The organism is Agromyces bauzanensis, assembly GCF_014645655.1.
GTDB lineage: Bacteria > Actinomycetota > Actinomycetes > Actinomycetales > Microbacteriaceae > Agromyces > Agromyces bauzanensis.
Genome location: NZ_BMMD01000001.1, coordinates 282295 through 339167, shown reverse-complemented (window position 1 = coordinate 339167; position 56873 = coordinate 282295). Strand labels below are relative to the sequence as shown.

Genomic DNA, 56873 nt, shown 5'->3' with positions numbered 1-56873 from the left:
TAGCACTCAGATACACGGAGTGCTAAAGGAGTGGAAGCGAGGACCATGGTCTCCGAACGCAGTCTCGCCGTGCTCCGCGCGATCGTGCAGGATTACGTGGCGTCACGGGAGCCCGTGGGTTCCAAGACGATCGTCGAGCGGCACGCCTTCGGCGTGTCCGCCGCCACCATCCGCAACGACATGGCGCTCCTAGAGGAGGAGGAGCTCATCGCGGCTCCGCACACTTCCTCCGGCCGCATCCCGACCGACAAGGGCTACCGGATCTTCGTCGACCAGCTCACCGAGATCCGCCCCATGAGCCAGGCGCAACGCCAGGCCATCGAGACGTTCCTCGGCGAGTCGAGCGATCTCGATGAGCTGCTCGCGCGCACCGTTAGGCTCGTGTCGCAGCTCACCAAGCAGCTGGCCGTCCTGCAGTATCCGAGCTTCGCGAGCGCCCGGGTACGGCACGTCGAGCTCGTCTCGATCGCGCCCACCCGGGTGCTGTGCATCCTGATCGCCGACTCCGGGCAGGTCGAGCAGCGCCTCGCCGAGGTGGAGCACCCGGTCGACGACGAGACCCTCGCCGGTCTCAGGCTTCGCCTCAACGAGCTCGCCGGCGGCCGCACGATGGCGGATGCCGCCGAGGCGCTCTCGGGTGAGCTCGACAGCGTCGACCGACGCCACGCCCAGGTGCTGCACACGCTCGCCGCGACGCTTGCCGACCAGGCGCGCGCGCAGCGCCCCGACCGGCTGGTCGTCGCCGGTGCGGCGAACCTCGTCGCCACCGAGCAGGACTTCCCCGGTTCGATCCTCGGCGTCATCGAGGCGATCGAGGAGCAGGTCGTGCTGCTCCGCCTCTTCGGCGAGATGGCCACCGACGAGCATGCCGTGGTGGTGCGCATCGGGCGGGAGAACGCCCCGTTCGGCCTCGGCGAGACCTCCGTGGTCTCGAGCGCCTTCGAGATACCGGGCCGCGATGTGTCGCGCCTCGGCATCGTGGGCCCCACCCGCATGGACTACTCCACCAGCATGGCGGCCGTACGCGCCGTCGCCCGCTATCTCTCCCGCACGCTCGGCGAGAGCTGATCCGACGCCCGTCGTTCCGACCGGCATCCGGCAATCGAAAGGACAAGCCCCTCCGTGGCCGACCACTACCAGGTCCTCGGCGTCTCGCGCGACGCCACCCCCGACGAGATCAAGAAGGCGTACCGTCGCCTCGCCCGCGAGCTCCACCCCGACGTCAACCCGGGCGCCGAGGCATCCGAGCGCTTCAAGCAGGTCACGCACGCGTACGACGTGCTCTCCGACCCGAAGCAGCGGCAGCAGTACGACCTGGGCGGCGGCCAGGGCGGATTCGGCGGACAGGGCTTCGGCGGCTTCGGCGACATCTTCGAGACGTTCTTCGGCGCCGGCCAGGCCAGCCGCGGCCCCAGGTCGCGTCGCGAGCGCGGTCAGGACGCGCTCATCCGCGTCGAGGTCGGCCTCGACGAGGTGATCTTCGGTACGCACCGCGACATCGACGTCGACACGGCCGTCGTGTGCGAGACGTGCCACGGCTCGTGCTGCCAGCCGGGCACGTCGCCCGTCACGTGCGACATCTGCGGCGGCACCGGTTCGATCCAGCGTGCGGTGCGCTCGCTGCTCGGCAACGTCATGACGTCGAGCCCCTGCGGCACCTGCCGGGGCTACGGCACGATCATCGCGACGCCCTGCGTCACCTGCCAGGGCCAGGGCCGGGTGCGTGCGCGGCGCACCGTGCCGGTCGATGTCCCCGCCGGCGTCGACACGGGCGTGCGGCTGCAGATGCCGGGGTCGGGCGAGGCCGGTCCGGCGGGCGGCCCCAACGGCGACCTCTACCTCGAGATCAAGGTGCGCAACCACGAGGTCTTCAGCCGCAACGGCGACGACCTGCTCTGCACGCTCGAGGTCGCCATGACCGATGCGATCCTCGGCACCACCACCACGGTCGCGGCGCTCGACGGCGACGTCGACGTCGAACTCCGGCCGGGCCTGCAGAGCGGCGAGATCCTCACGGTCAACGACCGCGGGGTCACGAGGCTCCGCGGCGCCGGCCGCGGCGACCTGAAGATCGGCGTGCAGGTCGTGACGCCGACGAAGCTCTCGTCGAAGGAGCGCGTTCTCATCCAGCAGTTCGCGTCGTCGAAGAAGCCGACGGCGCCGCAGCTGAGCCACTTCCAGCAGGGCCTGTTCGCGAGACTGCGCGACCGCTTCCTGGGCTGAGCGTTCACATGCTCAGGAACCAGCGGATGCCGCGATGAGCCACCTGTATCTCGACGAGTCGCTCGATCTCGCCCGCGTCGCCCCCGGGGACCACGTCGAGCTGACCGGCGACGAGGCGAGGCACGCCGTCACCGTCGCGCGGGTGCGCCCCGGGGAGCGGATCGCGATCGGCGATGGCCGCGGCATCTTGGTGCACGGCGTCGTCACGTCGACCGGGGCGCGCGCACTCGTGCTCGAGGCGGCCGAGATCGTCCGCGAGAAGGCGCCCGCGACGCGCATCACGCTCGTGCAGGCCCTCGCGAAGGGCGACCGCGACGAGCTCGCCGTGCAAGCGGCGACCGAGCTCGGCGTCGACGCCGTCGTGCCGTGGGCCGCTACGCGGTCGATGTCCAGGTGGGAGGGACCGAAGGCCGAGAAGGGCCGGCAGCGCTGGGCCGCCATCGTGCGCGAGGCCGTCAAGCAGTCTCTCCGCTCCCGGCTGCCGGAGGTGGCGCCGGTCGCCACGACCGCCGAGCTGCCCGACCGGCTCGCCGGCGCGCGCATCCTGCTGCTCGAACCCACGGCCGCGACGGCGCTCACCGTCGTCCGGCCCGACGGCCGCGATCTCGCGTTCGTCGTGGGTCCCGAGGGCGGCATCGCGCCGGGCGAACTGGACCGCCTGATCGCGGCCGGGGCCGAACCCGTGCGGCTCGGGGCATCCGTGCTGCGCACCTCCACGGCGGGGCCTGCCGCGATCGCGGTGCTGAGCGTCGCGCTCGGGCGGTGGTGAGGCATCCGTCGCTACGATGGGAGCATGACCACCAGTGCTGAGTCGACCCTCTTCGAACGCATCGCCGCGCGCGAACTTCCCGCGCGCATCGTCGCCGAGACCGACCGGGTGATCGCGTTCCACGACATCGCGCCAAAGGCGCCGGTGCACGTCATCGTCGCGCCGAAGGCCGGTGACTACCGCGACGTGGTCGAACTCGCGTCGGGCGACCCAGCGCTGCTCGCCGAGCTCGTCGAGATGGCGAAGCGCGTCGCCGACGACCTCGCCGACGGCGACTTCCGCCTCGTCTTCAACACCGGCCCGGGCGGGGGCCAGACCGTGTTCCACGTGCACGCCCACGTCCTCGCGGGCGGCCTCGAGGAGGCATCGCTTGCCGGCTGATCCGCGGGGTCCAGAGGCCGATGCCACGGTGCCGCGGCCCTTACGCGATGACGAGGAACGGCTCCGAATCGACGGCATCGCCATGGTGCGGCTCCTCGGACCGCAGGACCGACTGCTCTCGTCGATCCAGCGCGAATTCCCCGGCGTCGAGGTGCACGTGCGCGGCAACGAGATCGCCATCCGCGGCGAGACCGACGAGCGCCTGCGCGTGCGCCGCCTCATCGAAGAACTCCTGGAGCTCGTGCGCAATGGCCAGGACCCGACACCAACCGAAGTGAGGAGCTCCGCCCGGATGCTCGAAGCCGATCCCAACGCCAAGCCGAGCGAGATGCTCGGACAGGTCATCGTCTCCGCCCGCGGCAAGACGATCCGGCCGAAGACCGAGGGCCAGCGGCAGTACGTCGACGCCATCGACGAGAACACCATCGTCTTCGGCATCGGCCCCGCCGGAACGGGGAAGACCTATCTCGCCATGGCGAAGGCCGTGCAGGCGCTGCAGCGCAAGGAGGTCAATCGGATCATCCTCACCCGGCCAGCCGTGGAGGCGGGGGAGCGGCTCGGATTCCTCCCCGGCACGCTCACGGAGAAGATCGATCCGTACCTGCGCCCGCTCTACGACGCCCTCAACGAGATGATGGACCCCGAGCTGGTGCCGAAGCTCCTCGCATCGGGCACCGTCGAGGTCGCACCGCTCGCCTACATGCGCGGCCGCACGCTCAACGACTCGTTCGTCGTGCTCGACGAGGCCCAGAACACCACGCCCGAGCAGATGAAGATGTTCCTCACGCGACTCGGGTTCAGTTCGAAGATGGTCGTGACCGGCGACATCACGCAGGTCGACCTGCCGGGCGGCTCGAGCGGACTGCGCATCGTCACCCGCATCCTCGAGGACATCGACGACATCCACTTCTCGCGGCTCACGAGCGACGACGTGGTGCGCCATACGCTCGTCAGCCGCATCGTCGACGCGTACACCGAGTTCGACCAGCGATCGCAGGCGCAGCGTTTCGAGCGCGAGCAGGCGCGCGAGTTCGCCAATCGCGCCGAGCGCCGCGGCAACGCTCCTCGTGACCACCTGCCCCGGAAGGGCGGCAAGGCGTGAGCATCGAGGTCAACAACGAGTCCGGCATCCAGGTCGACGAGGCCGCTCTGCAGCGACTCGCGGTCTACGTGCTCGACGCCATGCACGTGCACCCCGATGCCGAGCTCGCGATCGTGCTCGTCGACGAGGGCGCCATGGAACAGCTGCACGTGCAGTGGATGGATGAGCCCGGGCCGACCGACGTGCTGAGCTTCCCCATGGACGAGCTGCGCCCCGGCACCGAGGAGCAGCCCACGCCGCCGGGCCTCCTCGGCGACGTGGTGCTGTGCCCGCAGGTCGCCGAGGCGCAGGCGAAGACGGCGGGGCATCCGCTCTCCGACGAGCTGACCCTGCTCACGACGCACGGCATCCTGCACCTGCTCGGATTCGACCACGCCGAGCCGGCCGAGGAGAAGGAGATGTTCGGCATCCAGCGCGACCTCCTCGTGGGCTTCACGATGCAGGAGCGACGCCGCTGACCATGCAGCCCTGGCTCTTCATCGGCGTGGCATTCGTGCTCGTCGCGTTCGGCGGACTCATGGCGGCCGTCGACTCGGCGATCGGCGTGAGCTCGAGAGCGGATGTCACCGAAGTCGCGGTCGACTCCCGCGCGCGCCGGTCGCTCCTCGCGATCGCCGACGACGCGGGTGCGCACGTCAACGCCGTGAACTTCATGCGCATCATCGCCGACACGACGGCTGCCGTACTCGTCACGCTCGCGTTCACGACGTTCGTCGACAACGTGTGGCTCGTGCTGCTCTACTCGGCGCTCATCATGACGGCGGTCTCGTTCGTGCTCGTCGGCGCGAGTCCGCGCAGCGTCGGACGCGCCCACCCGGCCACGGTGCTCCGGCTCACGGCCCCGCTCGTGCATTTGCTGCGGGTGCTGCTCGGTCCGCTCGCGAACGCGCTCGTGTCGCTCGGCAACCGGGTGACGCCGAGCCGGATCCGGTTCGCCGGCGTGTCGAGCGAGGAGCAGCTGCTGAGCATGGTCGACGAGGCGGCCGAGCTCGAGGTGCTCGAGGAGGGCGACCGCGAGCTCATCCACTCGATCTTCGAGTTCAACGACACGGTGGCGCGCGAGGTGATGGTGCCCCGCACCGATATGGTCACGATCGACGCCTCGGCGCACCTGCCGCAGGCGATGGCGCTCTTCCTGAAGGCCGGCTACTCGCGGATCCCGGTGATCGCGCGGGATGCCGACGACGTGACCGGCATCCTCTACCTCCGCGACCTCGCCAGGTTGAGCTTCGAGCGGCCACTCGACGCCGAGGAGCTGACGGTCGGCGAACTCGTGCGCCCGGCGCTCTTCGTGCCCGACTCGATGAAGGCCGACGCGCTGCTGCGCCGGATGCAGCTCGAGTCCAACCACCTCGCGATGGTCGTCGACGAGTACGGCGGCATCGCGGGTCTGGCGACGCTCGAGGACCTCATCGAGGAGCTCGTCGGCGACATCTCCGACGAGTACGACCGGGAGGCGGCGCAGGTGGAGGAGCTCGGCGACGGGCGGTACCGCGTCAACGCGCGCCTGCCGATCGATGAGCTCGGCGAGCTGTTCGGGCTCGACCTCGAGGACGAGGACGTCGACTCCGCGGGCGGCCTGCTCGCCAAGGAGCTCGGCCATCTGCCGCTTCCCGGCGAGCGCGTGACCGCGTCCGGGCTGATCCTCGAGGCCGAACGCACCGAGGGGCGACGCAAGCGCATCTCGACGATCCTCGTCGAACGCGACCAGGCGCTCATCGACGCGCAGTCCGCGTTCGACACTGGTGAGCTCGACGGAAGGAACCATCGTGGCTGAGTACCGTGCCGGGTTCGTCTCGATCGTCGGGCGACCGAACGTCGGCAAGTCGACCCTCACCAATGCGCTCGTCGGCGAGAAGGTCGCGATCACGAGTTCGAAGCCGCAGACGACGCGCCGCGCCATCCGCGGCATCGTGCACCGCGAACACGGCCAGCTCATCCTGGTCGACACCCCCGGGCTGCACCGGCCGCGCACGCTCCTCGGCGAGCGGCTCAACACGCTCGTGCAGTCGACGCTCGGCGACGTCGACGTCATCGCGTTCTGCGTGCCCGCGAACGAGGCCATCGGCCCGGGCGACCGGTTCATCAACGAGCAGCTCGACCAGTATCCGCGGGCAAGGAAGGTGGCGATCGTCACGAAGACGGATGCCACGTCGAAGTCGAAGGTGGCCGAGCAGCTGCTGGCCGTGTCGGAGCTCCGGGAATGGGACGCGATCATCCCCGTGTCGGCGCCCCGGGGCGAGCAGCTCGACGTGCTCGTCGACGAGCTGCTGAAGCTCATGCCCGCCTCGGAGCATCCGCTCTACCCGGCGGAGGCCCGCACCGACGAGGACACCACCGAGCGCATCGCCGAGTTCGTGCGGGAGGCGGCGCTCGAGGGCGTCTCCGACGAGCTGCCGCACTCGATCGCCGTGACCGTCGACGACATGGTCGAGCGGGAGGACAAGGACCTCCTCGAGATCTACGCGAACGTCTTCGTCGAGCGCGACAGCCAGAAGGGCATCATCATCGGCAAGGGCGGGCAGCGCCTGCGCGAGGTGGGCGCGACGGCGCGCGCGCAGATCGAAGCCCTGCTCGGCCGCAAGGTCTACCTCGCGCTGCACGTGAAGGTGGCGAAGGACTGGCAGCGCGACCCGAAGCAGCTCGGCCGGCTCGGGTTCTGACTTCGCGAGCGCTGACGCGCCGCGGGCCGCGCATCATCCGGCGTCGACGGGCTTCAGGCTCGGGATCACCACGACCGCCTGCGCCGCGTGGCTGCGGCATCCGCTCGCCCATGTTCCCGTTCGCGCGTCGCGTCGCCGTTCCATCGGGTACATGGTGCGCGAGCGGAAACCTGGGGCGGATGCCCCGTGGCCGCGGCATCCGCCCTCCGTCACGATTGCGCCGGCCCCCGAGGTCGGTGTTACCCTTGATCCGTGCTTCACGGCCTGCTTCTCCTTAGCTGCCGCAGCGAGTCCTAGTTCACTGGCCTCCCTCGCTGCGGAGTTCGTCGTCGGCTGAATCCATCCGTAGAGCGAGAAGAGCACCCCATGAAGAACACCCAGAAGCCGTCGCCGATGCCCGTGCATCGGTATCGCCCGTACCACGAGCAGATCCGCGTCGACCTTCCCGATCGCACGTGGCCGTCCAAGCGCATCACGACCGCGCCGCGCTGGTGCGCCGTCGACCTGCGCGATGGCAACCAGGCCCTCATCGACCCGATGAGCCCCGAGCGCAAGCGCATCATGTTCGACATGCTCGTGCGCATGGGCTACAAGGAGATCGAGGTCGGCTTCCCGAGCGCCAGCCAGACCGACTTCGACTTCGTGCGCAGCCTCATCGAGGAGGGCGCGATCCCCGACGACGTCACCATCCAGGTGCTGACCCAGTCGCGCGACCACCTCATCGAGCGCACCTACGAGTCGATCCGCGGCGCCAGGCAGGCGATCGTGCACCTCTACAACTCGACGAGCATCCTGCAGCGCGACGTCGTCTTCCGAACCGACCGGCAGGGCGTGATCGACATCGCCCTGCACGGCGCCCGGAAGTGTCGTGAGCTGGAGGCGACCGTTCCGGGCACCGGCGTCTACTACGAGTACTCGCCCGAGAGCTACACGGGCACCGAGCTCGAGTTCGCCGTCGACGTGTGCAACCAGGTCCTTCAGGTCTTCGAACCCACGCCCGAGCGCAAGGTGATCGTCAACCTGCCTGCCACGGTCGAGATGGCGACCCCCAACGTCTACGCCGACTCGATCGAGTGGATGTCGCGGCACCTGAACCACCGCGAGAACGTCCTTCTGTCGCTGCATCCCCACAACGACCGCGGCACGGCTGTCGCCGCTGCCGAGCTCGGCTACCTGGCCGGCGCCGACCGCATCGAGGGATGCCTCTTCGGCAACGGGGAGCGCACGGGCAACGTCGACCTGGTCGCGCTCGGCATCAACCTGTTCACGCAGGGCATCGACCCGCAGATCGACTTCTCCGACCTCGACGAGGTCAAGCGCACGGCCGAGTACTGCAACCAGCTGCCCGTGCACGAGAGGAGCCCCTGGGCGGGCGACCTCGTCTACACGGCGTTCTCGGGGTCGCATCAGGACGCGATCAAGAAGGGCTTCGAGGCGATGGAAGCCGAGGCCGCGCGCCGCGGCGTGGACGTCGACGACCTCGAGTGGGCGGTGCCCTACCTGCCGGTCGACCCGAAGGACCTGGGTCGCAGCTACGAGGCGGTCATCCGCGTCAACTCGCAGTCGGGCAAGGGCGGCGTCGCGTACCTCCTGAAGTCCGACCACGCGCTCGACCTGCCGCGGCGCCTGCAGATCGAGTTCTCGGGCGTCGTACAGGCCAAGACCGACGCCGAGGGCGGCGAGGTCTCGAGCGACGAGATCTGGCGCATCTTCAACGACGAGTACCTACCGGCGCCGCAGGATCGCCCCGACGAGAAGTGGGGCCGGTTCGAACTCCTGTCGCTGCGCACCGAGAGCGAGCTCACCGGCGAGGTTCGCGTGCGCGTGGGCCTCCGCGACGGCGGCGAGCGGATCGAGGCCGATGGATCGGGCAACGGCCCCGTGGCGGCGTTCCTCTCGGTGTTCGCCGCCGAGGGTGTCGACGTGCGGGTGCTCGACTACAGCGAGCACGCCCTCTCGGCCGGGGGCGACGCCCTCGCCGCCGCCTACGTGGAATGCCAGGTCGAGGGGCGCACGTTGTGGGGCGTCGGCGTGGACGCCGACATCTCCACGGCGTCGCTCAAGGCGGTCGTGTCCGCGGTGAACCGGGCGCTGCGCGGCGTTCGGGTCGCCGAGCACGTGCGCGAGGCCGTCACCGTCTAGGACCGGCCAGCGGATGCCGCGCCACGGCCTCGTGCGCGCGGCATCCGTCGTCCTTCATCACGCTCGGCGCCACACCTTCCAGCTGCCGAGCGCCCGTTGCTCGGGCAGGCTCCAGCCGAACCGGACGGAGCCGAGTCGCGTGAGCGTCGTCACCACGACGCACGCGATGGCCGCGACGACGATGTTCACGTCGAGTGCCACGAGCACCACGAGGAGCACGGTGCCGGCGGTCGCGGCGATCGCGTAGAGCGATCCGACGTGCATGAGCGCGATCGGCAGGTTGAGCGTCACGTCGCGGAGGATCGATCCGCCGAAGGCCGACAGCACGCCGACGAAGATCGCCGGCACCACCGGCACGCCGAACGCGAGCGCCTTCGACGTGCCGATCGCGCCGAACAGGCCGATGGTCACGGCGTCGAGGGCGATGATGAGGCCGTTGAGCTTCGCGAAGACGCCCAGCAGCAGCATCCCGAGCAGTGCGGCCGCCGTCGCGACGGGCAGGTACCAGTTGCTCGCCATGGCCGCGGGCAGTTGGTTCAGCAGCAGGTCGATGCGTCGCTCGGTGAGGCGGGCAGCGAACATGGCGCCCTGGATAGCGCCGATCGCGACGGCCGTGAGGTCGACCCACAAGGGGATGACGAAGAGCGCGGGGGACACGGCACCAGTGAACCATTCCCGCCGCCGCATCCGGCGCATCTCCGACGGCTTGGCCCGCCGGTCGGCGGGGCGCGGGATAATGAAGGGTGCCCGTGTACCGAGATGAAGCCGTCGTGCTGCGCACCCACAAGCTGGGCGAGGCCGACCGCATCGTCACGCTCCTCACCAGGCGGCACGGCAAGGTGCGCGCGGTCGCCAAGGGCGTGCGACGCACGGGCTCGAAGTTCGGGGCGAGGCTCGAGCCGTTCATGGTCGCCGATCTCCAGCTCTACGAGGGCCGCACGCTCGACGTGATCACCCAGGCCGAGTCGCTGGGCTCGTACGGCGCCGAGATCACGCAGGACTATGCCGCGTACACGGCGGCGAATGCCATGGTCGAGGCGGCCGACAAGCTCACCGAGGCCGAGGGATCGCTGCAGCAGTACCTGCTGCTCGTCGGCGCGCTGCGCTCGCTCGCCCGCGCCGAGCACGGCGCGAGCCTCACGCTCGACTCCTACCTGCTGCGCGCCCTCGCCCTCGCCGGCTGGGCGCCGAGCTTCCAGGACTGTGCACGCTGCGGCAGGACCGGCGAGCACACCGCGGTCGTCGTGCAACTCGGCGGGGTGGTCTGCGATGACGACGCGCCACCCGGCACTCCCCGCATCGCCGGCTCGACCGTGGCGCTGCTCGGCTCCCTGCTCGCCGGCGACTGGGCGCATGCGGAGGCCGCGGCATCCGTCGACCGCAACCAGGCGAGCGGCATCGTCGCCGCGTACACCCAGTGGCACCTCGAGCGCGGGCTCCGCTCGCTGCCGCACGTCACCAGAGAGACGACCACCACGTGACCACGAAGCCCTATACGCATCGCGACGCCGTGCCCTACCGGCCGATCGACTGGACGGGCCTGTACCCGCCCGAACTGCCGAAGGGCGCCGTGCCGAAGCATGTCGCGATCGTCATGGACGGCAACGGGCGCTGGGCGAACCGCCGCGGGCTCACGCGCATCGAGGGCCACAAGGCGGGGGAGGCGGCCCTGCTCGACGTGGTCGCCGGCGCCGTGCAGATCGGCGTCAGGCACCTGTCGGTGTACGCGTTCTCGACCGACAACTGGAAGCGCTCGCCCGAGGAGGTGCGCTTCCTCATGGGCTACAACCGCGACGTGCTGCATCGCCGCCGCGACCAGCTCAACGAGTGGGGCGTGCGCATCCGCTGGGCTGGCCGGCGGCCGCGGCTCTGGGCGTCGGTGATCAACGACCTGCAGTTCGCCGAGCGGCTCACCGCGGGCAACGACACCCTGACCCTCACGATGTGCGTCAACTACGGCGGCCGCAACGAGATCACGGATGCCGTGCGCTCGATCGCCGACGACATGGCATCCGGGCGGCTGAAGCCCTCTGCCGTGACCGAGAAGCTCATCGCCAGGCGGCTGTACGTGCCCGAGTTGCCCGACGTCGACCTGTTCGTGCGCAGCTCGGGGGAGCAGCGCACGTCGAACTTCCTGCTCTGGCAGTCGGCGTACGCCGAGATGGTCTTCCTCGACACGCTGTGGCCCGACTTCTCGCGGATGGACCTCTGGCAGGCCATCGAGCTGTACGCGGGGCGCAGTCGCCGGTTCGGCGGGGCGGTGGATGCGCCGACCGCGTCCTGACGCGCTCGGTCGTCACACCGGGTCAATCCAGGGGTTGGTGCACCGAATGGCGGATATACGATCCGGCGCGCCGCTGCTGCGGGACTGACCCCGGCGCGCCGGATCGTATATCCGCTGTGTGGGGCGGAATACGACGGTGGATTCATCCGTTCTCCTACATCGTGACGTCTCCCATCAAGATCGACATCTGGTCCGACATCGCCTGCCCGTGGTGCTACATCGGCAAGCGCCACCTCGAGGGCGGCCTCGCTGCTCTCGGCGACGACGCGCCGGAGGTGGAGATCGAGTACCACTCGTTCGAACTCGCACCCGACACGCCCGTCGACTTCGAGGGCTCGGAGGTCGACTTCCTCGCCAAGCACAAGGGGTTGCCCGAGTCGCGGGTGCAGCAGATGCTCGGGCACGTCGCCGGGGTGGCCGCGAAGGCCGGGCTCGCGTACGACTACGACGTGCTGCAGCACACCAAGACGTTGAAGGCCCACGAGCTGCTGCACTTCGCGAAGGAGCACGGCCTCCAGCTCGAGCTGTCGGAGCGGCTGTTCCGCGCCTACTTCACCGAGGGACGCCACGTCGGTCGCATCGACGAACTGGTCGAGCTCGCCGCCGAGGTCGGCCTCGACGCGGATGCCGCGCGCGAGGCGCTCGAGTCGGAACGCTACAGTGCGGCCGTGCAGGCCGACATCGCGCAGGCCGGCACGTACGGCATCCAGGGCGTGCCGTTCTTCGTCTTCGAGGGCAAGTACGGCGTCTCGGGGGCGCAGCCGGTCGAGGTGTTCTCGCAGGTGCTCACCCAGGTCGCCGGCGAGCACGACGGGGCTGTGGCATGAGCGACGCGACGACACCCCAGGTGACGGATGCCCCGTCGACGGATGCCGCATCGACGGATGCCCCGTCGACGAGTAGCGCGACGCCGTCGCCGTTCACCATGGTGACCGGTGACGCCGCCGCTATGGTGTGCGAGGGCGACGTCTGCTACATCCCGGGCGTGGGGGAGTAGGTTTCGATACGGCGCTGCGCGCCGGCTCGACCACCGGCGGCCGACTACTCCGGCTCGCTGATGTCGGCGACCGTCGCGTCGAACGCGCCGATCAGCGAATCGGCGTCGACGAAGAGGCTCCGCCCGTGCTCGCCCGCACCCATCGAGACGCGGCGCCCCGGGATCGTCGCGTCTACGACCACCGGCCACGGGGTGGTCGAGCCGAGCGGCGTGATGGTGCCGCGCTCGTAGCCCGTCGCGGCGAGAGCCAGCGAGGCATCCGGCAGCTGAAGCTTGTTCACGCCGAGGAGGGCCCGCAGCTTCGGCCACGAGATCTTGCGGCCGCCGGGCACGAGCGCGAATACGTACGTGTCGTCGCTCTTCTTCAGGACGAGCGACTTCACGATGTCGGCGGGCGTGATGCCAAGGATCTCGGCGGCCTCCTCGAGGCTTCGCGCGGCCGGCCGCTCGATGATCTCGACCTCGAGGCCGCGCGCCGCGGCATCCGCTCGCACCCGTTCCGCACCGGTCAGCGTGCCGTCGGTCATCTCGTCCTCCACACCCTCGTCCTCCTCGGAATCCTAGGCGTGCGCGAGGTCCGAAGGACGAGTGAGCCGCTTCTCTGGGAGAATCGAAGGTGATGTCCTTCACCACCACGCTTCCCGCGGGCCCGCTGTCGATCGGCGGGCTCGTCGTCGACGTCCCCGTGGTGCTGGCCCCGATGGCCGGCATCACCAACACGGCGTTCCGGCGACTGTGCCGCGAGTTCGGCGCGGGCCTGTACGTCTCCGAGATGATCACGTCGCGCGCGCTCGTCGAGCGCACGCCCGAGTCGATGCGGCTCATCACGCACCACGAGTCCGAGACGCCGCGGTCGATCCAGCTCTACGGCGTCGATCCGAAGACCGTGGCCGAGGCGGTCACGATGCTCGTCGCCGAAGACCGCGCCGACCACATCGACCTGAACTTCGGATGCCCCGTGCCCAAGGTCACCCGCAAGGGCGGGGGAGCGGCGCTGCCGTGGAAGAGCGGCCTGTTCCGCGACATCGTCGAGGGGGCCGTGGGGGCCGCCGGCGACATCCCGCTCACCGTCAAGATGCGCAAGGGCATCGACGCCGATCACCTCACCTACCTCGAGGCTGGGCGCATCGCCGAGGGCGCGGGCGTCGCGGCGGTCGCGCTTCACGCCCGCACGGCCGCCGAATTCTACTCGGGCGAGGCCGACTGGTCGGCCATCGCGAAGCTGAAGGAGGCCGTCACGAGCGTGCCGGTGCTCGGCAACGGCGACATCTGGTCGGCCGAGGACGCGCTGCTCATGGTCGCCGAGACCGGTTGCGACGGCGTGGTCGTGGGGCGCGGATGCCTCGGCCGGCCGTGGCTCTTCGGCGACCTCGCGGCGGGCTTCCGCGGCGAGGCGCGCAAGGCCGAGCCGTCGCTCGGCGAGGTCGCGCAGACGTTCCGCCGCCATGCCGAGCTGCTGACCGAGTTCTTCGACAGCGAGGAGCGCGGGTGCCGCGACATCCGCAAGCACGTGGCGTGGTACTTCAAGGGCTACCCGGTCGGTGGCGAGCTGCGGTCGAAGCTCGCGACGGTCGAATCGCTTGCGCAGCTCGACGACCTGCTGGGCACGCTCGACTGGTCGATGCCGTATCCCGGCGAGGGGGCCGAGGGCCCGCGGGGCCGCGCCGGCACGCCGAAGAGCCCAGCGCTGCCCGCCGGTTGGCTCGACTCGCAGGAACTCGCCGGCGGCGACCGCACCACCCTGGTCGACGCCGAGCTCGACACGAGCGGCGGCTGACGTGCGGTCACCACTCTTCGGCGGCTACGGTGACGCCGACACCGAGCGCTGGCTGCCCGAAGTGCACACCTCGGGTCGCAGCGACTTCGCCCGCGACCGGGCGCGGCTCGTGCATTCGAGTGCGCTGCGGCGACTCGCAGCGAAGACCCAGGTGCTGAGCCCCACGGCGGGCCTCGACTTCGCCCGCAACCGCCTCACGCACTCGCTCGAGGTCGCGCAGGTCGGACGCGAGCTCGCCGCGAGCCTCGGCCTCGACCCCGACGTCGTCGACACCGCATGCCTCGCGCACGACCTCGGACATCCTCCGTTCGGGCACAACGGCGAGAAGGCGCTCAACGCGTGGGCGGCCGACATCGGCGGCTTCGAGGGCAACGCGCAGACCCTGCGCATCCTCACCCGCCTCGAACCCAAGGTCTTCGGCCCCGACGGGCGCAGCCATGGACTCAACCTCACGCGTGCGAGCCTCGACGCGAGCTGCAAGTACCCGTGGCCGGAGGCGACATCCGTCCCCGACCCGAGCGGGCGGGCGAAGTTCGGCTTCTACCGCGATGACGTCGAGGTGTTCGAGTGGATGCGCCGTGGTGCCCCCGATCGCCGGCTCTGCATCGAGGCACAGGTCATGGACCTCTCCGACGACATCGCCTACTCGGTGCACGACTTCGAGGACGCCATCGTGAACGGCTACGTCGACGTCGCCGCCCTCGGCGCCCGCGTCGACCATGACGCCCTCGTCACGTCGATGTACGACTGGATCGGCGGCGCCATCACGCACGACGAGCTCATCGCGGCATTCGACCGTCTCGACTCGCTCGACGGCTGGTTGGACTCGTGGAGCGGCAGCCGGCGCGAGCAGGCGCAGCTGAAGAACCTCACGAGCCAGCTCATCGGCCGGTTCGCGCATGCGGCCACCGATGCCACGCGCTCGGCGTTCCCGCTCGCGAGCCTCATCCGATTCGACGCCGATGTCGTCGTCCCGCGCGAGGTCCAGGCCGAGATCGCCGTGCTCAAGGGCATCGTCGCGGCGTTCGTGATGTCGAAGAACACAAGGCAGCCCATCTACGTACAGCAGCGGCAGGTGCTCACGTCGCTCGCCGAGGTGCTGCACGAGGCCGGCGATCGGCATCTCGATCCCGGTTTCGCAGAAGACTGGCGGGCCGCGGGCGGCGACGCCGCGCGCAAGCGCGTGATCGTCGACCAGGTCGCGAGCCTCACCGACCAGTCCGCCTTCGCGTGGTACGAGCGCCTGGTGCAGCGATGACGGAGGCCGCCGCCGGGCGCAGGGCGACCGGGCATCGGACAACCAGCCGCCTCCACATCCGGGCGATCTAGGATGAGAGCCATGGCGGGCCGGATTCGACAGAGCGACGTCGATGAGGTGAAGGCCCGCACCAACATCGCCGACATCGTCGGCGAGCACGTGAGCCTGAAGTCCGCCGGCGTCGGCTCGCTGAAGGGTCTCTGCCCGTTCCACGACGAGCGCAGCCCGAGCTTCCACGTGCGGCCGGGCCTCGGGTACTACCACTGCTTCGGATGCGGGGAGTCGGGCGACGCCTACACCTTCCTGCAGCGCATGGACCACGTGTCATTCACCGAGGCGGTCGAGCGCCTCGCCGGCCGCATCGGCTTCGAGCTCCACTACGAAGACGGCGGTCAGGCCTCCGACCACGGCAACCGTGCGAGGCTGCTCGCGGCGAACACGGCTGCCGAGCAGTTCTTCGTCGAACGCCTCGGGTCGCCCGAGGCAGAGATCGGGCGGCGGTTCCTCGGTGAGCGCGGGTTCGACGCAGAGGCCGCGAAGCACTTCGGCGTCGGATTCGCGCCCAAGAGCTGGGACGCGCTCACGAAGCACCTCAGGGCGCGCGGATTCACGCCCGAGGAGCTCTCGGCAGCGGGCCTCGTCTCTCAAGGCGACCGGGGCGTGTACGACCGGTTCCGGGGCCGGCTGATCTGGCCGATCCGCGACGTCACCGGCCAGACCGTCGGGTTCGGTGCCCGCAAGCTCCTCGACGACGACCAGGGGCCGAAGTACCTCAACACCCCTGAGACGGCGATCTACCACAAGGCGCAGGTGCTCTACGGACTCGACCTTGCCAAGCGCGACATCGCGAAGTCGCACCGGGTGGTGCTCGTCGAGGGTTACACCGACGTGATGGCCTGCCACCTCGCTGGGGTCACGACCGCAATCGCGACGTCGGGCACGTCCTTCGGCGTGGACCACATCAAGGTGCTCCGTCGCGTGCTCGGCGACGATTCCAGCCTCGGCGAGGTGGTGTTCACCTTCGACGGCGACGCGGCCGGGCAGCAGGCGGCCATGCGCGCGTTCGCCGAGGAGCAGCGGTTCGCCGCGCAGACGTTCGTGGCGGTCGCCCCCGACGGCCTCGACCCGTGCGACCTGCGGCTCGCGCGCGGCGACGCCGCCGTGCGCTCCCTCGTCGACTCGCGCACGCCCATGTTCGAGTTCGTGATCCGCCACACCCTCGCGCGCTTCGACCTCGAGACCGTCGAGGGGCGGGTCGGTGCCCTCCGCGCCGCGGCTCCGGTGGTCGCGGGCATCCGCGACCCATCCCTGCGTCCCGGATACACGCGCGAGCTCGCCCGCATGCTCGGCATGGAGCTCGGCGAGGTGACGCGCGCGGTGCGCGGTGCGTCGGGCGTCGGCCGGTCCGAGGAACGCGCGCGCGCGGCATCCGCCGACCGAACGCGGGCGCAGGAGCCACGCGGCAACGGAAACGCCCCTGCCGCACCACCCGAGCGGCCGTTCTCGATCGCCGACCTGCCCGCAGACCCCTCGACCCGCCTCGAGCGCGACGCGCTGCAGGCGATGCTGCAGTACCCCGAGGTCGTCGGGGCAGACCTGCTGGGCCAGGGGGTCGACAGCCGCTTCGGCAATGCGTCGCTCGCCGTCGTGCGCGACGGCATCGCCTCGGTCGTGGCATCCGGAGCCCGCCCGGTCACGGTCGACGCGGTCGTCGGCGAGGTGCCCGAGCCCTTCGGCGGGCTCGTGCGGCAGCTCGCCGTCGCGCCGATGCCCCAGCGCAGCGAGGACGAGCTCGCGGCGTACGTGCGCGGCGTCGTCAGCGCGCTCATCGACCGGGAGCTGCTGCGCCAGAAGCAGGAACTGCTCGGCCGGCTGCAGCGCACCGACCCTTCGGACACCGCCGGCTACGGCGCGCTGCAGCGCGCCCTCGTCGACCTCGAGGTCGCTCGACGGGCGTTGCGCGGAGACTGATCCCGACGGCCCGGTCCGCCCGGCGTGCCGTTCGATCCTGCGCCGATCGCGCGGCCGAGCGCTCCCACGTGCGCATCCGTTGCGCAAGATTGCAGATCGGTCACATTCGGCCCTTCCTTCGAGGGCACCCCGGAAGGGGGACACAGAGTGTGCTAGGTGTTGGGGATACGAGATCACGGCGGTGACCCCGCGCGCGATCGCCCCTGACAGGAAGAGGTAGACGGATATGTCATCCGCATCCACGAACCGACGTCGCGGCCTCGTCGCGGCCGCCGGTCTCTCGATCGCCGCGCTGGCGCTCGCGGGCTGCTCCGCCGGTGACAGCGCCGACGACACGAGCGGCGGCACGCTCACGATCGGCACCACCGAGCAGATCACGGCCCTCGACCCGGCCGGCTCCTACGACAACGGCTCGTTCGCCGTCATGAACCAGGTGTACCCGTTCCTTCTCAACACCCCGTACGGCAGCCCCGACGTCGAGCCCGACATCGCCGAGACTGCGGAGTTCACCTCGGACACCGAGTACACGGTGACCCTCAAGGAGGGCCTGACCTTCGCGAACGGCAACGAGCTCACCTCATCCGACGTGAAGTTCACGTTCGACCGCCAGCTCGCGATCGCCGACCCCAACGGCCCGTCGTCACTGCTCTACAACCTCGACAGCGTCGCGGCCCCCGACGACCTCACCGTCGTCTTCACGCTGAAGTCGCCGAACGACCAGATCTTCCCGCAGATCCTGTCGAGCCCGGTCGGCCCCATCATCGACGAGGACGTCTTCTCGGCCGACGCGCTCACCTCCGACGACGACATCGTCGCCGGCGAGGCGTTCGCCGGCCAGTACACGATCACGAGCTACGACTTCAACAACCTGGTCGCATACAAGGCGAACCCCGACTACCAGGGCCTGCTCGGCGAGGCGAAGACCGACACGGTCAACGTCAAGTACTACACGGATGCCTCGAACCTGAAGCTCGACGTCCAGGAGGGCAACATCGACGTCGCGAACCGCACGCTCAGCGCGACCGACATCGAGGACCTCCGCGGCAACGACAACGTGAAGGTCGTCGACGGCCCCGGTGGCGAGATCCGCTACCTCGTCTTCAACTTCAACACGATGCCGTTCGGCGCCACCACCGCCGAGGCCGACCCGGCCAAGGCCCTCGCCGTCCGCCAGGCGATCGCCCACCTGATCGACCGCGACGCGATCTCCGAGGACGTCTACAAGGGCACCTTCACGCCCCTGTACTCGTACGTGCCCGAAGGACTCACCGGCGCCAACGAGGCGCTCAAGGGTCTCTACGGCGACGGCAACGGCGCGCCCGACGAGGCGAAGGCAGCCGAGGTGCTCGAGGCGGCCGGCGTCACGACGCCGCTCGACATCAGCATCCAGTACGTCGCGGAGCGCTACGGCCCGTCGTCGGGTGACGAGTACGCGATCATCAAGGACAACCTCGAGACGAGCGGCCTCTTCACGGTCAACCTGCAGTCGACCGAGTGGGTCCAGTATTCCAAGGACCGCGTCGCCGACCTGTACCCGGCCTACCAGCTGGGTTGGTTCCCCGACTACTCCGACGCCGACAACTACCTCACGCCGTTCTTCCTCACGGAGAACTTCCTCGCGAACCACTACGAGAACCCCGCCGTGAACGACCTGATCCTCCAGCAGGCCGTCACGGTCGACCCGGCGGAGCGCGAGGCCCTCATCGGCGAGATCCAGGATGCGGTCGCGGCCGACCTCTCCACGATCCCGTACATGCAGGGTGCGCAGATCGCCGTCGTGGGTGCCGACGTGGAGGGAGCGGAGGACACGCTCGACGCGTCCTTCAAGTTCCGCTACGCCGCCCTCTCGAAGGGCTAGCCACGGGCTAGAGTCGTTGCAGCTCGACGACGGGGGCGACTCGCTACCGCGGGTCGCCCCCGTTCCCTGTATCCCTGAGGAATCCATGAGCACACTTGACACCGTGTCCGCGGCCGAAGGCACCCCCGCACCGGGACGTCCGAGGCCGAAATCGACAGGAGGCGGCGGGTTCGGACGATATCTCCTCGTCCGCTTCCTCCTGATCTTCCCGACCATCTTCATCCTGGTCACGCTGGTCTTCTTCCTGATGCGAACGACCGGCGACCCCATCACCGCCGCACAGGGCGGACGACTCGGCCCCGAGGCGCTGGCCGAGCTGCGCGCGGCCGCAGGATTCGACCGGCCGCTCCTCGTCCAGTACTTCGAGTACCTCGCGCAGATCGCCACGCTGGACTTCGGGTCGACGCTGACCACGAACCGCCCGGTCGTCGAGGTGCTCGCCACGTACGGCCCCGCCACCTTCGAGCTGGTCTTCTACTCGCTCATCGTCGCCTTCGCCGTCGGCATCCCGCTCGGACTCCTCACGGCGTACTACCGAGACAAGCCGCAGGATGCCGTGTTCCGCGTGCTCGCGATCTACTGGTACGCCGTCCCGGTGTTCTTCGCGGGCCTCATCCTGAAGCTCATCTTCTCGGTGTGGCTGGGGTGGTTCCCCGTCGCAGGCCGGGCCACCGTCAGCGCGGAGCTCCAGATGCAGGTCCAACCGAACAAGACGGGCTTCTACACGATCGACGCGCTCATGACCGGCAATCCCGAGGTGCTCATCGACGTGCTGTCCCATGCAGTGCTCCCCGCGATCGCGTTGGGGCTCCTGACGGCCGGCATCTTCCTGCGACTCGTTCGCACCAACGTCATCGGCACCCTCGCGACCGACTACGTCGACGCGGCGCGTTCGCGCGGCGTCGCGGAATTCCGCCTGCTGCGCAAGCACGCGTACCGCCCCGCCCTGATCCCGATCGTGACGGTCATCGGCCTCCAGATCGCGCTGCTCCTCTCGGGCGCGGTGCTCACCGAGACCACCTTCGAGTGGAAGGGGCTCGGGTTCATCCTCGCTGAGTTTCTCGAGTCCCGGGACTTCGTGGCCGTGCAGGGCATCGTCGTGCTGCTCGCCGTGATCGTCGCCGTCACCAACTTCGTCGTCGACATCATCGCGGCGTTCATCGACCCGAGGGTGAGGTACTGACATGGCAGTGGCATCCGTCACCCCCGCCCGTCGTCGACTGCGCGACCGGCTGCCGGTGGTGCACCAGCTCCGTCAGAGCGTCGGCCTGCAGCGCGGCATGCTCGTCGCGGGTCTCGTCATGCTCGGGGTCTTCGTGCTCGTCACGATCCTCGCGCCGGTGCTCGCTCCCTACGGCTTCGCCCAGCGGGCCGACGGCGAAGGCTCGTTCGGCACCCAGCAGCCGCCGTCGGCCGAGCACCTCTTCGGAACGACCGTCGGCGGATACGACGTGCTCTCGCGAGTGATCTGGGGAACGCAGACCGCGCTCCTCGTCGTCATCGTGGCGGTGCTCCTCTCGATCTTCATCGGCGTGGCACTCGGCCTCTACTCGGGCTACTTCGGAGGCTGGCTCGATCGACTCCTCGTGGTCGTGTTCGACGCCATCTACGCGTTCCCGTCGCTGCTGCTCGCCATCGTGCTGTCGATCGTCATCTCGGGTGGCCAGTCGAGCCTGTGGGGCGGTGTGCTCGCGGCCGCGGGATCGATCGTGGTGGTGTTCATCCCGCAGTACTTCCGGGTCATCCGCGCCGAGACGGTGCGCATCAAGGCGGAGCCGTTCGTCGAGTCCGCCAAGGTGCTCGGCGCGTCGAACTCGCGGATCGTGTTCAAGCACGTCTTCCGCAACGCGACGCGCACGCTCCCGCTCATCATCACGCTGAACTCCGCGGAGGCGATCCTCACGCTCGCGGCGCTCGGCTTCCTCGGCTTCGGCATCGAGCCGACCGCGGCGGCCGAGTGGGGCTATGACCTCTTCAAGGCGCAGTCGGATGTCACGAGCGGCATCTGGTGGACCGCGCTGTACCCCGGTCTCGCGATCGTATTCGCGGTGCTCGGCATCATGCTCGTCGGCGAGAGCCTCAACGACCTCGCCGACCCGCGACTGCGCGGACGACGTCGGGTGGCGCAGGCATCCGGCCAGGTCGCCGAGACCTCCGTGGTCCCCGGCGGCACGCTGACCGCGGGGCCCGGCGGCTTGGGCGGTCTCGAAGACGAGGAGACATTCGGCGACCAGGGAATCGAGGTCAGGCGATGAGCACGGTGGTCGACATCAGGAACCTCGGCGTCTCGTTCTCCACGGATGCCGGGGCGGTGAAGGCCGTCGACGATGTCTCGTTGTCGGTCGACCGCGGAGAGGTCCTCGCGATCGTGGGCGAGTCCGGCAGCGGCAAGACGGTGACGGCGAAGACCATCCTGGGATTGCTGCCCGAGACCGCGACGGCTCGAGGCGCGGTGGTGCTCTCGAATCGGGAGGGCACGCGCGAGAGCAACATCGTCAGCCTGTCGAAGCAGCAGCTCCGTGCGGTGCGCGGCACGGACGTGGCCATGGTCTTCCAGGAGCCCTCGACGGCGCTGAACCCCGTGTACAAGGTCGGCTGGCAGATCATGGAGGGCCTGCGGGCGCACGGCGAGATCTCGAAGAAGGAGGCTCGCGCGCAGGCGATCGAGATCCTCGGCCGTGTCGGCATCCCCGACCCCGAGGTGCGGGTCGACCACTACCCGCACCAGTTCTCGGGCGGGCAGAAGCAGCGCATCGTCATCGCCATGGCGCTCGTGCTGAATCCCGGCCTCATCGTCGCGGACGAGCCCACGACGGCGCTCGACGTGACCGTGCAGGCCGAGATCCTCGACCTGCTCCGCCGCGTCCGCGACGAGTTCGGCACGGCGATCGTGCTCATCACGCACAACATGGGCGTCGTCGCCGACCTCGCCGACCGGGTGGCGGTCATGTACCAGGGCAAGATCGTCGAGCAGGCCGACGTCGCGACGCTCTTCGCCGCGCCGAAGGACGACTACACCAAGGCGCTGCTCGCCGCCGTGCCCTACGTCGGCCACGGCACCGTCCACGCGGCCGAACGTGCCGCGGAGCGTCCGGCGGGCTGGGCCGAGCAGGCACCCGCCGTCGAGGCGCGCGGCCTCGAGATCGAGTACCCCGGACGCTTCGGCAGGGCCGGGTTCCGCGCGGTCGACGGCGTCGACCTCACCATCCGGCCGGGCGAGGTGCTGGGCCTCGTCGGCGAGAGCGGATCCGGCAAGACCACGATCGGCCGGGCCATCGCCGGGCTCACCAAGGTCACGGGCGGGTCGCTGCAGGTGCTCGGCCACGAGATGCTCGGCGGCCGCGAGCGCGACTTCCGGCCGCTTCGCAGCCGCATCGGCTTCGTCTTCCAGGACCCGGCGTCGAGCTTCAACCCGCTGCTGACGATCGCCGAGTGCGTCGCCGAGCCGCTCGTGATCCACGGGCGGGCAGCGGATGCCGCGGATGCTCGTCAGCGTGTCGACGAGCTGCTCGAGGCGGTGCAGCTGCCCCGCGCGTACGGCGACCGGTTCCCGCACGAGCTCTCCGGCGGACAGCGCCAGCGCGCGAGCCTCGCCCGGGCCATCGCGCTCGAGCCCGAGCTCCTCATCGCCGACGAGCCGACCTCGGCGCTCGACGTGTCGGTGCAGGCGCGCGTGCTCGAACTGTTCGCGGAGCTCCAGCGCGGGTTCGGCTTCGCGTCCCTGTTCATCAGCCACGACCTCGCCGTGGTCGACCTCCTCGCCGACCGCATCGCGGTGCTGTACCGCGGCGAGCTCGTCGAGGAGGGAACGGGCGCCGAGGTGCTCGGCGCGCCGAGGGACCCGTACACGCAGCGACTGCTCGCCTCGCTTCCGGTGCCCGACCCGATCGCCCAGGCCGAACGCCGAGAGGAACTGCGCCGGCTTCGGGAGGCGAGCTGATGCGGGGGGCCGCGCACGGCTATCCGATCGTGCTGAGCGACCTCTCGCTCGAATACCCGCCGCACGGCGCGAGCCCGGCGCACGTGGCGTTGCGCGGACTGACGCTCACCATCGCCCCGGGGGAGGTGCTGGGGCTGCTCGGCAGCGCCGGCAGCGGCAAGAGCACGCTCGCGAAGGTGCTCTCGGGCGTCGCGCTCGACCCGAAGTCGCCCGACGTGCATCCCGTCATCACGGGCGGCGAGGCGACGGTGCTCGGACTCCGACTGCGAGGCATCCCGAGACGAGAGCTTCCCGAGTACCGGTTCCACGTCGGCTATCTGGCGCAGGACGCCGCGGCGACCCTGCCGGCCGACCTCACGATCGCCGAGATCGTGGGCGAGCCCATCCTCGAGCGAGATCGCCGCTACAACCGCAAGGCGCTGCAGACGCGCGTGGCGACGATGGTCGACGCCGTCCGGCTGCCACTCGGGTACCTCGACAAGTTCCCCTACGAGTTGAGCGGCGGCCAACGCCAGCGCGTCGCGCTCGCCCGGGCGCTGGTGCTCGGTCCGTCGGTGCTCATCGCCGACGAGCCGACGGCCGGCATCGACCTCACGGTGCGCGACGTCGTGGCCCAGCTGATCGTCGAGCTCCGCGAGCAGCACACGTTCACGGCGCTCATCATCAGCCACGACCTCCCGGTGCTGCGTCGCACGGCCGATCGCATCGCCGTGCTCGATCGCGGCGAGCTCGCCGCGATCGGCACGATCGAGGAGGTCTTCCACGATCCCGAGCACCCGTACGTGATGGCGCTCGCGGGTGCGCTCGACGACGGGCACGCCATCATCGACGAGCTCGGCGACGGTCCGCCGCGGTGACGGATGCCCCGGGGCCGCCCTCCCGGCATCGGGCCGTGCCCGGCGCGGCCGACGCCTCCGCCGATGTCGCTTGGGTGCAGTCGCCGTGGGCGGGCGTCGACGCGTTCGCACCCCTGCTCGAACGCCACTGCGGCGACGGTCGGGTCTGGACGAGCGCGAAGGGCGCGTACGCGCAACCCGTCGCCGAGCACGCGCTCATGCTCGCGCTGGCCCTGCTGCGCGAACTGTCGCGACGCATCGGCGCGCGGGAATGGCCGACGCGCTCGTCGACGCGCTGCGTTCGGGTCGGCTCGGCGGAGCGGGACTCGACGTCGCCGAGCCGGAGCCGCTACCGGCGGGGCATCCGCTCTGGTCGGCACCTGGCTGCATCATCACGCCGCACGTGGCCGACACCGAGGCGATGACGGTGCCGCCCTTCGCCGTCCGGGTGCGGCGGAATGTCGCCGCGTTCCTCGGCGACGGCGCCTTCGAGGGCCGCGTCGACCTCGATGCCGGATACTGAGCGACGACGGCGCTCGCGAGGCGGCCTCGAATTGGGAGACCGGGCCACCCTTTGCTAGAGTGACTCTGCTGAAACACGCGATCCTCCATAGCTCAATTGGCAGAGCAATCGGCTGTTAACCGATAGGTTCTTGGTTCGAGTCCAAGTGGGGGAGCCACTCGTGCGGGACTCGATGAGGGCGGAATCCTTCGCGAGACCACCGGCCGCAAGCGCAGCCGGGTGTGGCTCGCCGCGGATGTCTCCGGCGAGCCGGACGACCTCGAACAGCGCATCGCTCGCCGCGTCTTCACCGGGTGACCTGTCGGCGCGCGTCCCATGGGGTGGGTTCGATCGGTCTCGATACGGCGCCACGCGCCTACTCGACCACCCGGTGGCGCTTCGCGCCCAACCGGCCGGAGGGTGGGCGATCAATCCTCGAGGTGGTCGACCCCTGGCATCCACGAGACACCGGGCCGGCCCCAGCCGACCTTCTTCGCGATCTTCGCGACGATGCGCTGGTCGCGTTCGCCGAGCCGGTCGGTGTAGAGCATGCCATCGAGGTGGTCGTACTCGTGCTGGAAGATGCGCGCGAGCCATCCCTCGGCGGTGATCTCGAACGGCTCGCCCTCGAGATCGGTCGCCCGGAGCATCGCTCGAGCAGCGCGCCGGAGCCCGAAGCGCTCGCCCGGAAAGCTCAGGCAGCCCTCTGACTCCTCGTCGGGATCGGGCTCGCCCGCCGGCGGCGGCGAGATCCACAGCTCGGGGTTGAACGCCACGCCTCGCCACCGTGTGCCCGACTCGTCGACCCAGCCGTACGTGAACAGCCGCAGCGGCACGCCCACCTGCGGGGCGGCGAGCCCGACGCCGGGCGCGGCATCCATCGTCTCGAACATGTCGCGCACGAGTGCGCGGAGCTCGTCGTCGATGGCCTCGACTGGCCGGGCGGGGGAGTGGAGCACTGGGTCGCCTGAGATGCGGATGGGGAGCACGGCCATTCGCCAAGGATATCGGCGGGCGAACGGGTAGGGTCGTTGCGTGGATCCCGACCTGACCGACTTCACCGAGCAGATCGCGCTCGACCCCACGCAGTTCATCGGCATCCCGCTCGCGCTCATCGGCGCGGTGTTCCTCTCGCTCGGTGCCCAGTTCCAGCACCGAGGCGTCGTCAAGGTCGAATCCAGCACCGTCGACACGCTGGGCAAGGGGCTGAACGTCAAGCAGCTCTCGCTCCTGCTCGCGCGTCCGTCGTGGGTCATCGGCACGCTGATGTTGGGCCTCGCCATCGTCTTCCAGCTGTCGTCGCTGTACTTCGCGCCGATCATCGTGGTGCAGCCCCTCGGCGCCATCGCGCTCGTGATCACGTCGATCCTGAACTCCCGCGTCAGCCGTGTGAAGCTGAATCACAAGTCGATCATCGCCATCGTGATGTGCGTCGGCGGCGTGTTCCTCTTCGTCGGCGTCGCTGCGTTCACGGCGGTCGACAGGCCGGTCACCGACCAGCATCTCATCACGATCCTCACGATCCTCGCGATCGTCCTCGCCCTTGCGGCCGTCGCCTTCTGGCTGTTCCGCCACCGCATCCGCGCGATCTTCTACGTGATCATGGCCGGCGTGCTGTACGGCTTCGTCGCGACACTCGCGAAGGTCGTGCTGGGCCGCCTGCAGCAGGGCGAGTTCGAGTGGCTCACGTTCCTCTGTCTGATCGGCCTTATCCTCGCCACCGCGCTCGGGGCCTACTTCGTGCAGAACGCCTACGCCACCGGCCCGCCCGACCTCGTCATCGCGGGGCTCACGGTGGTCGACCCGATGGTCGCCGTGGCGATCGGCATCCTGGTGCTCGGGGAGGCGTCGCAGGCGCCCCCGTGGGCGAATGTCGTGTTCGTCATCGCGGGGGTGATCGCCGTGTGGGGCGTGTTCATCCTGGCCCGAAATCACCCGCAGACCCGGCTCTGATCCGCTGCCGCGACATGCTTCCCACAGGGGCGCGCAGGCATGCCCGCGTAGACTAAGGTCGGATGCAGTTCGCGCACGCCGAACCCCCGCGCCGTGCATCCCACGAGGCCGACCGCCTCAATCCGACGAATGTGAGGAACGAGACCACGTGTATGACACACCTGGTGCGACACCCCCGACCCGGAACGACGGCACAGAGACGGAACGTCCGCTCAAGATCCTGATCGGCGCCGACACGTTCGCCCCCGACGTGAACGGCGCCGCTCGTTTCGCCGAGCGCCTCGCCGCCGGACTCGTCGAGCGCGGCCACGAGGTGCACGTCATGGCACCGGCCGCCAATCGAAAGCACGGCACGTGGAAGGAGGTGCACGAGGGCCAGGAGCTCACGGCGCACCGCCTGTACAGCTGGCGCTGGTATCCGCACGACTGGCTGCGGTTCGCTCTCCCGTGGCGCATCAAGCAGAACAGCGCCCGGGTGATCGACGAGGTCAAGCCCGACGTTGTGCACTTCCAGTCGCACATCACCGTGGGTCGGGGACTCTCCATCGAGGCCCAGAAGCGCGGCATCCGGATCATCGGCACCAATCACTTCATGCCCGAGAACATGCTCGAGTTCACGCTGCTGCCGGGGGCCTGGCAGGAGTGGGCCGTCGGGCTGGCCTGGAAGGCGGCGCGACGCACCTTCGGACGTGCCGAAGCGGTCACCACGCCAACGCGCAAGGCCGCCCAGTTCCTCGAGCGCCACACCGGCCTCTCGGGCGTGCACGCCATCTCGTGCGGCATCGACGCGCACAAGTACTCGCCCTCGTGGGAGCCTCGCACCGAGAACCGCATCATCTTCGTCGGTCGCGTGACCGGCGAGAAGCACATCGACGTGCTGCTGCGCGCCGTGAAGCTGCTGCCCGTCGAGCTCGACGCCAAGGTCGAGATCGTCGGCGGCGGCGACCAGAAGCGCAACCTCGAGCATCTCGCGGTCGAACTCGGCATCGCCGACCGCGTCACGTTCACGGGCTACGTCACCGACGACGAGCTGCGCGAGGCGTATCACCGGGCCTCGGTGCTCGCCATGCCCTCGATCGCCGAGCTGCAGAGCATCGTGACCATGGAGGCCATGGCCTCGGCGCTGCCGGTCGTCGCCGCGAACGCCATGGCGCTGCCGCACCTCGTGCACGACGGGGAGAACGGCTACCTGTTCGCGCCCGGAAGCCCCGAGGATCTCGCCGCTAAGCTGCGCATGGTGCTCGAGGCGTCGCCCGACGAGTACCGCTCGCTCAAGGAGGGGTCGATCCGGCTCATCGCGGCGCACGACATCCAGCGCACGATCTCGACGTTCGAGAGCCTGTATCGTGGAAGGCCGGTGACCGATCCGGTCACCGAGATCGCGCCAGCGGCACTCCCGAGTGACGCTCCGCGAGGGGCGGTAGCTCAGCCGGTCAGAGCAGTGGACTCATAATCCATCGGTCGCCAGTTCAAGTCTGGTCCGCCCCACAAATAGTCTTTTGACCTGGGTTTTTATCTCGCTTTCGCGCCGGCGGTGGAACTGCGATTCATACGCAGCCGATTCGTGTTCGGCCGAGTTGGGCCTGCCTGGCCTCGGCTCGCTTGCCGTGGTCGAATCTCGAATGCTCGGGCGCGTCGGCGGGCTTCGCCGTCGCTCCGGCAACTCAGGTGTCACCTACTCCTGCTGCAAAGCCCCTGTCACCGAGCGCACTACACCCCCCGATTGTCGGACTCGATCGTAGTCTTGGGTGTGCCCACCTACGACTGGCCTTTGATTCAGCAGCGAAGCGGTGAATCTATCGAGTCCCTGATCGCGACGCTCTTGCGTCGGGAGTACCCGGCCGCGCGGCAGGTGAATCCGTCACAAGGCGATGGAGGTATCGACATCCTCCTCGCGACGGACGAGGGGCTTGAGATCTGGCAGGTCAAAGGCTTCACCACAGCGATGACCAACAAACAGTTCCGCCAAGTGAAAGCGTCCTGGGAGCGATTCGTCGCAGAGCACGTCACCCCGGTGAGCAGCGGATCGCCCGATATCACCTCGTCACACCGTGGACGCCGACCGAAGAGCGCGTCCGCGAGTTCGACGACCTGACGGCCGGGTCGGCCTTTCCTCGCCAGTGGGATGGCGACGCGTTCATCGCCGGCCTCGCGGACCGCTATCCGGAGACGATGCAGAGGTTCATTCACGGAGAAGGAGTGCTCGAGCAGTTCATCAGCCAGAAGGCGATGCTCGCGTCCTCACCCGTCGAGCGAGGCGAGTCATTTACGATGCTCGATGCGATCGAGACGCGGCAGGATGCGCTCGACGCAATCCGTGACAGCGTCCATGACAACTACCACATCGAGTATGGAACTCGGTCTGTGCCCAGTGGCAATGAGGTTCCGCTGCCGAGCAAGGACGACCCGGCGGTCTTTCACCGGATGACCTATCTCGGTGACTCGCGATGGAAGTACGTGTCCGTCGTGCCTCGCACCCCCGACGCCGTCCAGATCGATCCAATCAGCCTGAACCTCGAGTTTCTAGCGACGCCGGGAACACCGGAGCACGACGCGGTGCTCGCGCGGTCTGAGTGGGGGATTCCCTTCACAGACGCACGGGTCAGGGCACAGACAGTGGGTGGCCCCTTTGCCGAGGAGGAACCTGTTGAATCAACTATCTCCTTCGTCGAGATCGAGCGTGAGGACAGCCCATCGCTGTACTTGCGATGCGTGACGGGCGACGGCGAAGTCCGATTCCGTCTGCCGATGCGGGTCATGGCGCACACGGTCGGCGTGGACACCGGCTGGGTCCGCCTCGTGGTCGACACCCAGGAGAGGACGCTTGCTTTCGAGCTCCGGTTCAAGCCGGGGGAAGACGCTGGCGCGGAGGCGAAGATGGGAGACGTCGACGGGCGCAACCCTGAAGCAGTCCGCGACGAGATCGACACTCTGCTCAGCATCCGACGACGACGTCATCTCGATCGAGACGGCCAGCGCGCAGCCGCTCATTCGGGCACGCGGCGCCGTGATGCCGACTGCCCTGGAAGCCATCCAGCGGCCGGTGGCACAGCAACTCGCTCAACTGCAGGAGTACACGGCATCTGTCCTCGTGATGCCCAACGTCACCGAGGTCACCGACGGCCAGTTCCGGTACCTCTCGCTCCTCGCGTCGATCTACAATGGTACGCCGCATCGCTGGCGGTGGACCGAAGCCACGCTGGAGGTGCCCGAAGAGCCGGCCGAAGCGGAACGAATTGTGGCGCTTGCCATCGAAGCGCAGGCCGGCACGCACACCCTCGTCAAGGTCGAGGCGCCCATGTTCCTTCTCGGGAACAGGACGTACTCGATTGATCACCCTATTGCGAGTACCACGCATTCGATCGTGTTGGACTCCAGCGTCGATCCCTCAGCGTTGCGTTCTGGAGACACGTTCCGCCTCGTCCCCGGCGAAGACGACCACGCGACGACGGCGAAAGTCGTCGACTGGACTCCGGGGAGCATACAGTTCGACTGAACTTGCGAAAGGACTCATTGCTCCAGCCGTTCAGCATGAGCGGCTACCTCGGCGGGCGCCGCTGACGTGAACCACGCGTATTGCTTCCCCGAGCCGGGGCCGGGGAACTTCGCGGACGAGCCCTCTTGTGGAGCCGGCTTCAGGACTCAGGTCGGCAGTCCGCGAGGTGAATCGGCTGACTTCTGTTTCAGCGGGTGCTTTGTTTTGGCAATCGGTGCCGCTCGGCTACGGCGCGCCAAACCCCGATCAGCCGACTGCGACCAACGTCCTGACCCGGTACATCTAGATGGTCGGGGNCAGGTCCTGGACCTCCTACACATCCCCACCAACGTCTACAACTCGACCGAAGCCCAGTGAAGCGGGGGCCCAAAACGCGATCGAGAAGTGCGGAACGTCAGGACGACTGCTCTTTTTACTTCAGTTGCTGTCACCAACTGAGTCAAGAGACATAATCCGGAGTTTGCGCTGAAACCTCTTGACCAAGACTCCCAGATGACATGCTTCTCCTTTTAGGTTCACTGACTCGCAATTTCCGCCGCCGGCGCCGGATGTAAGGATCACTTACCGATTTCGTGCAAACAAGTCCCCTCTAGTGCGGACAGGGACTCCCGCATGATCGGGTGACAAACGCTAGCCTTCGACGAGGGGGTGCGTCTCGTAGCGTGGTGTCAATTCCTGCGAGGTCTTTGTCGTCGTTGACGTCAGAGGGGCCATCGTGGGAGACCCAGTTGTTTCCGCCAAGAAGCAAGGAAGCGAATCCCACGATGACCCAGAACCAGTCTGCCCTGACGACCCTGATCTCAGAAGTTCTCGCCGATCCCGACCTCGCTCNGAGCCCTCGAAGCCGACGGCATCCTCACCCGCCACGACTGGCACCCCGAATGGAACTACACCCTCAACCCCACGACACGCACAGATTAATCATTCGCGAGCCCTTACGACGTCCTCAGCCCACACGCCAATGAGTTTCTTCTGCTCTACGGTGTGATTGCACGCACCATCCGCTACGCGGATGCCTATCTCAGCCTCTCGCGCGCGGGCTACGGGTCCGAGGCGGTGGCACTGGCTCGGGCATCGCTTGAGCACGCCGTCACGCTGCAGTGGATCTTCGTCGTGCAGGGCGGCATCGACCGCTTCCGAGTCACCGCGGCCCACGACCGCCAAGAGCACTACTCGAATCTGGCCGCGTGGCTAAACAACCACGAGCTGGCCGAGGAGGTGACGAAGCTCGACTCGCCGCCCGACGGCAAGCGCCTGCCGCCATTCATGAACATGCTGCGCGACCTTGACCAAGACAGATTCTTGGAGACCAGCTACCACATCCTCTCCCAGCAGGTGCACGTCACTCATGCGGCGGTGACGGCCTTCATCACGCCTGGCGAGGAGGAAGAACTCCATATCAACTACGACCAGGACTACGGGTACCAATACCAGGCGACCTACGTCGTAGCCGCAGCCTGCATGCTCGCGCGCTGGGTCGTCGCCCGCCTCACGAACGACACCGAACTACTGACCAGGCTCGACAACACGTCGGACGATCTGATCCTCCCGATGACCCTGATGGACAACGTCGCAGCCGAGAAGCGACGCAAGGGACTCTGAGGCCGTTTCGTACGGCACCACGTCGGCGGCCGCTCGTAGCCTGGCATCGTGCAAGAACTCTTCGACCTCGCCTTCGCACGCATCGACCGCGCGGAGGCCAAGCGGCGCGAGTTTTCAACGGCGTGGACGGACTACATCTCGGTGCACCCGTGGGACATCGACGTGCGCGAGGTCGAGCCGTGCTCGTTCGAGATCCTGGCGGTGATGCGGGAGCCTGCGCCACTCGAGTTGTCCATGATCTTCAGCGAGTGGCTCGCGGCCCTTCGCGCCGCGCTCGACAACGGGCTCTACGCCTGGGTTGCGGCGGTGACCGGTCAGAACCCACCACCGAAGCCTGAGCGCATCCAGTATCCGATCTGTTCGACGCGGGAGGAGTTCCGCGACCAGCGCAAGCGGCTATCCGGAGTGCCGAGCGACATCCTCGACAAGTTGGAAGTAGCCCAGCCTTACCAATCTCCTTACGGGCCGGAGAGCAATCTCACCTACTGGATTCACGAGCTGGCGCGTACCGACCGGCATCGCACCGCCCACGTCGGGCTGGGCCGCGTCGACGAGCATCGAATCCGACTGCGCGTGCCGGAGGGTGTCACCGCGGTCTTCGACGAGTCCGTCGAGCCGTACAGCCAGATTGAAGGCGAACTCCTCGTCGGCCGGTTCACGACGAGCAAGCCGATCTCTCGGTACGAGGTCGTCGCCGACCTCACCGGCGTCTTCATCGCTCCCGAGATCCGCGCCTGGGCAGACTTCACGCTCAACGGCAGCCGACAGTCGCTCTGGAAGCGCATGATCTACACCGAGTTCTACATGCGCCACCACCTGGAGAACATGGCAGCGTTCAGCGACGCCACTCCCCCAGGCGGCTTCAAGACCTTCGACTTGGACGAGACGCAGACAGCCTGACCTGACGGCTCGACTGTGGCGCTGATTCGGCTGGTGTCGTCGACGCACGATACGTTTCCTACCTATGAGCGAACGCACCCCCGGCTGGTACCCGGACCCCGACCGGCCTCGAAGCATCCGCTGGTGGAACGGGAGTGATTGGACCGACGAGCAGCCTCCACAGCCATCCGCCAGCACTCCGGCACTGAATTCAGAATCCACCCCTGAGACGCCTCCCAAGTCGCGAAGAGGGCTCCTCATCGCCGGCATCGCAGTCGGTGCGGTGCTCCTCGTCGGCGCAGGCGTTGCAGTCGGATCATCGCTGCTCAATCGCGAAGCTCCCGCGCAGGCGGCCGCGTCGCCCTCAGCAACCAAGGAAGCCGAAGTGCGGACAACGCCTTCGGCTGCGGCGCAGCCGACGCCCGAAGCCCCGCCTGCCCCCACCGTGATGGCCGTCGGACAAACGCTCGAAAGCAAGAACTTCCACCTGACCGTAAACAGCGCCGAGATACTCGACCAGATCGAGACGACTGACGGGGCACCCTTGACGCCTGCTGCCGGAACGCAGCTCGTGCTGGTCAAGACCACGTACACCGTCACCGGCCCAAATGCCGTCGACCTGACCTGCGGCAACTACGACACGTTCATCCGCGGATACGACAGCGAGGGCGGGCAGATGGCCGAGACCTTCGAGACTCCTCGAATTCCCGGAAACCAGCCCTGCAATCAGAAGATCGTGACAGGGCAGACGGCGGAGTGGAACTTCGCCTATCAGATGACCTCCGGCCGACAGCCTGGTGCCCTGGTCGTCGTCGACACGAACTTCTACGGCGAAGGCTCGTGGGGAGAAGAGAACGTGATGGCGTTGCGATAACCCGTGGCGGCCGCGATCCGATCAGGACGGGTTGCGCGCGCACAGGACTCCCGTCCTGCCGAGACGCATGGCCGCCTCCGCCTTCCACAACGCAGCTGTGAGCTGACCCTCTGGAGGCGTTCCAGTGTCGCGAGTTTGGTTCGGGCGTAGTGGACCACGAACTGGAGTGTCGGTGCCGTGCCGTAGCGTCTGCGTATGCCGCCAGAGGGACCATCGATCCGCTACGTCGATTTCCGGCAGGCTGTGCGGCGCTTTCCACCCTCGAAGTTCCTCCCGGCGTTGGCGACACACACCGCGCAGCTCGACCCACTCGTTCGTCCGCGCGACCAGCGAAATGGCGGTCGCTGGCCCTGGGCGGCTTCTGCCATGGCGCGCGAGTCCGTGCTCTACTCCAACGAACACCGCCATGGCGGCAGCCCCAGCGACTCGGACTTCAACCGCCTCTACAACCTGTTTAACGACTCGGACGACACCATCGGCGAGCCGAGCCTCTCGGACATCATGACGCCGCTCGTGTACGAGCAGTTTGCCTACGGCGAGTCCGAGTTCGAGGAACTGTCACGCGTGTGGGCGCTCTTCGGTGATCCAAGCTTGGGCACTCCCATTCCATGGGCGGATGTCTTCGGAATGTCTCTCGCGGAGGCTGCGCGGGCGGCACTGGTGCTGCATGGCTGGGTTGTCATGAACGGCGGTCGACTCGACCGTGGACTGTTCGACGCCCCACACATGCAGGAGGTCTTCGAGCGCGTGGCACCACGCGAGCAACTGATTGGGCTCGCCGACTACTTCACGGCGACCGTCGAGCAAGCACGGGCGCTACACAGCGAGGCCACCGGTGTGTCGAAAGACAAGCAGCGATTTGCGTTCAATCCGTTTGTGGCGCGGCCATTGATCGACCTCGGTGCGGCCGGCGTGTGGGCACCCCAAACGATGCTCGTGTCTCGCGCGATCTTCCCCAGCAACCTCTACTACGTCGGCATAAGACGCTGGGGCAAGCCGTTCGCCGATAACCTCGGCGATCGCGTTGAACAGTATGTTGGTCGCCAGCTCCGCCTTCTGGGCGGCGACCACGTCAAGGGCGAGATCGAGTACGCGAAGGGCCAGAAGTCCGTCGATTGGTTCTGGGTCACCGACCAGGCCGTCGTGCTCGTCGAGTGCAAGTCGGCTCGTATGACGCTCGGCGCGAAGGCGGCAGATGATTCGCTCGGCGCAGTAGTCGCGCGATCGATCGGGAAGGCGCGTGCCCAGATCGATCGCACGGCACAGTTCATCCGCGATCGCCACCCGGCGTTCGCACATCTGCCGAGCGACCGTCCGATCGTCGGGATGATCGTGACCGCGGAGCCCTTCTACCTCGGCAACGCCGGCATCCTGCCCGAGTACGGTGCCCTGGGTGCGACGGCGTCACAGGTCGTGTCGCTGCGTGAGCTGGAGCACTTCGTGATGCTCGAGAAGGACGAAGCAGCCGGGCTCTTGCTCTCGATTGTTGCTGACCCGGAGAAGCGCACGTGGGCGCTTTCGTCGGTGATGAACGACCTTCATGCACTCCCCAAGAACACGATCTTGGAGCAGGCGTGGCACCAGTATGACTACATCGACGCACGCGGGCCCGCCGTCGCTCCCGCGTCGCTCAAAACGTCCTGACACCGATTGTTCACTGGCGCAGATGCCCGGCCGGGCGGATCGTGGATTCATGGATGCGGCCACGATCATGCCCCCTGAGCAGATCCACGAGCACGAGGGCATCCTCTGGAAGCCAAAGCCCGGCGCAACGTCGAGCTTCGAGGAGTTCCTCCACGCCCGGGTGCAGTGGCTTGAGATTTGGCACGAAACGGACTGGAACCCCTGGCGCGAGGAGGAACTCGCCCCACAACTCGCCCGCGCCGAGCATGTCACCGACGAGTGGGAACGCGCCGAACGAGACTTCCGTCCGCTCTCCAAGCGTCAGATCGGTGCACGCATGGGCGCGATCAAACGCAAGGTAGGTGCCGAGCGAGAAGCAGATGAAGCGCGCTGGGAACGAGACAAAACCCGGTACGACGCCGACCGCGAGAAGGCAAGATTCGCGCTCCTGGAACGAGAGGTGATCCACGCCAACCAACTCCGCGAGATCGCCGACTACCGCAGCGGCGTGCTCTATCCCTCGATGGATGCGCACCGGCGTACCCGGCAGATCGCAGAACTGGAAGCAAGTATCACGACCAGCGAACAGGCGATCGCTCGGTTGTCGACGGTCGTAGGGGATCGTGAGGACGTCGTCGATGAGAACGGCAGGCTCCCTCGCGACCGCCGCAGCTGGAACCTCATCTGGTACCGATACGAGCGCAAGGAACGAGTAGGCGAACTCCAACAGTCCACGGCTGAACTCCGCGAGACGCTCGCGACCACCCAAGACCGCAAGGAAAAGTCATCGCTTCAGAGCCAGCTCTACGTCCATGAGCGTCGGCTCCGCGCCCTCCTTGCTGTGCCGCGACTCGAAGCCGACCAGATGTGCGCAGACTGCCTCACGCCGCAGTCGTGGCATGTCTACGGACGCGACATCAGTGAATCCTGTCCATGCCCGAGGTGGCCTATCTTCGCGGCGAGGACGGAGCGAGTCTGGGAGATTCTGCGTTCTGCGTCGGACCGAGTCGGGCCAGCCGAACCGGCGCCGCCCAAACCCCAACCGCTCGCCACTCTCCCGTGACCTGCTTCGCGGATTTCGGACAGCGGATTCGATTGATTCTTACGCTGCCGTGGCCGGCTGTTGGTAAGCGTAGTGGACGTCGTTGGGGAACTGGTAGCCGAGCGAGGAGTGACGTCTTCGGCTGTTGTAGAACCCTTCGATGTAGCTGATCAGATCGCGACGAGCCTGCGCCTTGGTCGCGTAGACGGTGCGGTGGACACGCTCGCTCTTCAAGCTCGAGAAGAAGCTTTCGGCCGCTGAGTTGTCCCAGCACACGCCCGTCCTTCCCATCGAGGAACGCATCCCGAGACGGCCGATCAGTGCCCGGTAGTCGCCCGATGTGTAGACACTGCCGCGGTCGCTGTGGAATATCGCGTTCGGTTCGATCACGACTGTCGCGGCGGCGTGCCGCAAGGCGTCCTCGACGAGCTCGGCGCGCATGTGGTCGGCGATCTGCCAACCGACGACCTTCTTCGAGTAGCAGTCGATCACCGTGGCGAGATAGACGAAGCCCTGCCAGGTGTGGATGTAGGTGATATCGCCGACGAACTTCACCCCGGGCCGGTCGGCGGTGAAGTCCCGCTCCACCAGATCGGGCATGCCCGCAGCAGCCTCGGCGTCCGCGTCCGTGGTGACCCGGAACGGTCGCGGCTGGCACGCGACCAGGCCCTGATCGCGCATGATCTGGCGGACCAGCTCCGGGGAGCACTCCGTCCCTTCATCGGCCAGGTCAGCGTGGACACGCCGATACCCGTAGGTGCCGTCGGAAGCGTCGAAGAAGTGCCTCACCCGGACGGTGAGCGCCTCCCTGCGGGCCGCGGTCGCTGACTGCGGGCGGGTCAGCCAGTGGTAGAACCCCGAGGTCGACACCCCCAACCATCGGCACATCTTCACCACCGGATTCGTGTTGCCCGGCAGGTTCTTCTGGGAGTCGACGTACTCGTACTTGGCCATCACCGCTGCTCCCGTGCGAAGTAGGCCGTCGCTTTTTTCAGGAACGCGGTCTCCGCCCGAAGCTCCTGATTCTCGCGTTCGAGTTCCTTCAGCCGGGCCCGCTCGGAGACCGTTAGCTCGGTCTCGGTCCCACCGTTGGCTTCGCGGTACTTGATCAGCCAGTTGCGGAGCGTCTCCGGGCCGACACCATACGCCGTCGCGACGTCCTTGATCGGCTTCGAGGTCGAGATCACCTCCCGACACAACTCGTCCTTGAACTCCTGCGTGAATCGCCTACGCGATACGGACATGCTGCTCTCTCTTCCAGTAGCACCCTCATCGTAAGAGGGCCCACCATCCGAAATCAGCGCGGCAGGTCACTNTGAACTCCTGCGTGAATCGCCTACGCGATACGGACATGCTGCTCTCTCTTCCAGTAGCACCCTCATCGTAAGAGGGCCCACCATCCGAAATCAGCGCGGCAGGTCATTCTTCAGCTCTCTTGTGGTGACTGTCGAAGACAACGAAGTCCACGTGGCAGGCGAGCGGAACGCCACGAACGCGGCTGTGCGGGACGTCCTCGGCCAGTACGAACTCGCGCGCGCCCAGCACGTCCCGAACAAGACAAAAGCTCCCCGCACAAGTGCGAGGAGCTCTGCTTCTACCAGACCAAGATCTAGTTCATTTGACCATGGTTTGAGTAACATCAATCTGGCTGGGGTACCTGGACTCGAACCAAGAACAACTGAACCAGAATCAGCCGTGTTGCCAATTACACCATACCCCAATGGCCGAGAACCGAAGCCCCGGGCCGACATGCAACTCTAGCCTACGCGGGGCGGCCCGGCCAAACTGCGCGGACCTCGACGGGCACGCCGACCGACGCGCTGCGCGGGCCCCCCGGTGCCTCAGGCGAGCCGCGCGGCGAGCCGGTCGAGGCGATCGAGCGAGTCGATCTTGCCCAGGATCTGCATCGACTCGAAGAGGGGCGGCGACACCCGTCGCCCCGAGACGGCGGTGCGCAGCGGCCCGAACGCGACGCGCGGCTTCAATCCCAGTCCGTCGACGAGGGCGTCGCGGAGCGCCTCCTCGATCTCGGCGTGCCCCCAGGCCTCGGCGGGCAGCCGGTCGAGCGCCTCGCGTGCCGCCGCGAGCACGGCGGACGCGTCGGCCGGCAGGCCCGAGAGGGCGTCGTCGTCGTACGACAGGCCCGCGGCATCCGTGAACAGGAACCCGAGCATTTCCGGCGCCTCGCCGAGCAGGCCGATGCGCTGCTGCACGAGCGGCGCCGCCTCCGCGAGCACGGCCTCCTGCGCGGGCGTGATGGGCGTGTCGACCACACCGGCCGCCTGCAGGTAGGGCACCGTGCGCGCGGCGAAGTCGCCCTCGTCGAGGAGGCGGATATGGTCGCCGTTGATGGCCTCGGCCTTCTTCAGATCGAACCGGGCGGGATTGGGGTTCACGTCGGCGACGTCGAACTTCGAGACGAGCTCGTCGCGGCTGAACACGTCACGGTCGGCGGCGAAGCCCCAACCGAGAAGCGCGAGGTAGTTGACGAGGCCCTCAGGGATGAACCCGCGGTCGCGGTGGTGGAACAGGTTCGACTCGGGGTCGCGCTTGGAGAGCTTCTTGTTGCCCTCGCCCATGACGTAGGGCAGGTGACCGAACCGCGGCACGAACGTCGTGAGCCCGATGTCGATGAGCGCGTGATAGAGCGCGATCTGGCGCGGGGTCGACGAGAGGAGGTCTTCGCCGCGGAGCGCGTGGGTGATGCCCATGATGGCGTCGTCGACGGGATTCACGAGCGTGTAGAGCGGTGCGCCGTTGGGTCGTACGACGACGAAGTCGGTGGTCGAGCCGGCCGCGAAGTCGATTCGGCCGCGCACGAGGTCGTCGAACCCGAGGTCGAGGTCGTCGGGCACGCGCAGGCGCAACGCGGGCTCGCGGCCCTCGGCACGGTAGGCCGCCCGCTGCTCGTCGGTGAGGTCGCGATCGAAGTTGTCGTAGCCGAACTGCTTGGGACGGCCCGCGGCCTCGTTGCGGGCGTCGATCTCCTCGGCGGTCGAGTAGCTCTCGTAGACGTGCCCCGCGGCCTTCAGCCGCTCGACGACGCCGGCGAAGAGGTCGAGGCGTTGCGACTGGCGGTATGGCGCGTGCGGACCGCCCACCTCGATACCCTCGTCCCAGTCGAGGCCGAGCCATTTCATTGCGTCGACGATCTGCTCGTAGCTCTCCTCGGTGTCACGCGCCGCGTCGGTGTCCTCGATACGGAAGACGAAGGTGCCGCCCGTGTGCCGGGCATACGCCCAGTTGAAGAGGGCCGTGCGCACGAGACCGACGTGCGGCGTGCCGGTGGGCGAGGGGCAGAAGCGGACACGGATGTCGCTGCCGGAGGCGGTGGTGGTGGGATCAGCTGTCTCGGACATACGCCCCAATCGTATCGACCGGCCCGGGCCCGTCGCGCCGGTCACGACGCCGCCACGAGCCCGCGGAGCACCGAGAGCGCGGCGCCGACGGCCGGCACGCGGTCGGCTCCGCCGGCAGTCACGAGATGCAGCGAACGCATGTCGGCGCGCGCCGTCGGCCTGGCGACCACGCCCGGATGCCGCTGCGAGGCCGCGAGCGCGAGCGACGGCTGCAGCGCCACGCCGAGCCCCTGCGCCACCATGCCCTCGACGGCGACGAAGTTGTCGGTCTCGAAGGCGATGCGGGGGCGGAAGCCCGCGGCATCCGTCAGCTCGAGCAGATGCCCGCGACAGCGCGGGCACCCGGCGATCCACTGGTCGTCGGCGAGGGTCGCGAGATCGACCACGTCGGATGTCGCGGCCGGGTGCCCCTCGGGCAGCACGAGTTGCATGGGCTCGTCGCAGAACGCCTGCACGTCGAGCCCGCGGGCGCTCGCCCGGTGCGGGTCGTCGCGGTCGCCGGGGTAGCTGAAGGTGATGGCGACATCGGCCCGGTCGGCGCGCACCGCGGCGACCGCCTCGGGCGGTTCCGCCTCGACATAGGTGACGGTGACACCGGGATGCTCCGCGGCGAGTGCGGCGATGAGCCGCGGCACGAGCGTGGCCGAGGCCGAGGGGAACGCCACGAGCCGCACACGGCCGGCGCGGAGACCGCGGATCTCGGCGAGCTCGCCCGCCGCCGCCTCGAGCACGGTGGTCACGGCGCCCGCGTGCCGCGCGAGCACGCGGCCGGACTGGGTGAGGCGGATGCCGCGACCGACGCGCTCGACGAGGGCGATGCCCGTGCGCTCCTCGAACCTGCGCAGCTGCTGGCTCACCGCGGGCTGGCTGTACCCGAGCGCCTCGGCGGCGGCCGTGAGCGAACCCTGCTCGGCGACCTGCCCCACGACCCGGATGGTGTGCAGGTCGATCGCGGACGCAAGGTGCTCGATGGACATGTCGGACATGTTCGAATCATAAGCCAGCGTCATGAATATGATCACTCACCTGCTCTTGTCGAATGGATGTCGTGATGCGGAGACTGGTCGCATGGACTCCCTTCGCGACCGTTTCACTGCCGGGCGCGGCTACCTCGCCGCCTGCACGCTGGGCATACCCACGCACACCACACGCGATGCCGTGCAACGCGACCTCGACCGATGGGCCGCCGGCACGGCCAGCGCCCACGACTACTCCGCGACTCTGGAACGCGCGCGTGGGCACGCCGCCACCCTCCTCGGCGTCGCTCCACGACGCGTCGCCACGGGGTCGCAGGTCTCGGTGTTCGCCGGCCTCGTCGCCGCTTCCGCCCCACGCGGCGCCGAGGTTCTCTGCATCGACGCTGACTTCTCGTCGGTCGTGGCGCCGTTCCTCGTCCGCGGCGACCTGCGGGTGCGGCACGTGCCCGTGCACGCGCTCGCCGACGAGGTGAACGCCACCACGTGGCTGGTCGCATACTCGCTCGTGCAGTCGGCGACCGGGGAGGTCGCCGACGCGGCATCCGTCACCGCTGCTGCCCGCGACCACGGCGCGCTGACGCTTGTCGACACGACGCAGGCCACCGGCTGGCTTCCGACCACCGATCTCGACGCCGACCTCATCGTGTGCCACGCCTACAAGTGGCTCAGCGCACCGCGCGGCGCCGCGTTCGCAGCGTTCTCCGACCGGGCCGTCGACGAGATCGTGCCCTACACCGCCGGCTGGTACTCGGGCGCCGACCCGTGGACGTCGACCTACGGACCCGACCTGCACCTCGCCGACGACGCGACCCGGTTCGACGTCTCACCTGCGTGGCACGCGTGGGAGGGCGCCGAGGCCGCACTCGGCTTCGCCGCGTCGCTCGACGCCGACGAGGTGGAGCGCTACGACCTCGGCCTCGCCAACGCGTTCCGGGAGCGGCTCGGGCTCGAGGCATCCGACAGCGCGATCGTCACCTGGCCCGACCCCGATGGCGCCGACCTCGCCGCCCTCTCTGCGGCGGGCATGACCGCGTCGGGCCGCGCGGGCCGTGCGCGTGTGGCATTCCACCTGTGGAACAACGAGGAGGATGTCGACCTCGCCGCCGCCAGTATGGGTCGCTGAGCGGGCGGATGCCGCGACCGGATGCCGCAGCCGCGCGTTCAGCCCGCCGCGCGCACCGGATTCGATAGCGTGCCGAGTCCCGACACCGTGACCTCGACGGTGTCGCCATCGACGATCGGCCCGACGCCCGCCGGCGTGCCGGTGAGGATGACGTCGCCCGGGAGCAGCGTGAAGACGCTCGACGAGTACGCGACGAGCGCCGGGATCGAGTGCACCATGTCGGCGAGCCGTCCCTCCTGCCGGCGCACGCCGTTCACGCTCGTCTCGATCGTGCCGCGCTCGAGGTCGAGCTCGGTGTCGATGACCGGCCCGAGCGGGCAGAAGGTGTCGAAGCCCTTGGCGCGCGTCCACTGCTCGTCGCGACGCTGCAGGTCGCGCGCGGTGACGTCGTTCGCGATCGTGTACCCGAAGATCACGCCCGCGGCATCCGCTTCGGAGACGTTCTTGGCGATGCGGCCGATGACGACCGCGACCTCTCCCTCGTGCTCGACGCGCTCGCTCTGCCTCGGCAGCACGATGGCGTCGCCGGGTCCGATGACCGAGGTGTTCGGCTTCAGGAAGATGAGCGGCTCGGCCGGTACTTCGTTGCCGAGTTCGGCGGCGTGCTCGCGGTAGTTGCGGCCCACCGCGACGACCTTCGACCGCGGGATCACCGGTGCGAGCAGCTTCGCCTCGGCGAGCGGCACCCGCTCCCCCGTCGGGTCGTACCCGGCGAACATCGGGTCGGACTTGAGTACGACGAGCTCGTGCTCCTCCTCGTCGACGATGCCGAAGGCGATGGTCTCACCGTGCGAGAAGCGCGCGATCTTCATGGAGCCAGCCTACGGCGTGGCCCCGCCCCGCTCAGAATGCCGGCGGGGCTCAGAACGGTGGCGGATCGGTGTAGCTGCGGCCCGTGGGACTTCGCCAGGTGACCGTCTCGTCGGGGTTCTTCGTCGGAGCGAACCTCGTGGCGTGCTTGAGCCGGTGGTCGCCGCGGCAGGAGGGCGCGAGGTTCGCAGGGTTCGACACGCCGTCGTGTTGCCAGTCGTGGAGGTGGTCGATATCGGCACTCACGGCGAGGCGATCGCATCCGGGACGCGTGCAGCGACCATGGGTGAGCGCGAGCCACAAACGCTGCGCCTTCGTAGGTCGGTACCTCGTGCGGTCGAGCTCCAGTGGAGCCGACGTGATCGGGTCGACCGCCAGACGGAGGAACGAGGGGGCATCGTGGAACAACTGCCGCGCCGTCGCGAGATCGATCGGGCCGACGCCGTCGAGGGTGGCCGCTTCGTCATCCGCACCGGCGAGGCTGAGGCACGGCACGGTCACGATGACCTCGACCCGGGCCGCGGTCGGGGTGCCGTCGCCGGTGAGCCACGCGACCGCGGCGTCGGCACGAAGCTGGTCGAGCGTGCGTGGTTCGTCTCCTACGCCCACGTCGCGGTGAGCGGTCGCATCCAAGCGTGCGCCGATGCGGGCGGCGTCGACCTGGGAGGTATAGAGGCTCACCCACGCCATTCCGTCGTCGCCGTGCTCGACCACGATTTGGCGGTCGGCGTAGGCGCGCGTGTGGCGGGCTTCGAGCCGCTCACGCTCCAGCCGCGCCAACACGGTGCGGGCGAGCTGCCGAAGTCTCGTGGTCGTGACCGTGCCGATCACGGCACTGAGCTCGTCGTCGAGCTCGGCCAGCCGTGCGTCACCCCGCGCGAACCCGGCTGCCGCGTCGGCCGCGACCCGAGCACCGACATACGCGACCGTGCCATCGCGGAAGCTCGCCCACACACGTGGGAGTCGCTCTCGAAGGACGGTCGCCTCATGAGCGCGGCCGCGGATCGTGCCGACCGGCAGGTGCAACCGCATCGACAGCTCGGTGGCGGCCGCCCGCACCGCGAGCTCGTTCGCCTCAGGGGAACGCAGCTGTTCCGGCCGGAGGTACACCCCCGGTTCACTCGCCGCAACCTCGAGCGCCCGCCGCACCGCGTCGAGGTGGGCGGCCATCGCCCGGTTCACCGCGAACTGCGCCTGCTCCGCCTCATCGAGGGCGGTGCACAGCTCGGCGAACACGTCGAACGAGGCCGCGACCCCCGCGAACTCGAGCTCGACGTCGAGCGCGGACGGCAGCTCATCGAAGGCCACATCGCTGCCCTCGATGGGATCGACCAATCCGAGCCCACCCGTCGAGTCCTCGAACATCTCTGCCATACTCCGATGATGTCACCACCCACCGACATCGAAGCAATGTGCGATGCCTGCCATCGGTCAGGGCAGCGGACTCGTGCCTCGGTACTTGGCACCGCTCGTCAGTACAAGGGGCCGCCCGTCGCGTCGGGGATCAGTCGCTTGCCGAGGCTCACCGCGTGGTCGGGCTCGTAGCCGAGCGACCGATACCACTCGATGACGTCGGTGTTCGTCGACCGCACCTGCAGGTTGAGCTTCGGGCACCCCCGCTCGATGAGGAGCCGCTCGGCCTCGGCCATGATGGCCGCATCGAGCCCCGCCCCGCGACGCGACTCGTCGACCGCGAGATAGTTCACCCAGCCGCAGTGCCCGTCGAAGCCGACCATGGCCGCACCGACCACCGCACCCGGCCGCCCGTTGCCGCCGCCGCCCGGCGGAACGAGCGGATGCCGGAGGCCGCAGTCACGCGTCCAGCCGGGCCATCCAGCCGTGCCGGTCCTCGACGCGGCCGTACTGGATGCCGGTGAGCTCCTCGCGGAGCGACAGGGCGAGCTCCGACGCCTCGTCGCCGTGGTGGAGGATCTCGAAGTCCTCGGCCAGGAGGCGCCCGATCGGCACGACCACCGCGGCCGTACCACACGCGAAGGCGCCGACGATCTCACCGGATGCCGCCCCATCGCGCCATTCCGAGAGAGCGATCGGGCGGCGCTCCACGACGTGGCCGCGGTCGGCGGCGAGCTGCAGGATCGAGTCGCGCGTGATGCCCTCGAGGATCGAGTCCGACTCGGGCGTGAGCAGCGTGCCGTCGCGCCTGACGAGCACGATGTTCATGCCGCCGAGCTCCTCGAGGTTGCCGGCCGGATCGAGGAACGCCACCTGCTGGCATCCCTTCTCGTAGGCCTCCGCCTGCGGCAGCAGGCTCGACGCGTAGTTGCCACCGGTCTTCGCGGCGCCCGTTCCGCCCTTGCCGGCGCGGGCGTACGTCGTGGAGAGCCAGATGTTCACGGGCTCGACGCCGCCCGGGAAGTACGCGGCCGCCGGACTCGCGATCACGTAGTAGGCGACCTTCTTCGCCGGACGCACGCCGAGGAACGCCTCCTTGGCGAACATGTACGGGCGCAGGTAGAGGCTCGTCTCCGCGGCGCTCGGCACCCACGAGCCGTCGACCGCGATCAGCTGCTTGAGCGAGTCGATGAAGTACGACACGGGCAGTTCGGGCAGCGCCATGCGCCGGGCGGAACGCTGCATGCGCGCCGCGTTCTCGTAGGGCCGGAAGCTCCAGATCGAGCCGTCGGCGTGCCGGTACGCCTTCAGTCCCTCGAAGATCTCCTGCGCGTAGTGCAGCACCGCCGCCGCCGGGTCGAGCGGGATCGGCCCATACGGCGAGACGCGGGGGCGATGCCACCCGCCCTTCTCCGACCAGCAGATGTCGACCATGTGGTCGGTGAAGTGGTTGCCGAAGCCCGGGTCGGCGAGGATCGCCTCGCGGTCGGCGTCGGTGCGCGCGTTCTCGTTGCGCGTGACCGCCCACGTCAGTCCCGCCTCGGAGGGGGTCTTCAGGGTGAGGTTCATCGTCGTCGTCATGGTGCCTTCCTTCAGATGCGCTGGGTCTCGTGTACGTCGATCCGGGCGACGATCGCGTCGCCGACCTCGGAGGTCGAGCGTCGCGCGTCGCCGCGTCCGGCGATGTCGGCGGCGACCGCCCGCTGCACCCTCGCCGCGAGCTCGGGGTGACCCAGGTGGTCGAGGAGCAGTGCGACGGAGAGGATCGCGGCGGTGGGGTCGGCGATGCCCTTCCCGGCGATGTCGGGAGCCGAACCGTGCACCGGCTCGAACATGCTCGGGAACCGGCCGTCGGGGTTGATGTTGCCCGAGGCCGCAAGTCCGATGCCGCCGCTGATCGCGCCGGCCAGATCGGTGAGGATGTCGCCGAAGAGGTTGTCCGTGACGATGACATCGAATCTAGCAGGATCCGTGACGAGGAAGATCGTGGCGGCGTCGACGTGCAGGTAGTCGACCGCGACATCCGGATACTCGGCGGCCACCGCGTCGACGGTCCGCTCCCAGAGCGAGCCGGCGAAGACGAGCACGTTCGTCTTGTGCACGAGCGTCAGCTTCTTCTTCGGGCGAGCGGATGCCGCGGCGAACGCGTAGCGCACGACGCGCTCGACCCCGTAGGCGGTGTTCACGCTCACCTCGTTCGCGACCTCCGAGGGCGTGCCGACCCGGATCGCCCCGCCGTTGCCGACGTAGGGACCCTCGGTGCCCTCGCGCACGACGACGAAGTCGACGTCGCCCGGGTTCGCGAGCGGACTGGTCACGCCGGGGTACAGCACCGACGGGCGGAGGTTGACGTAGTGGTCGAGCTCGAACCGGAGCCGGAGCAGGAGTCCGCGCTCGATGTTCGCACCCGCGAGCCGGGGGTCGCCGGGGACTCCGCCGACGGCGCCGAGCAGGATCGCGTCGTGCTGCCTGATCGCCGCGAGGTCGTCGCCGGTCAGCACGTCGCCGGTCTCGAGGTACCGTGCGGCACCGAGGGAGAACGGGGTCTGCTCGAACGAGACCTCCGTTCCCGCGACCGCGGCATCGAGCGCCTTGAGCGCCTCCGCGACGACCTCGGGACCGATGCCGTCGCCCGGAATGACCGCGAGCCTGACCGTACTTACCATGGATTCTCCTTCGTGCGCCACCCCTCCCAGCGTAGTGTCCACGCGCGGGACCGCTCGATACACTCGGCCTCAGGACGAGGTATCCGCCTCATCGAAACGCGGCGCCCCTGCGCCGCCGGAGAGAAAGCAGGACCCGCACATGAGGCTCGGTCTCGGTATCGTGTTGTTCGCCATCGGCGCGACCCTCGCGTTCGCGCTGAACCTCACGGTCGAGTGGATCAACCTTCAGCTGGTCGGCTACATCCTCATGGTGGTCGGCGCGGTCGTGATCATCATCGGCATCATCCTCCTCGCCCGCCGCCGCCGACCGGACTACTCGGTGATGTCGATCTCCACGAGCACCGCGGCGTCGATGGCGGTGCGCACCCGCTCGAGCACCTCGGTCGGCACCGGCGAGTCGACGGTGAGGACGCTGAGCGCCTGGCCCCCGGCCTCGCGGCGGGCGATCTGCATGCCGGCGATGTTGATGGCCGCGTCGCCGAACTCGCGGCCGTAGATCGCCACGATCCCCGGACGGTCGGTGTACTCCATGATGATGTGCGTCGTCGCGATCGGGACCTCGATCTCGTAGCCGTTGATGCCCACGAGCTTCTCGATCTGCTTCGTGCCCGTGAGCGTGCCCGCGACCGACACCTGCGTGCCGTCGGCGAGAGCGCCGCTCAGCGTGATGACGTTGCGGTACTCGGGGCTCTCGGGATCGGTGATGAGGCGCACGTCGATGCCGCGCTGCTCGGCGAGGAGCGGCGCGTTGACGTACGACACGGTCTCGCTCACGACGTTGGTGAACACGCCCTTGAGCGCGGCGAGCTTCAGCACGCTCACGTCGTAGTCGACGAGCTCGCCGCGCACCTCGACGTCGAGGCTCGTGAGCGGGCCGTGCGCGAGTCCGGCGAACAGCTGCCCGAGCTTCTCCACGAGCGGGATGCCCGGGCGCACGTAGGCGTCGATGACGCCGCCCGCGACGTTCACCGCGTCGGGCACCAGCTCGCCCGCGAGAGCCAGACGCACCGACCGCGCGACCGAGACGCCGGCCTTTTCCTGCGCCTCGTCGGTCGACGCGCCGAGGTGCGGGGTGACGACGACGTTCGGCAGCGACAGGAGGGGCGAGTCCTTGGGCGGCTCCGAGACGAAGACGTCGAGGCCGGCGCCGGCGATGGTCTTGGCGACGAGCGCGTCGTGCAGTGCCTGCTCGTCGATGAGGCCGCCGCGCGCGACGTTGACCACGAACGCGGTCGGCTTCATCTTCGCGAGCTGCTCGGCGCCGATCATGCCCGTGGTCTCGGGCGTCTTCGGCATGTGGATGGTGATGAAGTCGCTGCGCTCGAGGAGCTCGTCGAGGCTCACCGTCTGCACGCCGAGCTGCTGCGCGCGCGCCGCCGCGATGTACGGGTCGTACGCGATGACGTCGGTGCCGAACGCCTGCAGGCGGGCCGCGATGAGGGCGCCGATTCGGCCGAGGCCGATGATGCCGACGGTCTTCTCGTAGAGCTCGACGCCCGAGTAGTGCGACCGCTTCCACTCCCCCTGTGCGAGCGCCGCGTGCGCAGCGGGGATGTGGCGGGCGAGACTGAGGATGTGTCCGACCGTGAGCTCGGCGGCCGAGATGATGTTCGACGTCGGCGCGTTCACGACCATGACGCCCGCGGTGGTGGCGGCCTTGAGGTCGACGTTGTCGAGGCCGACGCCCGCGCGGGCGATGACCTGCAGCTTCGGCGCCGCCGCGATCGCCTCGGCGTCGACCTTGGTCGCCGACCGGACCAGGATGGCGTTCGCGTCGGCCAGCGCAGCGAGCAGTGCCGGACGGTCGGTGCCGTCGACGTTGCGGACCTCGAAGTCGGGCCCCAGGGCTTCGACGGTGGCGGGCGAGAGTTCTTCAGCGATCAGCACGACCGGCTTTGACACGAAACGGTTCCTTCGGGGCGATGCGCGCGCGGACGCGCTGATGCGGGGTGGGATGCGCCACACGCCGTCGGGGCGCCTACCCGTTCACTCTACTGGAGGCCGTGTGCCGGCTCCGTTTCTATGACGCCGGGGGCTCGCGCCCGGGTGGGCGTCACGAGAAGTCGATGCCGCCAAGCTCGAAGAACGCCGCGAGGTCGAGCGTGAGCACCTGCACGACGGCGTACCCGGCGAGGAAGAGCACGACCTGCGCGAGCGGACCGCGGCGGTACCCCAGCCAGAAGGCGAGCGCGTAGACGACGATCGGCACGAGGAGGGCCGCGATGAGCAGGGCGATGCCGATACCCGCGAGCGAGACGCCCAGGTCGCCGACCATGAGCGACACGCCCACGAGATCGCGCACCGCCTCCCACACGTCGTAGGCGTACAGCACGCCGAAGACGGCCGCGATCGTGACGGCCAGCCACAGGGGTGTGGCCGGGCGCGGCGCGGCAGCGGATGCCCCGGCCGCACCGGTGCCGGCGTCGCCGGCGGGAACGGATGCCTCGGTCATCTCAACCTCGCAGCAGGAACGGGACGGGCACGAGGACGAAGGCCCCCGCGAGGAGCCAGAGCAGGCGGGCCCGCCGGTGCCCGGCGGCGAGCCACAGCACGGCGCCGAACCACAGCGCCGGTGCGGATACCGCGAACCACCTGCCGAACCCGTACATGAACTCCGCCACGGGGTCGGCGAGCACAGGTGCGGGTCGGGACGCCGTGATCAGCCAGCCGATCGAATACAGCAGGTAGACCCCACCGAGCACCCCGAGCATGACGAGCTCGGCCGAGCCCGGCTGGGTGGCGGCATCCGTCGGCGCTTCGGATTCTGGTGCGGTCCCCTCCGCGGGCGCGCCGTCCCCTTCCGCGGGCGCGCCCTCGAGCGGCACCGGGCTGCCCACGGTCTTCCAGCCGGGCGCGAGCGTCGGGTCGTCGTCGCCCTCCCAGCGCAGCGCGTCATCGTCGGAGTCGCGGGCCATGTCACCAGCCTAGCGAGGAGACGGGTACGTTCATCGCGGCACCGCCCGGGCCGCCTCGACGACCGCACGCACGAGCGCCGCATCGGTCGTGTCGAAGCCGGATTCGCCGCCGCCCGGTCCGCTGGGCCCCCGCGCCGCCATCGTCCTCGCGCCGAGAGATGCACCGCGTCGACGCCGGCCTCGCGAAGCACGCCGATGTCCTCGACCGTCACTCCCCCGCCGGCCATGACCTCGATCCGGCGGCGGGCGACGGCTGCCATGGCGCGCAGCGCGTCGAGGTCGCCCCTGCAGTCCGCGGCGCCGGAGGTGAGCACACGGCGCACCCCCGTGTCCACGAGGGCCACGACGCCGGCGATGGGATCGGCGGATGCATCGACCGCGCGGTGCACCGACGTCGAGTCCGTCGGCGGCGCCCAGGAACGCGTCGACCGTCGCGAGGTCGAGCGCACCGGCATCCGTCAGCGCGCCCACCACCACACCATCGGCGCCGAGCGAACGCGCAACGCGGATGTCCCGCAGGATCTGTCCGGCCTCGTCGACGTCATACACGAAGCCACCGCCACGGGGACGGACGAGCACGTGCACTGAGGCGGCCGCGGATGCCGCGCGCGAGCCCCACCGCCGCCTAGATGGGCCCGGCGGACGGCGTGAGCCCGCCGAGCGCGAGTGCCTGACACAGCTCGACGCGGGCGGCGCCGGCCTCGAGGGCGATGCGGACACCGGCAACGTCCTGCACAGCGATCTCGACGGGAAGGTTCGGGGCGACCACCCTCGAAAGGGTACCCGCCGGCATCACCCGGCACGCCCATCCCGTCATCGAGGTGTTCCTCGGCCAGGCGTGCCTGCCCATTCGGGTAGGGTCGCCTGCCCATTTGGGTAGGGTCGCCTGCCCATTCGTCCCGAAAAGCGGCGTGTCGCGAGCCGCGATCTAGTGTGGGACGGTGGGGACGACGGCCGATCCCGGAGACCGCGAGCGCGCTGCACTGCAGGCGCGTCCGCGCCCGGCCGCCGCCACGGCTTCCCGCCTCGACACCGTTCGCGGCGCACCCCGTACCGACCCCGCGCGCCCATGGAAGCCCGGAGCGGCGTGGACGGCGGCCGGGCTGGCGACCGCGCAGCGAACCGCCGGCAACACGGCCACCGCGGCCTCCGTCGCGATGCAACGCGACCCGCATCCGGGTGCCGGCACTCCCGCCGGATCCGGCGGGGGTGCCGGTCCGGCTCCCGGCGCGGGCGGCGGCGCTGCGCTCGATACGCCCGATCAGGCTGAGCTCGCGCGCCACGAGGTGCTGCTCGACGCATCCGACGAGGCCCGGCTCGCGACCGACTTCCCGTCGGGGTTCTCGATCGTCGCGCGACCTGACCTGCTGCTCTCGGTCTCCTCCGGTGCACGACTCGACCTCGTTCGAGTCGCGGCGCTCGAGGTCGTCGCACCGGCGCCTCTCCTCGGAGGAGTCGAGGCCTACATCTTCAAGGTGGGGAAGGGCCGGTCGGTGCTGCTCTCGTCGATCGGCGGGCGCAGCGTCATGCTCGACGCGGGCTCGGGCACGTCATTCTCGCCCACCGCTCCCGGCGTGGCTCGGCTCGTGGCGGCCGTCGGACTCGTCGCCGGCCCGGGCGGACCTGCCGCCGCACCGACCGAGATCCGCATCTCCCACCCCGATACCGACCACTTCAACGCCGTGCGACCGCTGCTCGCCACCGCCGGCTTCTCCCAGACGGCGGTCCGCATCGCAGCCGAACAGCTGCGGGCGGCCGGGAACTTCAGCCGGGCGAACCTGACCGTGCAGGCCACACAGCGCCTGATCACCGTCGACGTCACCCGCGGGGGCGCGGCTTCCGGCGGGGTGCACATCAGTCGGACGATCCTCGACAGCCTGGAGCTCACCGAGTTCCGCTCGGTCGCCCCGCACGCCGCCGCCAGGGCGTCGGGCGGCACGACGTACAACCGCAACCGCACGAGTCCGGTCACCGTGGTGACCGACCTCGTGACCGGCGAACGATCGATCTACACGGGCGACGCGGCCGGCCGGCAGTTCGACGAGATCGTGAGCGCCGTCGGTGAAGTCGCATTCCGGCGCCTCCTCGGTGCCGATGCGCGCAACCTGCGATTCGTCGAGCTTCCGCACCACGGCGGCGAGCAGACGGGCCCCGACGCGAGCGGCATGCTGCGCATGCTGCAGCTCGCGTTCGAATCCGGGCGGGGTGACACGCGCATCCTGACGCAGACGAGCACGTCGTTCGCGGCCCTGCCCTCATCGTCCATCCAGTTCCTCGACGCTGCGGGCGTCGAGGCCGAGCGTGTGACCACCGACCCGAGCCGTGCCGGATCGGCGGAGGTCGTCAGGGCCCGTGGCTCGCGCTTGCAGACGGTCACGATCGATGCGAGCGGCGTCCGGCAGGTGCTCGAGATCGCCAGGTCGAACGAGAACGTGCTGCGACAGGCGTACGGGCGCCTCGCCGAACTCGCGGCGCTTCGCGCGGAGGCGGGCACGATGGCCGAGAGCCTCGCCGCCACCCAGGCGCCGGCGGCGCTCCTCGCTTCGGTGAACCGCACGCACAAGGATCTCATCGCCCGGGAGATGGGCCTCCGCGCCGTCGCCGACACCGCCTGGGACACCATGCGCGCGGCCGCCTCGGGATCGGGCGGCATGCGCGGGAGCCGCGACGCGACGGGGGTGACCCGCGACCTCGCGACCCTCGGCACCTCGGCCGCCGCGGCGGACCCCACGACCGCACGTGGCGACCTCGACGTCCACGTGCGCAGCATGGCGGCCTATTCTCGGGTGTTCCTGAACGTCGTGCAGATGGTTGCGGCACTCGACGCCGAGCGGTTCCAGGACGTCCACCGCCTGCGCGCGGAACAGCTCGACCTGCTCCGCGCGGCTCGCGGTGTGCTCGGCACCGCGGTCTTCGCCGAGCACGTGCGCAGCGCGTGGGACGTGACGCGGCAGAGCTGGACGGCCGACCGCATTCAGAACCTGTCGGAGCAACTCTCCCGCCGCGTGGTCTTCCGAAGGGTGAGCACCGAGTTCCGCGCCACGCTCGGCGAATCGGTGGCCCGCCAGATGCAGCTGAACCAGCTCGCCGAGTCGGCGATGAGCGGCAGGCGGGTCTACGGCCCGGGCGGCCGCATCCTGACGCCCGCCTCCACGCGGGTCGGCGCCGGAGTCCTCGCGGCCATCGAAATCGTCCGCATCGGGCTCGAGGTCGCAGAATCGGTGAAGGCGGGCGCGGAGGCCGCCGACATCGAGGAGATCCGCCACAGCCGCGAGGGGGTCGCGACGGCGAACTGGTGGATGCGTCACGGCGTGCTTCCCGATCTCGCCCTCGTCGAGCGCGGGGGGTTCAGCGGGCGGTTCGGCATCGTCTCGAATGCGATGTCCCAGGATGCGATCCGCGCGGCATTGCGGAGCGAGACGCCGCCCGCGAGCACGCCTTCGTTCGACAAGGTCGTAGTGCGTGGCGTCGACCCGGGTGAGCTCACCAGGATGGTCGCGTCCCTCGCGATCACGGTGCGCGACCTGCAGGCGTGGAACGAACTGAACGCCGCCCTCCCCGGTGGGGCCGCGTTCAAGCGATTCGACGACGGCTGGGGTGTCCGGCTCTGGAGCACCGACGATCACGGGTACCGGTACTTCCTGTCGCCCATCCTCACGCCGCAACTGGACCGTCTCATGTCGCAGCTCGAGGCCGCACAGGCCGATCGCATGCGGGTCGAGATCGCGGGAGCAGCGCCCGGGTCGTTGCGCTCGGTCGAGGACACTGCCATCATCGGGACCGACCGCGAGATGTACGTCTACGGACGCGGCGGCTCGTTCAAGGAGATCGACTGCGAGGACTTCCCGCCACTCCTGTCGGTGATCGCCCGCGCGACGAATGCGCCATACGGCACCCGCGCCATCTGGGCGAAGGTCCGAGCCGCCGACGTCCGCACCTACCGGTTCCTCAGCCAGTGGTGGTGGGTCGAGAGCACAAGCCGCCAGTACGCGGACCGCTCCGGCACGCACACGGAGATGTCGATCCGCCAGAACACCGACGGGTACGCGTACGTCGATCCCGACGACCTGATCTCGACGACCGCCTCGACCGCCGCGGATGTTGCCGCGCGCGCCGCGAATCCCGGCATCCGTCCGCGCGAATGACCGACGGCCCGCTCCGGGTGCTCCGGGGCGGGCCGTTCGTGATCTCGAGACGCGTCGAGCTTCGCGCGGCGCTCCTCGATCACCGGAGGCTCAGCGAGCGACCTCGCCGTCGACGTAGTCGTCGTCATTCGACGCGTTCCAGGCGAAGAGCTTGCGCAGCTCGCGACCCGTCGCCTCGATGGGGTGCGCCTCGCCCTTGGCGCGGAGCGCGAGGAACTCGGGGGCACCGGCATCCTGGTCGGCGATGAAGCGCTCGGCGAACGCGCCCGACCGGATGTCGGCGAGCACGGCCTGCATGTTCTCCTTGACGTGCGGGTCGATCACGCGCGGGCCCGAGACGTAGTCGCCGTACTCGGCGGTGTCGGAGACCGACCAGCGCTGCTTGGCGATGCCGCCCTCCCACATGAGGTCGACGATGAGCTTGAGCTCGTGGAGCACCTCGAAGTACGCGACCTGGGGCTGGTAGCCGGCCTCGGTGAGCACCTCGAAGCCGTACTGCACGAGCTGCGAGACACCGCCGCAGAGCACGGCCTGCTCGCCGAACAGGTCGGTCTCGGTCTCCTCGGTGAAGGTGGTCTTGATGCCGCCCGCGCGAAGGCCGCCGATGGCCTTCGCATACGAGAGGGCGAGCGGCCACGCGTTGCCCGAGGCATCCTTCTCGACCGCGACGATCACGGGCACGCCGCGACCGGCCTCGTACTCGCGGCGGACGGTGTGGCCGGGGCCCTTCGGGGCGACCATCAGCACGTCGACGCCCTCGGGCGGCGTGATGTAGCCGAAGCGGATGTTGAAGCCGTGGCCGAAGACGAGGGCCTTGCCCACGGCGAGGTTCGGCTCGACGTCATCCGCGTAGAGGTGGCGCTGCACCTGGTCGGGCGCGAGGATGACGATGACGTCGGCCCACGCGGATGCCTCGGCGGCGCTCTTCACCTCGAAGCCGGCCTCTTCGGCCTTGGGCTTCGACTTCGAGCCCTCCTTGAGGCCGATGACGACCTCGACGCCCGAGTCGCGGAGGTTCTGCGCGTGCGCGTGACCCTGCGAGCCGTAGCCGATGACGGCGACCTTCTTGCCCTGGATGAGCGAGAGATCGGCGTCCTTGTCGTAGTAGATCTCAGCCATGTGCTGTCATTCTCCTTGGTTGTCGTTGGTTCCGGGCTTCGAGACGCGCTGCGCGCCTCAACCCGCGCTGTCTAGCTCTTCAAGACGCGCTCGGTGATGGACTTGCCGCCGCGGCCGATCGCGAGGAGGCCCGACTGGGCGATCTCCTTGATGCCGTACGGCTCGAGCACCTTCAGGAGGGCGTTGGTCTTGCCGCTGTCGCCCGTGACCTCGATCACGAGCGCATCGGTCGACACGTCGACGACGCGTGCGCGGAAGAGGTTCACCGCCTCGAGCACCTGCGAGCGCGTGGCGTTGTCGACGCGCACCTTGATGAGCAGGTGCTCGCGCTGCACCGACTGCGCGGGGTCGAGCTCGACGATCTTGATGACGTTGATGAGCTTGTTGAGCTGCTTCGTGACCTGTTCGAGCGGCAGGTCCTCCACGTCGACGACCACCGTGATGCGAGAGAGCCCGGCGATCTCGGTGTGACCCACCGCGAGCGATTCGATGTTGAACCCACGGCGGGCGAAGAGCCCGGCCACCCGCGTGAGCAGGCCCGGCTTGTCCTCGACGAGGAGGGAGAGCACGTGTGTCGACATCGTCAGTCCTCCTCGCTGAATGCCGGCGAGTGATCGCGGGCGTACTGGATGTAGCTGTTCGACACGCCCTGCGGCACCATCGGCCAGACCATGGCGTCGGCCGAGACGACGAAGTCGATCACGACGGGCCGGTCGTTCGTCTCGAGGGCGAGCGTGATGGCCGCGTCGACCTCCTCCTCTTTCGTGACCCGGATGCCGAGCGCGCCGTACGCCTCGGCGAGCGCGACGAAGTCGGGGATGCGCGCGGTGTCGTGGCCGGTGTTGAGGTCGGTGTTCGAGTAGCGGCCGTCGTAGAACAGGGTCTGCCACTGGCGCACCATGCCGAGCGAGGAGTTGTTGATGATCGCGACCTTGATGGGGATGTCGTTGAGCGTGCAGGTCGCGAGCTCCTGGTTGGTCATCTGGAAGCAGCCGTCGCCGTCGATCGCCCAGACCACGCGGTCGGGCTCGGCGACCTTGGCACCCATCGCCGCGGGGACCGCATAGCCCATGGTGCCCGCACCGCCGGAGTTCAGCCACGAGTTGGGTCGCTCGTACTTGATGAACTGCGCCGCCCACATCTGGTGCTGGCCGACGCCCGCGGCATAGACGCCCTCGGGCCCCGTGAGCTCGCCGATGCGCTGGATCACGTGCTGGGGCGCGAGCAAGCCGTCGGACGGCTTCGTGAAGCCGAGCGGGAACTCGGAGCGCAGCCCGTCGAGCGTCGCCCACCACTCCTCGAGATCGGGTTTCCCGGCGGCCGTGGCGTCGCGATACCCTGCGAGCAGGTCGACGAGCACGTCCTTCAGGTCGCCCACGATGGGCACGTCGGCCGTGCGGATCTTGGAGATCTCGGCAGGGTCGATGTCGACATGCACGACCTTCGCGTTCGGCGCGAAGAGCGCCGACCTGCCCGTGACGCGGTCGTCGAAGCGGGCGCCGAGGGCCACGAGCAGGTCGGCCTCCTGCAGGGCGAGCACGGCGGGCACCGTGCCGTGCATCCCGGGCATGCCCAGGTGCTGCTCGTGCGAGTCGGGGAACGCGCCGCGCGCCATGAGCGTCGTCACGACGGGCGCCCGGGTCGCTTCGGCGAGGGCGAGGAGTTCCTCGGACGCGCGCGCCCGGATGACGCCGCCGCCCACGTAGAGCACGGGGCGCTTCGCCTCGGCCAGGAGCTGCGCCGCGGCGGCCACCTGCTTGCCGTGCGCCTTCGTGATGGGCCGGTAGCCGGGCAGCTCGACCTTCGGCGGCCAGCGGAACTGGAACGTCGCCTGCTGCGCGTCCTTCGTGATGTCGACGAGCACCGGGCCGGGGCGACCGGTGGTGGCGATGTGGTACGCCGCGGCGATCGTCGCGGGGATCTCCTCGGCGCGCTTCACGAGGAACGAGTGCTTGGTGATCGGCATCGTGATGCCGACGATGTCGGCCTCCTGGAACGCGTCGGTGCCCATGAGGTTGGAGAACACCTGGCCGGTGATCGCGAGGATCGGCACGGAATCCATGTGCGCGTCTGCGATGGCGGTGACGAGGTTCGTGGCGCCCGGACCGGAGGTCGCGATCGCGACGCCGAGCCTGCCGGAGGACGAGGCGTAGCCCTCCGCCGCGTGCCCGGCGCCCTGTTCGTGGCGCACGAGGATGTGGCGGAGCTTGCGGCTGTCGAGCAGCGGGTCGTAG

52 protein-coding genes, 3 tRNA genes and 2 pseudogenes (1 of these 57 running past the window's edge) are annotated in these 56873 nt (G+C 68.9%); 36 read left to right on the top strand and 21 right to left on the bottom strand.

The genetic code is table 11. From position 1 onward, the window contains the following. Positions 1-45 precede the first annotated feature (45 nt). The 9 genes from hrcA to leuA all read left to right on the top strand — a co-directional run bounded on the left by hrcA (position 46) and on the right by leuA (position 9280). Positions 46-1068 (top strand): heat-inducible transcriptional repressor HrcA, encoded by a 1023-nt coding sequence (gene hrcA / locus IEX31_RS01640; RefSeq protein WP_188741676.1) that lies wholly within the window; start codon positions 46-48, stop codon positions 1066-1068. Between the two features lie 54 nt (positions 1069-1122). After that, entirely contained in the window at positions 1123-2223 is a 1101-nt protein-coding gene (gene dnaJ, locus IEX31_RS01635; protein ID WP_188741675.1) for a molecular chaperone DnaJ, read from the top strand. 34 nt (positions 2224-2257) lie between these two features. Next, positions 2258-2992 (top strand): 16S rRNA (uracil(1498)-N(3))-methyltransferase, encoded by a 735-nt coding sequence (locus IEX31_RS01630; protein ID WP_188741674.1) that lies wholly within the window; start codon positions 2258-2260, stop codon positions 2990-2992. A 24-nt stretch (positions 2993-3016) separates the two neighbouring features. After that, the gene (locus tag IEX31_RS01625; RefSeq protein WP_188741673.1) at positions 3017-3373 is read left to right on the top strand and encodes a histidine triad nucleotide-binding protein; all 357 of its coding nucleotides are present in this window, start codon (positions 3017-3019) and stop codon (positions 3371-3373) included. A gap of 82 nt (positions 3374-3455) precedes the next feature. Continuing rightward, complete coding sequence (locus tag IEX31_RS01620; RefSeq protein ID WP_188741815.1) at positions 3456-4475, top strand: PhoH family protein; 1020 nt, start codon at positions 3456-3458, stop codon at positions 4473-4475. Further along, positions 4472-4933: an rRNA maturation RNase YbeY gene (ybeY, locus tag IEX31_RS01615; RefSeq protein WP_188741672.1), complete on the top strand. Its 462-nt coding sequence runs from the start codon at positions 4472-4474 to the stop codon at positions 4931-4933. Before IEX31_RS01620 ends, ybeY begins: the two co-directional genes overlap by 4 nt. A 2-nt stretch (positions 4934-4935) precedes the next feature. Next, complete coding sequence (locus IEX31_RS01610) at positions 4936-6252, top strand: hemolysin family protein (protein WP_188741671.1); 1317 nt, start codon at positions 4936-4938, stop codon at positions 6250-6252. Then, positions 6245-7138: a GTPase Era gene (era, locus tag IEX31_RS01605; protein WP_188741670.1), complete on the top strand. Its 894-nt coding sequence runs from the start codon at positions 6245-6247 to the stop codon at positions 7136-7138. The genes IEX31_RS01610 and era overlap by 8 nt, the downstream gene beginning before the upstream one ends. A gap of 366 nt (positions 7139-7504) precedes the next feature. Then, positions 7505-9280, top strand: a complete 1776-nt coding sequence (gene leuA, locus IEX31_RS01600; RefSeq protein ID WP_188741669.1) for a 2-isopropylmalate synthase — start codon at positions 7505-7507, stop codon at positions 9278-9280. Between the two features lie 57 nt (positions 9281-9337). Here leuA and IEX31_RS01595 read toward each other — a convergent pair whose 3' ends face one another. Next, a complete protein-coding gene (locus IEX31_RS01595; protein WP_229662020.1) occupies positions 9338-9937 on the bottom strand; it encodes a TRIC cation channel family protein in 600 nt (199 codons plus the stop codon). 86 nt (positions 9938-10023) lie between these two features. Here IEX31_RS01595 and recO point away from each other — a divergent pair, with 86 nt between their 5' ends. The 4 genes from recO to IEX31_RS01575 all read left to right on the top strand — a co-directional run bounded on the left by recO (position 10024) and on the right by IEX31_RS01575 (position 12561). Beyond that, positions 10024-10761 (top strand): DNA repair protein RecO, encoded by a 738-nt coding sequence (gene recO / locus IEX31_RS01590; protein ID WP_188741667.1) that lies wholly within the window; start codon positions 10024-10026, stop codon positions 10759-10761. After that, positions 10758-11564 (top strand): isoprenyl transferase, encoded by an 807-nt coding sequence (locus IEX31_RS01585; RefSeq protein WP_188741666.1) that lies wholly within the window; start codon positions 10758-10760, stop codon positions 11562-11564. The genes recO and IEX31_RS01585 overlap by 4 nt, the downstream gene beginning before the upstream one ends. A 161-nt stretch (positions 11565-11725) precedes the next feature. After that, positions 11726-12391: a DsbA family oxidoreductase gene (locus IEX31_RS01580; protein WP_188741665.1), complete on the top strand. Its 666-nt coding sequence runs from the start codon at positions 11726-11728 to the stop codon at positions 12389-12391. After that, positions 12388-12561: a hypothetical protein gene (locus tag IEX31_RS01575; protein WP_188741664.1), complete on the top strand. Its 174-nt coding sequence runs from the start codon at positions 12388-12390 to the stop codon at positions 12559-12561. The genes IEX31_RS01580 and IEX31_RS01575 overlap by 4 nt, the downstream gene beginning before the upstream one ends. 44 nt (positions 12562-12605) lie before the next feature. On the opposite strand, the gene IEX31_RS01570 is transcribed toward IEX31_RS01575, so the two are convergent. Then, positions 12606-13088: an aminoacyl-tRNA deacylase gene (locus IEX31_RS01570; RefSeq protein WP_188741663.1), complete on the bottom strand. Its 483-nt coding sequence runs from the start codon at positions 13086-13088 to the stop codon at positions 12606-12608. Between the two features lie 92 nt (positions 13089-13180). Here IEX31_RS01570 and dusB point away from each other — a divergent pair, with 92 nt between their 5' ends. From dusB to IEX31_RS01520, 10 genes are all read left to right on the top strand, one after another. Further along, entirely contained in the window at positions 13181-14338 is a 1158-nt protein-coding gene (gene dusB / locus IEX31_RS01565; protein WP_188741662.1) for a tRNA dihydrouridine synthase DusB, read from the top strand. A gap of 1 nt (position 14339) precedes the next feature. After that, positions 14340-15596: a deoxyguanosinetriphosphate triphosphohydrolase gene (locus tag IEX31_RS01560; protein WP_188741661.1), complete on the top strand. Its 1257-nt coding sequence runs from the start codon at positions 14340-14342 to the stop codon at positions 15594-15596. Positions 15597-15677: 81 nt separating this feature from the next. After that, positions 15678-17567 (top strand): DNA primase, encoded by a 1890-nt coding sequence (gene dnaG, locus IEX31_RS01555; protein ID WP_188741660.1) that lies wholly within the window; start codon positions 15678-15680, stop codon positions 17565-17567. Between the two features lie 226 nt (positions 17568-17793). Beyond that, positions 17794-19425, top strand: a complete 1632-nt coding sequence (locus IEX31_RS01550) for an ABC transporter substrate-binding protein (protein ID WP_188741659.1) — start codon at positions 17794-17796, stop codon at positions 19423-19425. Between the two features lie 85 nt (positions 19426-19510). After that, on the top strand, positions 19511-20608 hold the full coding sequence (locus IEX31_RS01545) for an ABC transporter permease (protein WP_188741658.1): 1098 nt from the start codon (positions 19511-19513) through the stop codon (positions 20606-20608). A gap of 1 nt (position 20609) precedes the next feature. Then, positions 20610-21680 carry an ABC transporter permease gene (locus tag IEX31_RS01540; RefSeq protein WP_188741657.1) on the top strand — a complete coding sequence of 357 codons (1071 nt, stop codon included), beginning with the start codon at positions 20610-20612 and terminating at the stop codon, positions 21678-21680. After that, positions 21677-23365 carry a dipeptide ABC transporter ATP-binding protein gene (locus IEX31_RS01535; RefSeq protein WP_188741656.1) on the top strand — a complete coding sequence of 563 codons (1689 nt, stop codon included), beginning with the start codon at positions 21677-21679 and terminating at the stop codon, positions 23363-23365. The genes IEX31_RS01540 and IEX31_RS01535 overlap by 4 nt, the downstream gene beginning before the upstream one ends. Then, a complete protein-coding gene (locus IEX31_RS01530; RefSeq protein ID WP_188741655.1) occupies positions 23365-24222 on the top strand; it encodes an ATP-binding cassette domain-containing protein in 858 nt (285 codons plus the stop codon). Before IEX31_RS01535 ends, IEX31_RS01530 begins: the two co-directional genes overlap by 1 nt. 250 nt (positions 24223-24472) lie before the next feature. Then, positions 24473-24724, top strand: a complete 252-nt coding sequence (locus IEX31_RS18610; protein ID WP_229662019.1) for an NAD(P)-dependent oxidoreductase — start codon at positions 24473-24475, stop codon at positions 24722-24724. Between the two features lie 81 nt (positions 24725-24805). Continuing rightward, positions 24806-24881 (top strand) — tRNA-Asn (locus IEX31_RS01520). 250 nt (positions 24882-25131) lie between these two features. On the opposite strand, the gene def is transcribed toward IEX31_RS01520, so the two are convergent. After that, entirely contained in the window at positions 25132-25698 is a 567-nt protein-coding gene (gene def / locus IEX31_RS01515) for a peptide deformylase (RefSeq protein WP_188741654.1), read from the bottom strand. A 40-nt stretch (positions 25699-25738) separates the two neighbouring features. Here def and IEX31_RS01510 point away from each other — a divergent pair, with 40 nt between their 5' ends. The 4 genes from IEX31_RS01510 to IEX31_RS01495 all read left to right on the top strand — a co-directional run bounded on the left by IEX31_RS01510 (position 25739) and on the right by IEX31_RS01495 (position 28751). Beyond that, the gene (locus IEX31_RS01510) at positions 25739-26656 is read left to right on the top strand and encodes a DMT family transporter (protein ID WP_188741653.1); all 918 of its coding nucleotides are present in this window, start codon (positions 25739-25741) and stop codon (positions 26654-26656) included. Positions 26657-26873: 217 nt separating this feature from the next. Next, positions 26874-28109: a glycosyltransferase gene (locus tag IEX31_RS01505; protein ID WP_373285490.1), complete on the top strand. Its 1236-nt coding sequence runs from the start codon at positions 26874-26876 to the stop codon at positions 28107-28109. Continuing rightward, positions 28071-28144: transfer RNA gene (locus IEX31_RS01500), tRNA-Ile, on the top strand. Before IEX31_RS01505 ends, IEX31_RS01500 begins: the two co-directional genes overlap by 39 nt. 262 nt (positions 28145-28406) lie before the next feature. Next, positions 28407-28751, top strand: a complete 345-nt coding sequence (locus tag IEX31_RS01495) for a PDDEXK family nuclease (RefSeq protein ID WP_188741652.1) — start codon at positions 28407-28409, stop codon at positions 28749-28751. 557 nt (positions 28752-29308) lie between these two features. Here the strand turns inward: IEX31_RS01495 and IEX31_RS01490 are convergent. Next, positions 29309-29647, bottom strand: coding sequence for a hypothetical protein (locus IEX31_RS01490; protein ID WP_188741651.1), 339 nt, complete (start codon positions 29645-29647; stop codon positions 29309-29311). Between the two features lie 19 nt (positions 29648-29666). Here IEX31_RS01490 and IEX31_RS01485 point away from each other — a divergent pair, with 19 nt between their 5' ends. The 6 genes from IEX31_RS01485 to IEX31_RS01460 all read left to right on the top strand — a co-directional run bounded on the left by IEX31_RS01485 (position 29667) and on the right by IEX31_RS01460 (position 36193). Then, positions 29667-30152: a hypothetical protein gene (locus IEX31_RS01485; protein ID WP_188741650.1), complete on the top strand. Its 486-nt coding sequence runs from the start codon at positions 29667-29669 to the stop codon at positions 30150-30152. 984 nt (positions 30153-31136) lie between these two features. Beyond that, complete coding sequence (locus IEX31_RS01480; protein WP_188741649.1) at positions 31137-31754, top strand: DUF5677 domain-containing protein; 618 nt, start codon at positions 31137-31139, stop codon at positions 31752-31754. A 162-nt stretch (positions 31755-31916) separates the two neighbouring features. Next, complete coding sequence (locus IEX31_RS01475) at positions 31917-32654, top strand: hypothetical protein (RefSeq protein WP_188741648.1); 738 nt, start codon at positions 31917-31919, stop codon at positions 32652-32654. Between the two features lie 64 nt (positions 32655-32718). Beyond that, the gene (locus tag IEX31_RS01470) at positions 32719-33507 is read left to right on the top strand and encodes a DUF2510 domain-containing protein (protein WP_188741647.1); all 789 of its coding nucleotides are present in this window, start codon (positions 32719-32721) and stop codon (positions 33505-33507) included. 195 nt (positions 33508-33702) lie between these two features. Next, a complete protein-coding gene (locus IEX31_RS01465; RefSeq protein WP_188741646.1) occupies positions 33703-35151 on the top strand; it encodes a hypothetical protein in 1449 nt (482 codons plus the stop codon). Positions 35152-35200: 49 nt separating this feature from the next. Beyond that, the gene (locus IEX31_RS01460) at positions 35201-36193 is read left to right on the top strand and encodes a hypothetical protein (RefSeq protein WP_188741645.1); all 993 of its coding nucleotides are present in this window, start codon (positions 35201-35203) and stop codon (positions 36191-36193) included. Between the two features lie 39 nt (positions 36194-36232). Here the strand turns inward: IEX31_RS01460 and IEX31_RS01455 are convergent. The 4 genes from IEX31_RS01455 to IEX31_RS01440 form a co-directional block, all read right to left on the bottom strand. Beyond that, a protein-coding gene (locus tag IEX31_RS01455; protein WP_188741644.1) for an IS3 family transposase occupies positions 36233-37416 on the bottom strand; the annotation gives its coding sequence in 2 pieces (ribosomal slippage) (positions 36233-37155 and positions 37155-37416; 1185 coding nt in all). Positions 37417-37817: 401 nt separating this feature from the next. Further along, a tRNA-Gln gene (locus IEX31_RS01450) sits at positions 37818-37892 on the bottom strand. Between the two features lie 121 nt (positions 37893-38013). Beyond that, positions 38014-39531, bottom strand: a complete 1518-nt coding sequence (gene gltX, locus IEX31_RS01445; RefSeq protein WP_188741643.1) for a glutamate--tRNA ligase — start codon at positions 39529-39531, stop codon at positions 38014-38016. Positions 39532-39572: 41 nt separating this feature from the next. Further along, entirely contained in the window at positions 39573-40517 is a 945-nt protein-coding gene (locus IEX31_RS01440) for a LysR family transcriptional regulator (protein WP_229662018.1), read from the bottom strand. A gap of 82 nt (positions 40518-40599) precedes the next feature. Here IEX31_RS01440 and IEX31_RS01435 point away from each other — a divergent pair, with 82 nt between their 5' ends. Next, a complete protein-coding gene (locus IEX31_RS01435; protein WP_188741641.1) occupies positions 40600-41631 on the top strand; it encodes an aminotransferase class V-fold PLP-dependent enzyme in 1032 nt (343 codons plus the stop codon). Positions 41632-41669: 38 nt separating this feature from the next. Here IEX31_RS01435 and IEX31_RS01430 read toward each other — a convergent pair whose 3' ends face one another. The 5 genes from IEX31_RS01430 to IEX31_RS01410 all read right to left on the bottom strand — a co-directional run bounded on the left by IEX31_RS01430 (position 41670) and on the right by IEX31_RS01410 (position 46460). Next, complete coding sequence (locus tag IEX31_RS01430) at positions 41670-42443, bottom strand: fumarylacetoacetate hydrolase family protein (RefSeq protein ID WP_188741640.1); 774 nt, start codon at positions 42441-42443, stop codon at positions 41670-41672. A 49-nt stretch (positions 42444-42492) separates the two neighbouring features. Further along, a complete protein-coding gene (locus IEX31_RS01425; protein ID WP_188741639.1) occupies positions 42493-43815 on the bottom strand; it encodes an HNH endonuclease signature motif containing protein in 1323 nt (440 codons plus the stop codon). Positions 43816-43913: 98 nt separating this feature from the next. Then, positions 43914-44192: a GNAT family N-acetyltransferase gene (locus IEX31_RS01420; protein ID WP_268236939.1), complete on the bottom strand. Its 279-nt coding sequence runs from the start codon at positions 44190-44192 to the stop codon at positions 43914-43916. Positions 44193-44253: 61 nt separating this feature from the next. Next, positions 44254-45363 (bottom strand): branched-chain amino acid aminotransferase, encoded by a 1110-nt coding sequence (locus IEX31_RS01415; protein WP_188741813.1) that lies wholly within the window; start codon positions 45361-45363, stop codon positions 44254-44256. A 23-nt stretch (positions 45364-45386) separates the two neighbouring features. Further along, positions 45387-46460 (bottom strand): 3-isopropylmalate dehydrogenase, encoded by a 1074-nt coding sequence (locus tag IEX31_RS01410; RefSeq protein WP_188741637.1) that lies wholly within the window; start codon positions 46458-46460, stop codon positions 45387-45389. Between IEX31_RS01410 and IEX31_RS19385 the strand changes: the two are divergent. Further along, positions 46417-46719, top strand: a pseudogene (locus tag IEX31_RS19385) (hypothetical protein); the annotation flags it as partial. The gene IEX31_RS01410 and the pseudogene IEX31_RS19385 sit on opposite strands and share 44 nt — an antisense overlap. 53 nt (positions 46720-46772) lie before the next feature. Here IEX31_RS19385 and serA read toward each other — a convergent pair. The 5 genes and pseudogenes from serA to IEX31_RS19200 all read right to left on the bottom strand — a co-directional run bounded on the left by serA (position 46773) and on the right by IEX31_RS19200 (position 50144). Beyond that, positions 46773-48362 (bottom strand): phosphoglycerate dehydrogenase, encoded by a 1590-nt coding sequence (gene serA, locus IEX31_RS01405; protein ID WP_188741636.1) that lies wholly within the window; start codon positions 48360-48362, stop codon positions 46773-46775. A 151-nt stretch (positions 48363-48513) separates the two neighbouring features. After that, positions 48514-48912 carry a hypothetical protein gene (locus tag IEX31_RS01400; protein WP_188741635.1) on the bottom strand — a complete coding sequence of 133 codons (399 nt, stop codon included), beginning with the start codon at positions 48910-48912 and terminating at the stop codon, positions 48514-48516. A 1-nt stretch (position 48913) separates the two neighbouring features. After that, on the bottom strand, positions 48914-49375 hold the full coding sequence (locus tag IEX31_RS01395; protein WP_188741634.1) for a hypothetical protein: 462 nt from the start codon (positions 49373-49375) through the stop codon (positions 48914-48916). A 206-nt stretch (positions 49376-49581) separates the two neighbouring features. After that, a pseudogene (locus IEX31_RS19205) lies at positions 49582-49924 on the bottom strand (copper homeostasis protein CutC); the annotation flags it as partial. 76 nt (positions 49925-50000) lie between these two features. Continuing rightward, positions 50001-50144, bottom strand: coding sequence for a copper homeostasis protein CutC (locus IEX31_RS19200; RefSeq protein WP_268236938.1), 144 nt, complete (start codon positions 50142-50144; stop codon positions 50001-50003). A gap of 172 nt (positions 50145-50316) precedes the next feature. Between IEX31_RS19200 and IEX31_RS01385 the strand changes: the two genes are divergently transcribed. Then, positions 50317-53520 (top strand): ComEC/Rec2 family competence protein, encoded by a 3204-nt coding sequence (locus IEX31_RS01385; protein WP_188741633.1) that lies wholly within the window; start codon positions 50317-50319, stop codon positions 53518-53520. A gap of 90 nt (positions 53521-53610) precedes the next feature. Here IEX31_RS01385 and ilvC read toward each other — a convergent pair whose 3' ends face one another. The 3 genes from ilvC to IEX31_RS01370 all read right to left on the bottom strand — a co-directional run. Further along, positions 53611-54639, bottom strand: coding sequence for a ketol-acid reductoisomerase (gene ilvC, locus IEX31_RS01380; protein WP_188741632.1), 1029 nt, complete (start codon positions 54637-54639; stop codon positions 53611-53613). 71 nt (positions 54640-54710) lie between these two features. Beyond that, complete coding sequence (gene ilvN / locus IEX31_RS01375; protein WP_188741631.1) at positions 54711-55220, bottom strand: acetolactate synthase small subunit; 510 nt, start codon at positions 55218-55220, stop codon at positions 54711-54713. A gap of 2 nt (positions 55221-55222) precedes the next feature. Then, positions 55223-56873, bottom strand: the 3' portion of a protein-coding gene (locus IEX31_RS01370) for an acetolactate synthase large subunit (protein WP_188741630.1). The gene runs 152 nt beyond the window's last position; the window shows 1651 of its 1803 coding nt (coding positions 153-1803); its start codon lies beyond the right edge, outside the window; its stop codon occupies positions 55223-55225.

What these genes read in the sequence shown, in the direction of transcription:
- hrcA (WP_188741676.1), top strand. Translation starts at nt 46, where the DNA reads ATGGTCTCCGAACGCAGTCTCGCCGTGCTCCGCGCGATCGTGCAGGAT.
- IEX31_RS01630 (WP_188741674.1), top strand. Translation starts at nt 2,258, where the DNA reads ATGAGCCACCTGTATCTCGACGAGTCGCTCGATCTCGCCCGCGTCGCC.
- IEX31_RS01625 (WP_188741673.1), top strand. Translation starts at nt 3,017, where the DNA reads ATGACCACCAGTGCTGAGTCGACCCTCTTCGAACGCATCGCCGCGCGC.
- IEX31_RS01620 (WP_188741815.1), top strand. Translation starts at nt 3,456, where the DNA reads ATGGTGCGGCTCCTCGGACCGCAGGACCGACTGCTCTCGTCGATCCAG.
- IEX31_RS01610 (WP_188741671.1), top strand. Translation starts at nt 4,936, where the DNA reads ATGCAGCCCTGGCTCTTCATCGGCGTGGCATTCGTGCTCGTCGCGTTC.
- leuA (WP_188741669.1), top strand. Translation starts at nt 7,505, where the DNA reads ATGAAGAACACCCAGAAGCCGTCGCCGATGCCCGTGCATCGGTATCGC.
- IEX31_RS01575 (WP_188741664.1), top strand. Translation starts at nt 12,388, where the DNA reads ATGAGCGACGCGACGACACCCCAGGTGACGGATGCCCCGTCGACGGAT.
- IEX31_RS01570 (WP_188741663.1), bottom strand. Translation starts at nt 13,088, where the DNA reads ATGACCGACGGCACGCTGACCGGTGCGGAACGGGTGCGAGCGGATGCC.
- dusB (WP_188741662.1), top strand. Translation starts at nt 13,181, where the DNA reads ATGTCCTTCACCACCACGCTTCCCGCGGGCCCGCTGTCGATCGGCGGG.
- dnaG (WP_188741660.1), top strand. Translation starts at nt 15,678, where the DNA reads ATGGCGGGCCGGATTCGACAGAGCGACGTCGATGAGGTGAAGGCCCGC.
- IEX31_RS01550 (WP_188741659.1), top strand. Translation starts at nt 17,794, where the DNA reads ATGTCATCCGCATCCACGAACCGACGTCGCGGCCTCGTCGCGGCCGCC.
- IEX31_RS01545 (WP_188741658.1), top strand. Translation starts at nt 19,511, where the DNA reads ATGAGCACACTTGACACCGTGTCCGCGGCCGAAGGCACCCCCGCACCG.
- IEX31_RS01540 (WP_188741657.1), top strand. Translation starts at nt 20,610, where the DNA reads ATGGCAGTGGCATCCGTCACCCCCGCCCGTCGTCGACTGCGCGACCGG.
- IEX31_RS01535 (WP_188741656.1), top strand. Translation starts at nt 21,677, where the DNA reads ATGAGCACGGTGGTCGACATCAGGAACCTCGGCGTCTCGTTCTCCACG.
- IEX31_RS01530 (WP_188741655.1), top strand. Translation starts at nt 23,365, where the DNA reads ATGCGGGGGGCCGCGCACGGCTATCCGATCGTGCTGAGCGACCTCTCG.
- IEX31_RS18610 (WP_229662019.1), top strand. Translation starts at nt 24,473, where the DNA reads ATGGCCGACGCGCTCGTCGACGCGCTGCGTTCGGGTCGGCTCGGCGGA.
- def (WP_188741654.1), bottom strand. Translation starts at nt 25,698, where the DNA reads ATGGCCGTGCTCCCCATCCGCATCTCAGGCGACCCAGTGCTCCACTCC.
- IEX31_RS01490 (WP_188741651.1), bottom strand. Translation starts at nt 29,647, where the DNA reads ATGAGCGGCTGCGCGCTGGCCGTCTCGATCGAGATGACGTCGTCGTCG.
- IEX31_RS01485 (WP_188741650.1), top strand. Translation starts at nt 29,667, where the DNA reads ATGCCGACTGCCCTGGAAGCCATCCAGCGGCCGGTGGCACAGCAACTC.
- IEX31_RS01470 (WP_188741647.1), top strand. Translation starts at nt 32,719, where the DNA reads ATGAGCGAACGCACCCCCGGCTGGTACCCGGACCCCGACCGGCCTCGA.
- IEX31_RS01465 (WP_188741646.1), top strand. Translation starts at nt 33,703, where the DNA reads ATGCCGCCAGAGGGACCATCGATCCGCTACGTCGATTTCCGGCAGGCT.
- IEX31_RS01460 (WP_188741645.1), top strand. Translation starts at nt 35,201, where the DNA reads ATGGATGCGGCCACGATCATGCCCCCTGAGCAGATCCACGAGCACGAG.
- gltX (WP_188741643.1), bottom strand. Translation starts at nt 39,531, where the DNA reads ATGTCCGAGACAGCTGATCCCACCACCACCGCCTCCGGCAGCGACATC.
- IEX31_RS01440 (WP_229662018.1), bottom strand. Translation starts at nt 40,517, where the DNA reads ATGTCCGACATGTCCATCGAGCACCTTGCGTCCGCGATCGACCTGCAC.
- IEX31_RS01435 (WP_188741641.1), top strand. Translation starts at nt 40,600, where the DNA reads ATGGACTCCCTTCGCGACCGTTTCACTGCCGGGCGCGGCTACCTCGCC.
- IEX31_RS01430 (WP_188741640.1), bottom strand. Translation starts at nt 42,443, where the DNA reads ATGAAGATCGCGCGCTTCTCGCACGGTGAGACCATCGCCTTCGGCATC.
- IEX31_RS01425 (WP_188741639.1), bottom strand. Translation starts at nt 43,815, where the DNA reads ATGGCAGAGATGTTCGAGGACTCGACGGGTGGGCTCGGATTGGTCGAT.
- IEX31_RS01415 (WP_188741813.1), bottom strand. Translation starts at nt 45,363, where the DNA reads ATGAACCTCACCCTGAAGACCCCCTCCGAGGCGGGACTGACGTGGGCG.
- IEX31_RS01410 (WP_188741637.1), bottom strand. Translation starts at nt 46,460, where the DNA reads ATGGTAAGTACGGTCAGGCTCGCGGTCATTCCGGGCGACGGCATCGGT.
- IEX31_RS01400 (WP_188741635.1), bottom strand. Translation starts at nt 48,912, where the DNA reads ATGACCGAGGCATCCGTTCCCGCCGGCGACGCCGGCACCGGTGCGGCC.
- IEX31_RS01395 (WP_188741634.1), bottom strand. Translation starts at nt 49,375, where the DNA reads ATGGCCCGCGACTCCGACGATGACGCGCTGCGCTGGGAGGGCGACGAC.
- ilvC (WP_188741632.1), bottom strand. Translation starts at nt 54,639, where the DNA reads ATGGCTGAGATCTACTACGACAAGGACGCCGATCTCTCGCTCATCCAG.
- ilvN (WP_188741631.1), bottom strand. Translation starts at nt 55,220, where the DNA reads ATGTCGACACACGTGCTCTCCCTCCTCGTCGAGGACAAGCCGGGCCTG.